Source organism: Blastococcus sp. SYSU DS1021, assembly GCF_054050995.1.
The window spans coordinates 56,748-111,564 of sequence record NZ_JBJHAL010000011.1 but is presented as its reverse complement, the minus strand read 5'-3'; the positions used below and the strand labels follow the sequence as shown (position 1 = coordinate 111,564).

The following is a 54,817-nucleotide window of genomic DNA, read 5'->3' as shown; positions in this document are numbered from 1 at the left end:
CGTCGTCGCTCGCCCTGGGCGGCGGCCGGACCGGGGGCGGCCTGGCTGCTCGGCCTGACCGCGCTCGGCGCCGCCCTCGCCTCGCCGCTGGAGCGGCTGGCGGAGGACTCCCTCACCGCCCACATGACGCAGCACCTGCTGCTGACCATCGTCGCCGCGCCGCTGCTCGTGCTCGCCGATCCGGTGCCGCGCGTGCTCACCGCGCTGCCGCCCCGGGCCCGCGAGGTCCTCGCCCGCCCGTGGTCGGCGGTGGCCCGGGGTGCCCGTCGTCCCGCCGTGGTGCTCGGGGTGGCCGTCGGCTACCTGACCGTGGTCCTCCTCTGGCACCTGCCGGGGGCCTACGAGGCGGCGGTGCGCTCGGAGGCGGTGCACGTCGCCGAGCACCTGACGTTCCTCGCCGCGGGTGTCGTCTTCTGGTGGTGCGTGCTGCGCGTCCCGCGCCGACGGCTCGGCCAGCTCGTGGCGGGGCTGGTCGCCGTGCTCGTGCCGGCGTTCGGCGAGGCCGTGCTCGGTGGCGTCATGATGCTCTCGTCCAGCCCCTGGTACGGGGTGTACGTCGAGCGGGCCGCCGACCACGGCTTCGACCCCGTGGCCGACCAGCAGGTGGCCGGCGCCGTCCTGTGGGCCGCCGGCACCCCGGTCTACCTGCTGGCCGCCGTCGTGCTCGTCCTGCGCCTCGTCCGATCCGCGCCCGCGGACGACGCGCCGCAACCGGCGGTGCCCCCGATGCCCGACCGGTCGCGGTCGCCGCGCCCCGCTCTGGACGCCGCGCGGCGCTGAGCGCCGCGGTGCCTCAGCCCGCGGCCGGGCGGCGGGCTGAGGCGATGCGGACGTCGTCGCGCAGGCTCTCCACCGTCTCGTCCGGGACCAGCGGCCACGCACGGCGCAGCTCCGCGAGCGCACCCCCGAGGAGCGCGCCGGCGCCACCGGCGAGGAGCCCGGTCGCCAGCGCGGCGGAGGTGGCTGGGCTCACCCTGCGGTCCAGGGCGCGCAGCAGGAGGGCCGTCGCGCTGCCGACGGACATCGCGCCGAGGACGCCGGCGGCGCCGAGGAGTGCGCCGGCGCGACCGGCCTGCTTGGCCTTGCCGGCCAGCTCGGCCTGGGCGTGCTGCAGCTCCTGCCGGACCAGGGCCGAGAGGTCGGTGCTCAACGACTGGAGCAGGTCGCTGGTGGAGTTGCTCCGGGTCGGTTCGCTCATGGGTGCTCCTCGCGCTGTGGCGGGTGGACCGGTGCGGCACCACGTCCGCTACCCGCGGCCCCCGGGGTCCGAACCCGGGGCGCGCGAACCGGGGCGTCGGGCCGCGGGGGGCCGCAACGGGGGCCCGGTGCGCACGCCGAAGACCTCCCGCAGCGCCACCCGTGCCGCGTTGTCCCCGCACATGCCGTGGACGGCGGGTCCCGGTGGGGTGGCTGACGAGGCCAGGTAGGTGCCCGGCACGGGCGTCTTGTAGGTGTTCCACCGGGGCACCGGGCGGGCGAGCATCTGCCGGAGGGACGCCTCGCCGTTGGAGATCTCCCCGCCGACGTAGTTCGGGTTGTACGCCTCCATCTCGGGTGCGCGCATGGTGTGCCGGGCCAGGATCGTGTCGCGGAACCCCGGGGCGAACCGCTCCACCTGCGCCTCGATCCGGTCGGTCATGTCGACGTCGGACCCGTTCGGCACGTGCGCGTAGGCCCACAGCACGTGCCCCCCGGACGGTGCCCGCGTCGGGTCGGCCACGGTCGGCTGCACGGCGATCACGAACGGCCGGTCGGTGTCGCGTCCCGAGGAGGGGGCGGACTCGGCGGCAACGGTCTCGTCGAGGGTGCCCGACAGGTGCACGGTGCCGGCGCGGCGGACGTCGGCATGAGTCCAGGGCACCGGTTCCGACAGCGCCCAGTCGATCTTGAAGACGCCTGGGCCGTGGCGGTACCGGGAGACCCAGCGGCGGTACCCCTCGTGGACGCGGTCGCCGGCCAGCCGGACGAAGGCCTGCGGGGTGGTGTCCAGCAGGACCGCGGGGACGCCCTCGAACTCGCGCAGGTCGGTGACCTCGTGCCCGGTGACCACCTCACCTCCCTGTTCCCGGAGGGCGACGACCATCGCGTCGGCCAACCGCTGCGAGCCGCCCTCGACCACCGGCCAGCCGCTGTGGTGAGCCAGCATCCCCTGCAGCAGGCCGAGCCCGCCGGTGATCGCGCGGGTGAGGTCCAGCGTCCCGTGCGCGGCGGCCCCGGCGAGCAGTGCGCTCGGCTCCTCGGTGCGGAACCACCGGCGCGCCAGCCAGCGGACGTCGGGCAGGCCGTTGACGGCGAACGAGGCCATCGCCGGGAGGCTCCGGGTGGGGATCCGGCGCAGCGCGCTGCCGAGGAAGAAGTCCACCAGGTCGTCGCCCGCGTCGACCAGCGGGCCGAGCAACCGGCGGTAGGCGGGGCCGTCGGGCCCGAACCCGTCGGCCGTCTGCTCCAGCGACCGGTGGGCGACCGCGGCCCGGCCCTCGTCGAGGGGGTGGGCGTACGGGACCTCCGGGTGCAGGAGCCGCACGCCGCGGGACGGCAGGTCGAACTCGCGGAAGAACGGAGCGGCGGCCGCCATGGGGTGCACCGACGCGCACACGTCGTGCGCGAAGCCCGGCCGGGTCAGCGCCGCCGTGCGGATGCCCCCGCCCGGGGTCGCCGCCCGCTCGAGGACCTGCACCCGCAGGCCGGCGGCGGCCAGCCGCAGGGCCGCGGCCAGGCCGTTGGGCCCCGAACCGACGACGACGGCATCCGGCTTCCCGCTCACCGTCCCCATGCTGGGCGACGAGCCCGGCGCGGGCGAGCCGGCGACCGCCGCGCAGCGCGCGGACGTGCGGGCCGCGCGGGGGGTGGCTAGGGTCGGATCCGGCAGCTGAACGGGCCGAGGTGTGCGACCGAGACCGTGCCTGCACGCCCGGCGACCCGTCCGCCCCTCCCGGCGGCGCGGGCTCTGCAGGAGGGGCGCATGAAGACCTGGCTCGACGCCTGGCCGGTGGTCCGGCAGCTCACCGGGAACGATCCGCTCGGTCGTGGCGACGCCGTCCGGAGCAAGCGCACGAACTCCCTGACCCCCCGCACGGCCACCGCCGACCGGGTGGTGCAGAGCGTGTGCCCCTACTGCGCGGTGGGCTGCAGCCAGCGGGTGTTCGTCCAGGACGAGAAGGTCACCCAGATCGAGGGTGACCCCGACTCGCCGATCAGCCGCGGCCGGCTGTGCCCCAAGGGGGCGGCCAGCAAGAACCTGGTCACCAGTACGACCCGTCAGACCAAGGTCCGCTACCGCCGTCCGTACGGGACGGAGTGGGAGGACCTCGACCTCGACACCGCGATGGACATGATCGCCGACCGGGTGATCAGGACCCGCCGCGAGACCTGGCAGGACGAGGTCGACGGCAAGCGGGTCAACCGGACGATGGGGATAGCGAGCCTCGGAGGGGCGACCCTCGACAACGAGGAGAACTACCTCATGAAGAAGCTCTACACCGCCCTGGGCGCGGTCCAGGTCGAGAACCAGGCGCGCATATAGCACTCCTCCACGGTCCCCGGTCTGGGGACCACGTTCGGTCGCGGCGGCGCGACGATGCCGCAGCAGGACCTGGCCAACTCCGACTGCATCGTCATCCAGGGCTCCAACATGGCCGAGGCCCACCCCGTGGGCTTCCAGTGGGTGATGGAGGCCAAGGCGCGCGGCGCGACGGTCATCCACGTCGACCCGCGGTTCACCCGCACCAGCGCGCTCGCCGATCTGCACGTGCCGCTGCGGGCGGGCAGCGACATCGCCTTCCTCGGCGGGCTGATCAACCACGTGCTGTCCAACGGGCTGGAGTTCCGGGAGTACGTCGCCGCCTACACCAACGCGGCGGCCATCCTGCGGGAGGACTTCCAGGACACCGAGGACCTCGACGGCCTGTTCTCCGGCTACGACCCCGAGAAGGGGCAGTACGAGGAGAAGTCGTGGCAGTACGAGGGCGCTCCCGTGACCGCCGCGGCCGGTCAGCGCCAGGGGCCCAAGCCGGGGGCCTCCGGTTCCCGCGACGGTCGGCAGCCCGGGACGGCGCCCGACCCGGAGGAGCACGCGGAGGGCAGCTCGGAGGAGTCGGGCAGCGGCGGCCTGCCCGTCGGCGGCAAGCCGCAGCGGGACGAGACCCTCCAGCACCCGCGGTGCGTCTTCCAGGTGCTCAAGCGCCACTACGCGCGCTACACCCCCGAGCTGGTCCAGGAGGTCTGCGGCATCGAGCCGGCGGTCTTCCGCAAGGTCGCCGATGCGCTGACCAGCAACTCCGGCCGGGAGCGCACCAGCGCCTTCGTCTACTCGGTGGGGTGGACCCAGCACACCGTCGGCGTCCAGTACATCCGGGCCGCGAGCGTGCTGCAGGCCCTGCTGGGCAACATGGGGCGCCCCGGGGGCGGCATCCTGGCGCTGCGCGGGCACGCCAGCATCCAGGGGTCGACCGACATCCCGACGCTCTACAACCTGCTACCCGGGTACATCCCGATGCCGCACGCCCGCGAGGACCGTGACCTGGACGACTTCGTCGCCGAGGCCTCGGGCTCGGTCGGCTACTGGGGCAACATGCGGAAGTACGCGGTCAGCCTGCTCAAGGCGTGGTGGGGCGACGCCGCGCAGCCGGAGAACGACTTCTGCTTCGACCACCTGCCCCGGTTGACCGGCGACCACAGCAACTACTCGACGATCGCCGAGCAGATCCAGGGCACCGTCCCCGGGTACTTCCTGGTGGGGGAGAACCCGGTCGTCGGCAACGCGAACGGGAAGATGTCCCGCCTCGGCCTGGCCAACCTGGAATGGCTCGTCGTCCGCGACCTGCAGATGATCGAGTCCGCCACCTTCTGGGAGAACGGCCCGGAGATCGAGACCGGTGAGCTGATCACCGAGCAGATCCCCACCGAGGTCTTCTTCCTGCCCGCCGCGGCGCACGTGGAGAAGGACGGCTCGTTCACCAACACCCAGCGGCTTCTGCAGTGGCACTCCCAGGCCGTGGAGCCGCAGGGGGACTGCCGCAGCGACCTGTGGTTCTACTTCCACCTCGGCCGAATCATCCGCGAGAAGCTCGCCGGCTCCACCGACCCGCGGGACCGGCCGATCCTCGATCTCACCTGGGACTACCCGACCCACGGTCCGCTGCAGGAGCCCAGCGCGCACGCGGTGCTCCGCGAGATCAGCGGGACGGGGCCGGACGGCACGGCGGTGTCGGGGTACACCGAGCTGGCCGACGACGGCTCGACCAGGTGCGGCTGCTGGATCTACTCCGGTGTCTTCGCCGACGAGATCAACCAGGCCAACCGCAAGAAGCCGCACACCGAGCAGGACCTGGTGGCGCCGGAGTGGGGCTGGGCGTGGCCGATGAACCGCCGGGTGCTCTACAACCGTGCCTCGGCCGATCCCGAGGGCCGGCCGTGGAGCGAGCGGAAGAAGTACGTGTACTGGGACGAGGACGCCGGAAAGTGGACCGGGCCCGACGTCCCGGACTTCCAGGCCACCAAGCGGCCCGACTACACCCCGCCCGAGGGCGCCACGGCCGAGGACGCGCTGGCCGGCACGGACCCGTTCATCATGCAGGGTGACGGCAAGGCGTGGCTGTTCGTGCCCGCCGGGCTGGCCGACGGGCCGATGCCGACCCACTACGAGCCCGCCGAGTCGCCGGTGCCCAACCCGCTGTACGCGCGGCAGGCCAACCCGGCGCGCAAGGAGCTCAGAGGAGCGTGGAACCGGGCCAACCCCGCGATGAACGAGGTCTTCCCGTTCGTCGTCACCACCTACCGGCTCACCGAGCACCACACCGCCGGCGGGATGAGCCGCACCCTGGAGTACCTCGCCGAGCTGCAGCCCGAGTTCTTCTGCGAGGTCAGCCCCCAGCTGGCCGCCGAGCGCGGGCTGGAGCACATGGGCTGGGCCACGCTGGTCAGCGCCCGCAACGCCATCGAGGCACGGGTGCTCGTCACCGAGCGGATGCGCCCCCTGCGGGTCGCCGGCCGCGAGGTGCACCAGATCGGGATCCCGTACCACTGGGGCCAGAACGGCATCACCACCGGCGACTCGGCGAACGAGCTGCTCGGCGTGGTGATGGACCCGAACGTGCACATCCAGGAGTCCAAGGTCGCCACCTGCGACATCCGGCCCGGCCGCCGGCCCCGGGGGCCGGAGCTGGTCGAGTTCGTCGAGGACCACCGCCGCCGGGCCGGCGTCGCGAGCGGGCGGCTGGGACCGAACGGACGGGCCCCGATCGAGGAGCGGTCATGACGACCATCAGTTCAGCGAGCACCGCCTTCTCCGGGGACGACCCGCAGAACCGGTTGTTCGGCCCGGTCCCCGACGTCGCCGGCGAGCGCGGGTACGGCGACGACCACCCGCCCCGGGTCGGCTTCTTCACCGACACGTCGGTGTGCATCGGCTGCAAGGCGTGCGAGGTGGCGTGCAAGGAGTGGAACACGCTCCCGATGGACGACGCCGAGGGCAACCGGGCGCAGCTCGGGCTGACCGGGGCGTCGTACGACAACACCGGCATGCTCGGGGCCAACAGCTGGCGGCACGTGGCGTTCGTCGAGCAGAGCCGCGCGGTCGACCTCCCGATGCCGACGGTGGGAGCGCCGGGCGCGGTCGGCGGTCAGCGGCCGCTGCAGGACCCGCCCGTCGTCCACCCCCGGGTGCCGGCGTCGGCGACCACGGCCGAGCAGAGCGCGCCGCAGCAGACGCCGTCGGCGGACCGGGAGATCCGGTGGCTGATGAGCTCCGACGTCTGCAAGCACTGCACGCACGCCGCCTGCCTGGACGTCTGCCCGACCGGCTCGCTGTTCCGCACCGAGTTCGGCAGCGTCGTGGTGCAGGAGGACATCTGCAACGGCTGCGGCTACTGCGTGCCCGCCTGCCCCTACGGCGTCATCGACCAGCGGGAGGACGACGGGCGGGTGTTCAAGTGCACCCTCTGCTACGACCGGCTCACCGACGGGCTCCAGCCCGCGTGCGCGAGCGCCTGCCCGACCGAGTCGATCCAGTTCGGCGACCTCGACGAGCTCCGGGCCAGGGCCGACGCCCGGCTGGCGGCGCTGCAGGACAAGGGGGTCGAGGGCGTCCGGCTCTACGGGCGCGACGAGGACGACGGCGTCGGTGGCGCGGGCGCCTTCTTCCTGCTGCTGGACGAGCCGGAGGTGTACGGGCTCCCGCCGGACCCGGTGGTGACCACCCGCGACCTGCCGTCGATGTGGCGGCACGTCGCTGCCGGCGCGGCGATGGTGGTCGGCGTGGTGGCGTCGGCGTTCGTGGGGCGACGCCGGTGACGGCGGCCGACGGCGTCCCCGGGGCGGGCTGGCGCCGGGCGGACGGGCCACCGGCCGAGGACCGGGAGCGACGGCGTCGCGCTGGGGGCCGCCCGCCGCGTCCTGGCGAGTCGGTGGTCGGGGAGGCGGAGTTCACCTCCTACTACGGGCGGCCGGTGATCAAGCCGCCGGTGTGGAAGACCCCGGACGTGCCGCTGTACCTCTTCCTCGGTGGGGCGGCCGGCTCGTCGGCGCTGCTGGGGACGATGGCCGAGCTGACCGGCCGGCCGCAGCTCGCGCGGGTCGCGCACCTGACCGCCGGTGGCGGGGCGCTCTCGTCGGTGGCCTTCCTCATCCACGACCTGGGCCGGCCGGCGCGGTTCCTCTACATGCTGCGCGTGTTCAAGCCGACGTCGCCGTTGTCGGTGGGGTCCTGGATCCTGGCGCCGTTCAGCGCCCTGGCCACGGCGACGGCCGGCGCCCACCTGCTGGGTCGCTTCCCGCGCCTGCGGGTGCTCACCGGGGTGGGGGCGGCCGTGCTCGGCGGGCCGATGACCACCTACACGGCGGCGCTGCTCTCCGACACCGCGGTGCCCTCGTGGCACGAGGCGCACCGGGAGCTGCCGTTGGTCTTCGCCGGCTCGGCCATGGCCGCCGGGGGAGGCATCGCCACGGCGTGCACCCCGGTCGCGGAGGCCGGGCCCGCCCGGAAGGTCGCGGTCGCCGGTGCCGCGATCGAGCTCGGGATTATGCACCGGGTGGAGCACGGCCACGGGCTGGTCAGCGAGCCCTACCGCGCCGGCCGCCCGGGTCGGCTGCTGAAGGCGGCCCGGGCCTGCACGGTCGCGGGGACGGCGCTGACGCTGGCCTCCGGCCGGCGCCGGCTGCCGGCGGTGCTCGGGGGAGCCCTCCTGGCGGCCGGCTCCGCGCTCACCCGGTTCGGTGTCTTCGACGCCGGCATGGCCAGCGCGAAGGACCCGAAGTACACCGTCGAACCGCAGCGGACCCGGGCGGCCGACCGGGACGCGGCGAACGCGAGCGCGGAGGAAGCGCGCACCCCGTCCTGAGTTCGGCAGCACGGTGACTCCCGGGTGGGAGGGGCCCCGCCCGGCATGGAGGCCCGCCGTGCCGTATTGGCACGCGGGTCGAGCCGAGCCACCGGGCGTTGAACCGCGCCCTGACGCGGCTCAACGCCCGGCGGGGCGGCCAGACGTGCCCTTCCTGCGCACCACCTGAGGCCACCTGCTGCCGAACTCACGCCGTCCCGAGTTCAGCAGCAAGGTGAGATGTTCTGTGCGCAAGTCGCACGACAGCGCGTGACCTCCGCTGGGTCGAGCTGCAGGTCACGACCTGCCGGTGAGAAGGTCCTCCACCACATCGGCGAGTTCGGCTACCGGACGTCGCCCGTCGAGCTCCCGGCTGGCACCTCGGCGCAGGAGCGGCTCGACCTCGTCCAGGTAGCGGGCCATCTCGGCCTGCTGCTCCATCGTCTTGCCGTACGGGTTGTTCTGCCGGGTGCGCACCCGGTCCAGCAGCACGTCAAGCGGCGCGCTCAGGAGGACGACATGCTCGAAGCGGTCGTAGAAGCGGCCTTGGTTGTCCACCGTGCCGGAGATGACCACCTCAGGGTGCGTGGCCAGCAGCCGGTCCATGCGCTGTTCGTCCCAAGTGCCGTCGGGACGTTTCCACCCGCCGTAGTCGGTGTCAACGGTCAGGTGACCTCGGCGTCCCAGCTCGGCCAAGAGCGTCGTCTTCCCGGCGCCTGACATCCCCGTCACCAAGACTCGCGCCATCGCGAGCACCGTAGTCACTTGGCCGGTGAGCACGTATGGGGTCTGCGGGAAGCGCCGTCCTCCCGCCCCACGACGATGTCAGCACCGCCGCTGGGGACTTGCGCACATCTGTCACACCTTGCTGCCGGACTCACGCCGTCCTGAGGTCCGGACGGCCCGACTCCCACGGGACCAGCCGGCTCAGAGCCGGCCGGCTGTGTCCGATCCGGGTTGCTCGGCCGGGTGCGTCCCGCTGAGGTGCCGGGCGGCGTTGACCAGGCCGACGTGGCTGAACGCCTGCGGCACGTTGCCGAGCTGACGACCGAGCCGGGTGTCGTACTCCTCGCTCAGCAACCCGACGTCGTTGCGCAGCCCGAGCAACCGCTCGAACAACTCCGTCGCCTCGGTTCGGCGTCCCGTGCCGTTCAGCGCGTCGACCAGCCAGAAGCTGCAGGCGAGGAAGGCGCCCTCGGGACCGGGCAGCCCGTCGTCGGTGTCCTCGGCCTCCGGCCGGTACCGCAGCAGGAGGCCGTCCTCGTCCAGTTCGCGGCGGACGGCCTCGACGGTGCCCGTCACCCGGGGGTCGTCCCAGTCGAGGAACCCGAACCGCGGGATGAGCAGCAGGGCCGCGTCCAGACCCCGCGAGCCGTAGTACTGGGTGAACGTGCCGCGCTCGGCGTCGTAGCCCTTCGCGCACACGTCGGCGTGGATCTCCTCCCGCAGGGCCCGCCAGCGGTCCACCGGACCGTCGAGGCCCTGCTGTTCGACCGCCCGCACCGCGCTGTCGACGCCGGCCCAGGCCATGACCTTGCTGTGCACGAAGTGCCGACGCGTGGCGCGCACCTCCCACAGGCCGTTGCCGGGCTCGTGCCACGCGCCCTCCAGGTAGTCCAGGAGCTCCCGCTGCAGGGACCACGCGTCCGCGCTGTGCGGCATGCCGGCCTCGCGGGCCAGGTGCAGGCTGTCGAGCACCTCGCCCCAGACGTCGAGCTGGAACTGGTCGGCGGCGGCGTTCCCGATCCGTACCGGCGCGGAGCCCTCGTAGCCGGCGAGCCAGGGCAGCTCGTGCTCCGGCAGCCGCCGGGTGCTGTCGAGGCCGTACATGATCCGGAGGTCTGCAGGTCCCCGATCAGCGCGTAGTCCTCGATCCGCCCCGCCATCGGTCAGCGGTCGCGGCGCCAGGCGGCCACCGCCGTCGCCAGGAGACCGGCACCGGCCGCGGCGAGGGTGCCGTGGTGGCGGGAGGCCCAGATCTGCGGATCCCGGTCGCGGGTGCGGTGCCGGAAGCTGCCGCGGGCGCCGAAGTCGCGGCCGTCGGGCCCGTCGGCCGGCTTCCAGAGGTTCACCGGGTCGTCCGGAGAGGCCGGCTCACCGCGCTGCTGGCCCTCGTACCCGTTGCGGGCGAGGTACCAGTCGAGGAACTGCGGCCAGACCTTGTTGCCGAGGATCGTCCAGACGGTCGGGTTGCCGACCCACCACGCACGGCGCCGCGGGTGCTCGCTCGCGTGCACGAGGGCCTCGGCCATCATGTCCACCGGGTATATCGGCGGCACCGGCTGCGGCCGTTCGGGGAGCCTGTTGAGCACCCAGTCGAACTGCGGGGTGTTGACCCCGGGCAGGTTGACCATCGTGACGTGCACGTTGCTGCCGTCGTGCCGGAGCTCGGTCAGCAGGGACTCGGTGAAGCCCTTGATGGCGTGCTTGGCCCCGCAGTAGACGCTCTGCAGGGGGATGCCCCGGTACGCCAGGGCGGAGCCGGTCTGCACGATCACGCCGCGGTCTCGGGGCTTCATCCGCCGCAGCGCCGACATGGTGCCGTGCACGAACCCGAGGTAGGTGACCTGGGTGACGCGCTCCCACTCCTCGGCGGTGATCTCCTCGAAGGGCGCGAACACGGTGCTGAAGGCGACGTTGCACCAGACGTCGATCGGCCCGAACTCCTCCTCCACCTGGCTCGCCGCCGCGTCGACGGCCGCCGCGTCGGCGACGTCGACCGGGATCACCAGCGGGGTGCCGCCGGCGGCCCGCACGTCCGCTGCGGCCCCGGCCAGGCCGGTCTCGCCCCGGGCCAGCAGGGCTACCCGGTCCCCTCTGCGGGCGAAGGCGACGGCGGTGGCCCGCCCGATCCCCCCGCTCGCACCGGTCACGACGACGACCCGACCGGTCCCGGCTTCTCCCGTTGCGCGCACGGCAGCCCCTTCCGTGGTTGTCGCGGCGCGGGCGCGGCCCGGCCGCACGAACGCGGTGCCGCGACCGGGGAGGTGCGGCGACATCGGCCTCCTCCGGTGTGCACGACCCGCGGGGGCGGCAAACCCGTTCCGGCGGACGTTCCGGGCCCGCCGGGACCCGGAGGGGTCAGTCCGCCGCCCGGTCCGACGCGTGGTCGTTCCCGCCGAAGACCCGCGCGGCGACCTCGCGCCGAACCACGGTGGCCCACTCGTGCTGCCGGTTGGCCTGCTCGACCAGCCCGTCGAGCTGTTCCTTGTCGAGGCGGTCGTCGGCGTCGGCCACCTCCCGCAGGGTCTCGAATCCGCTGCGCTTGGCCCGGACCGCGGAGGCGAGGAACTCGAACTCCACCAGGTCGCTCAGCGGGGAGCGGGTCAGGAGGCGGCCGTTGAGCTTCAGCCGCGAGATCTTCTCGCCGATCCACAGCGCCACCTGCTTGTGCCGCTGGATCGGGAGGCCGAGGGCGTCCATGGTGGCGCTCAGCGCGGCCTTCTCCTCGTGCAGCTCGGCCAGCAGCTGCTCGAGCCTGGGTGCGTACTTCGTCCCCCGGTGCACGTCCAGCATCCGCCGGACCAGCTCGATGCCCCCGGTCGAGGCAGCCAGGTGGTCGTTGCAGTAGATGGCCAGCAGATCGACGTTGCGCAGGCCGGCGGACGGTTGGGACACGGGGGACCTCCAGGGGACGAGCGGCTGGTCACAGTGTCGTCGCGGGCGTGGCGTCGCGCGCGTCGCGGGACCGACACCGAGCTCCGGTGGCCGGCAGGTGTGACTCCGGTGCCCGGCAGGTGTACTGTAGGGATCACCGACGCGGGGTGGAGCAGCTCGGTAGCTCGCTGGGCTCATAACCCAGAGGTCGCAGGTTCGAATCCTGTCCCCGCTACCACGACGGAGGCCCGGTCACGCAGGTGACCGGGCCTCCGTGCGTCAGGCCCGTGGCATCCCGCGGCAGTGTGTTGTGTGTCACCCCGATTCTCTCTAGCGTGCGGGGCACGACCGCCGCCCAGGGAGGACCGCTCGTGTCCGTCGACGCCGCACCAGCACCGGGAACCGTGCCGCCCTCGCGCAAGGCGGGCGCCGCCGACCTCGGCATCGACCTGTCCGACCGCGACTTCTGGCTGCGCCCCCCGGCCGAGCGCCACGCCGTCTTCGACCGGCTCCGGGCCGAGCGACCGTTCGCGTTCTTCGCCGAGCCGGAGATCCCGAACATGCCGAGCGGTCCCGGCTACCACGCGGTCACCCGCTACGCCGACCTGGAGGCGATCAGCTGCCAGCCGGCCGTCTTCTGCTCGGGGGAGGGCGCGGTCTCCATCCAGGACATCCCGGCTGACCTGAACGAGTTCTACGGCTCGCTGATCAGCATGGACGACCCGCGGCACGCCAAGATCCGCCGGATCGTGGCGAAGACGTTCACCCCGCGGATGCTCGAGCGCGTGGTGGACTCCGTGGCCGGGATCGTCGACGACGTCCTGGCCGAGGTGCGGCGGAAGGCGGCCGCGGGGGACGGCACGTTCGACGTCGTGGCCGACCTCGCCGCACCCATCCCGCTGCGGGTCATCTGCGACATGATGGGCATCCCCGAGGCGGACCGGGCGATGGTGCTGGCGAAGTCCAACGTCATCCTCTCCGGCGGTGACCCGGAGCTCGTGGAGAACGAGGAGGACCCGCTCACCGGGGTGCTCATGGCCGGCATCGAACTGGCCGGGCTCATGGAGCGCCTGGCCGCCGAGCGGGTGGCGCGGCCCACCGACGACCTCACCACGGCCCTGGTCACCACCGACGTCGACGGCGAGCGCCTGACCCACCAGGAGATCGCCTCGTTCTTCATCCTGCTGCTGGTCGCGGGCAACGAGACCACCCGCAACGCCATCTCGCAGGGGCTGCTGGCGCTGCAGGAGCACCCGGACCAGCGGGCCCGCTGGCTCGCCGATCCGGGGCTCACCCGCACGGCCGTCGAGGAGATCGTGCGCTGGACCAGCCCGATCACCTGGATGCGCCGTACCGCGACCCGCGACGGGGAGCTCAACGGCTACCGGTTCGCCGCCGGTGACAAGTTCCTGCTCTTCTACGCCGCCGCCAACCGCGACCCCGAGGTGTTCGCCGAGCCGCACCGCTTCGACCTGGGGCGCGACCCCAACCCGCACGTCGGCTTCGGGTCGAAGGGGCCGCACTTCTGCCTGGGCGCCCACCTGGCCCGGCGCGAGCTGGCCATCACCTTCGCCCGGGTGTTCGAGCAGCTGCCGGACCTGGAGATCACCGGTCCGCCGGACCGGCTGCGGTCCTCGTTCGTCAACGGGCTCAAGCGGCTCCCGGCCCGGCTGGCGGGGAGCTGATGAGCCGGCTGGCGGCAGACCTGGAGCGCTGCGTGGGCGCCGGCGCCTGCGAGGCCCTCGCGCCGGACCTCTTCGAGGTCGGCGACGAGGGGACGGTGACGGTGCTGCGCCCGCACCCGGAAGGCGGCGAGCTCCGCGACGCCGAGGAGGCGGTGCGGCAGTGCCCGACCCGCGCCCTGCAGCTGGTCGAGGAACAGCCGGCCACCGCGGCCGGTTGACCGCTGACATGGAGACCACCGTCACCGACGTCCCCGAGTCCGACCGGTTCGAGATCCGCGACGGCGACCGCGTGCTGGGCGTGGCCGCCTACGAGCGCCGCGGCGACACCCTCGTGTTCACCCACACCGAGATCGACCCCGACGCCGGGCAGTCCGGGCTGGGCAGCACCCTCGTCCGCGCCGCCCTCGACGAGGTGCGCTCGCGGGGCGGTGCCGTGGTGCCGCGCTGCTCGTTCGTCGCCGGCTGGATCGAGCGGCACCCCGACTACGCCGACCTGGTGGCCGACACCGACCGCTGAGGCGCGGGACGGGGGCGAGGATCTCCTTTCCTCCGGATGCCCGGGCGACGTCCGGCTGCGAGGCTGGACGTCGTGCGTGTTCTGGTGGCGGGATGGTTCAGCTTCGACGAGGTGATCGCCACCGTCGGCGACGAACTGGGGGCCGACGCCGTCGCTGGGTGGCTGACCGAGCTGGGCATCGACCACGACGTGGCGTGGGCGCCCTACCTGGGGCGGGGCGTGCACTGGCGCGATGTCGACCCGGCGGACTACACGCACCTGGTCTTCACCACGGGACCGGTCGGGAGGGACCTCGCTCCGCTCCGGGAGCTGACGGCGACCTTCGCCACCGCCCGGCGGCTGGCGGTCAACGTCTCCGTCGTCGACGACGCCGTGCGGTCGATGTTCGACGAGGTCTGGGAGCGGGACGCCCCGGACATCACCCGGCCCGATCTCGCGGTGGAGGGCCCGGCACCGGAGGCGCCGGTGCTGGCGGTGGCGTTCGCGCCCGTGCAGGGCGAGTACGGCGACCGCAGCCGGGCCGACCGCGTCCGCGGCGTGATCGAGGAGTGGCTGGCTGCGCGCGCCCTGCCCTGGTTCCCCATCGACACCGACCTCTTCGACAAGCCCCACCCGCGGCGACCGGCGCAGGTCGAGGCGCTGCTCCGGCGTGCGGACGCCGTCGTGAGCATGCGGCTGCACGGCCTGGTCCTCGGTCTCAAGAACGACCGCCCGGTCATCGCCTGCGACCCGATCGCCGGCGGCGCCAAGGTGACCGGGCAGGCGCGGGCACTGGACTGGCCGCTGGTGCTGGACGCGGAGGAGGTCACCGCCGAGTCCCTGGACGAGGCGCTCGCCCGTTGCCTGTCCGGTGACCTCGCCGACGCGGTGACCCGGTCGCGCCTCCGGGGGGCCGCCGGGATCGAGGAGGCGCGGCGGTGGTTCAGCGCGCAGCTGGGGCGTCCAGCGGGCGCTGCGCACGGCTGAACCGGCGCTCGACGGCCGGAGGGACCGGTCGGCGTCGGCGCAGCACGGCCGGTAGCCGGCGCACCCACCCCAGGAGCGCTCGCCGGGCGGCCGGCTCGGTCACCGCCCGCCGGGCCAGCCGGGCGGTGGCGGCCAGCGCCACCGGGAGCGGCCGGCGCAGCCAGTCCACCAGCAGGTCGTTGCGCGTCTGCAGCGCCCAGCGATCGGCGGACACGGTGGCCGGCCCGGCGGGGTAGTGCCAGGCGACGACGTCGTCGGCGTAGACCTGCTGCCACCCGGCCGCGGCGAGGTCGAGCGCCAGCAGGTGCTCCTCCCCGCCGAAGAACAGCAGCGGCGAGAAGCCGCCGACCGACAGGTACGCGTCGCGGCGGACCACGGTGGCGAACGCCGGGTAGCTGAGCACGTCGGGGCCGGGGGCGCCCGGCGTCGTGCCCAGCACGGCGGCCCGGTGCTTGCGCGTGACCGCGTCGACCGACCCGTCGGCGGCCATCCGGACCTGCGCCGCGACGACGGCGACGCCGGGGTGGGCGTCCAGCAGGTCCGCCGCCCGGTCGAGGGCACCGGGCGCCCACCACGAGTCGTCATCGGCGAACGCGACGTAGGGCGTGGCGACCCGCTCGACGCCGGTGGTGCGCGCCACCGCCCCGCGGTTCACGGGCAGCTCGACCACCTGCACGGCGGGGTGCAGCTCGCGCACCGCCTGCGCCGTGCCGTCGGTCGACGCGTTGTCCACGACCACGACCGGCACCCCGTCGCGGTCCAGCCGGCCGAGCGACCGCAGCAGCGACTCGCGGCGGTCCCGGGTGGCGATGACGACGCTGACGCGAGGGGGGAGCACCTGCCTCCCGTACCGTGCCGCCGTGGTCCTCGAACATGCACCGTTGACCGTCCGGGACGGCGAGCAGGCGGCGTTCGAGGCCGCGTTCGCGCGGGCCCGGCACCTCATCGCGTCGATCCCTGGCTTCCGCGGGTTGCGGCTGTCCCGCTGCCTGGAACGGGGTACCGGCTACCTGCTGCTGGTGGAGTGGGACCGTCTCGAGGACCACACCGAGGGGTTCCGCGGCTCGCCGGCCTACCAGGAGTGGCGGGCACTGCTGCACCCCTTCTACGACCCGTTCCCCGTCGTCGAGCACTACACGACGGTGCTCACGGCCGACCCGCACGAGGAGAACCGTTGATCGAGCTGCGCACCCCCGGTGAGCTGGATGCCATGCGGGCCGCCGGCGCGGTCGTCGCCGACATGCACGCGGCGGTGCGGGCGCTCGCCGCGCCGGGCGTGCGGCTGAGCCAGCTGGACGCCGTCGCCCGCGACGTCCTGGCCGACGCCGGCGCCACTTCGCCGTTCCTCGGCTACGCGCCGCTGTCCACCACCCCGCCGTTCCCCGGCGTCGTCTGCCTGTCGGTGAACGACGTGGCCCTGCACGGGATCCCGACACCGCAGGTGCTGGAGGACGGCGACCTGTTGAGCGTGGACGCCGGCGCCGTCCTGGACGGTTGGGTCGGGGACGCGGCCATCACCTTCCCGGTGGGCACCCCGCGGCCCGAGGACCTCGAGCTCGTGGCAACCACCGAGCGCGCGCTCGCCGCGGGCATCGCGGCGGCCGTCGTCGGCAACCGGGTCGGCGACATCTCCGCCGCCATCGGCGCCGTCGGCCGGGCCGGCGGCTGCGGGATCAACACCGACCAGGGCGGCCACGGGGTCGGCCGGAGCATGCACGAGGCGCCGTCCGTGCCCAACGAGGGCCGCGCCGGGCGGGGGGTGCCGCTGCGTCCCGGGCTGGTGATCGCCATCGAGCCGTGGTTCCTCGCCGGCGGCAGCGACGACTACCGGGTGGACGCCGACGGCTGGACCCTGCGCAGCGCCGACGGCAGCCGCGCCGCGCACGTCGAGCACACGGTCGCCGTCACCGAGGACGGGCCCAGGATCCTGACCCTCCCGAGGTGAGTGCCGGTCGTGACGAGTGGGGGCCGGAGGCTCCCGCGAGGAACGACGCAGCGGCTCAGCGCGAGCGGGGGACGGCACGTGGCCGCGGTGTGATCCGGAGGATCACGAGGTCATGGCCTGCTCGAGGTCGGCGAGCAGGTCGTCCACGTCCTCGATTCCGACGGACAGCCGGACCAGGTCGGCGGGCACCTCCAGCGGCGAGCCGGCGGCGCTGGCGTGGGTCATCCGGCCCGGGTGCTCGATCAGCGACTCGACCCCGCCGAGCGACTCCGCCAGCGTGAAGAGCTTCGTCCGCTCGCACACCGTCAGCGCCGCGTCCTCGCCGTCGCGGAGCCGGAACGAGATCATCCCGCCGAAGCCGGACATCTGCTTCGCTGCGATCTCGTGGCCCGGGTGGTTTGGCAGGCCCGGGTAGAGCACGGAGGTGACCTCGGGCCGGCCGGCGAGGAACTCCGCGATCCGGGCGGCGTTGGCGCAGTGCCGGTCCATCCGGACGCCGAGCGTCTTGAGGCTCCGGAGCACCATCCACGAGTCGAACGGGCCGGCGACCGCACCCATCGCGTTGTGGTTGTAGGCCAGCTTCTCGCCGAGCGCGGAGTCCCGGGTGATGAGCGCGCCCCCGACGACGTCGGAGTGGCCGCCCAGGTACTTCGTCGTCGAGTGCACGACGACGTCGGCACCGAGCGTCAGCGGCCGCTGCAGGTAGGGCGAGGCGAAGGTGTTGTCGACGACGAGCAGCGCGCCGGCCTCGTGCGCGACCGTCGCCGTCGCCTCGATGTCGGTGATGTTGAGCAGCGGGTTGCTGGGCGTCTCGCACCAGACGACCCGCGTGGTCGGGCGGATCGCTGCCCGCAGCGCGTCGGCGTCGGCCAGGTCGACCGGCGTGTGCTCCAGGCCCCACTCCGACAGCACCCGGGAGATCAGCCGGAACGTGCCGCCGTACGCGTCGCCACCCAGGACGACGTGGTCGCCGGCCCGGCAGGTGGTGCGCAGCAGGGTGTCCTCGGCGGCGAGCCCCGACGCGAACGCCAGCGCCGTCGTGCCCTCCTCCAGCGCGGCCAGTGCGGCGTGCAGCGTGTCGCGGGTCGGGTTGCCGCTGCGGCTGTACTCGTAGCCGCCGCGCAGCCCGCCGACGCCGTCCTGCTTGTAGGTGGTGGTGAGGTGCAGCGGGGGGATGACCGCGCCGGTGGCCGGGTCGGGGTCCTGCCCGGCGTGGATGGCGCGGGTGTTGAAGCCCGGGAGCTCGCTCATGCGCCGACCGTAGGCGTGATGCCGGCCAGGTGCCCGAGCACGTCCTGCCGGGTGACCACACCGGCCGGTTTGCCGTCGACGTGCACCAGCAGCGCGTCCGCCGAGCCGAGCTGGGCGACGGCGGCGCTGACCGCCTCCCCGGAGCCGACGATCGGCAGCGGGGGCGACATGTGCTTCTCCACCCGGTCGGCGAGCGAGGCCCGGCCGGCGAAGAGCGCGTCCAGCAGCGTCTTCTCGTCGATCGAGCCGACGACCTCCCCGGCGGTGACCGGTGGCTCCGCCCGGACCACCGGCAGCTGGCTGACCCCGTACTCGCGGAGGATGTCGATGGCGTCGCGCACGGTCTCGTTCGGGTGGGTGTGCACCAGGGTCGGCGTCTCGCCGGACTTGGTGTGCAGCAGCTCGCCGACGGTCTCGCCGCCGGTGGCCTCGACGAAGCCGTAGTCGGCCATCCACGCGTCGTTGAAGATCTTGTTCAGGTAGCCGCGGCCGCCGTCGGGCAGCAGCACGACCAGGACGTCGTCCTTCGTCAGGCGCTCGGCCACGCGCAGCGCCGCCACCACCGCCATCCCGCAGGAGCCGCCGACCAGCAGCCCCTCCTCGCGGGCCAGTCGGCGGGTCATGGCGAAGGAGTCGCCGTCGGAGACCGCGACGATCTCGTCGGCGACGGCCGGGTCGTAGGTCGTCGGCCAGAAGTCCTCGCCGACGCCCTCGACGAGGTAGGGGCGGCCGGTGCCGCCGGAGTACACCGAGCCCTCGGGGTCGGCGCCGATGATCTGCACCCGGCCGCCGGAGGCCTCCTTGAGGTAGCGGCCGACGCCGCTGATCGTCCCGCCGGTCCCCGCGCCGGTGACGAAGTGGGTGATCCGGCCCTCGGTCTGCGCCCAGATCTCCGGGCCGGTCGTCTCGTAGTGCGAGCGCGGGTTGTTGGGGTTGGAGTACTGGTCGGGCTTCCACGCGCCGGGGGTCTCCCGGCTGAGCCGGTCGGAGACCGAGTAGTACGACCGCGGGTCGGCCGGGTCCACGGCGGTCGGGCAGACGACCACCTCGGCGCCGTAGGCCTTGAGCACGTTGATCTTCTCCTGCCCGACCTTGTCGGGGCAGACGAAGATGCAGCGGTAGCCCCGCTGCTGGGCGACCAGGGCCAGGCCGATGCCGGTGTTGCCGCTGGTCGGCTCGACGATCGTCCCGCCCGGCTTCAGCAGGCCGTCGGCCTCCGCCGCGTCGACCATGCGCACGGCGATCCGGTCTTTCACCGAGCCGCCGGGGTTGAGGTACTCGACCTTGGCCAGCACCAGCGGCGCGTCGGGTCCCAGGTGGCGGGTCACCGACGACAGCTTGACCAGCGGGGTGTTGCCGACCAGGTCGACGACGGACTCGGCGTACTGCACGGTGGCGCCCTCCTTCCACCAGGGCGCGGCTCCGTCGCCGTGCCCGGTCGTGATCATCTCAGCAGATGGACGGTCAGGGCTTGAGGACGACCTTGGTGCAGTCGTCCTCCTTGTCCCGGAACATCCGGTAGCCCTGCGGCGCCTGCTCCAGCGGCAGCGTGTGGGAGATCAGGAACGTCGGGTCGATCTCGCCGTCGCGGATCTTCTCGTAGAGCGGCTTCAGGTAGCGGTGGACGTGCGCCTGGCCGGTCCGCACGGTCAGCGACCGGTTCATCAGCGAGCCGACCGGGAACTTGTCCATGAGCCCGCCGTAGACGCCGATGATCGAGACGGTGCCGCCGTTGCGGCAGGCCATGATCGCCTCGCGCAGCGCGTGCGGCCGTTCGGTCTCGGCCATGACCGCGGTCTTGGCCCGGTCGTAGGCGTCCACCACGGCGGTCGGGTGGGTGGCCTCCAGCCCGGCGGCGTCGATGCACCCGTCGGGTCCGCGGCCCGCGGTGAGCTCGTTGAGCGCGTCGAGGACGTCGACCTCCTCGTAGTTGAGGACATCGGTGGCGCCCGCCTCCCGCGCCTTCGCCAGCCGGTAGTCGAACCGGTCGATGGCGATGATCCGCTCGGCCCCGAGCATCTTCGCGCTCGCGACCGCGAACAACCCGACCGGCCCGGCGCCCCATACCGCGACGACGTCGCCGCCGGAGATGTCGCACATCTCCGCGCCCATGTAGCCGGTCGGGAAGATGTCGGTCAGGAACAGCACCTGCTCGTCGGTCAGGTCGTCCTCGACCTTCAGCGGACCGACGTCGGCGAACGGCACGCGGGCGTACTCGGCCTGGCCGCCGGGGTACCCGCCGACCAGGTGGGAGTAGCCGAAGATCCCGCAGGGGGAGTGGCCCCACAGCTTCTCGGCCATCCCGGCGTTCGGGTTCGAGTTCTCGCAGACGGAGAAGAGCCCGCGCTCGCAGGCGTTGCAGGCTCCGCAGGCGATGGGGAACGGGACGACGACCCGGTCGCCGACCCGGAGGTTCGACACGCCCTTGCCGACCTCGACGATCTCGCCCATGAACTCGTGGCCGAGGATGTCACCCTTCTTCATCGTCGGGATGAAGCCGTCGTAGAGGTGCAGGTCGGAGCCGCAGATGGCGGTCGAGGTGACCTTCACGATCGCGTCCCGGTCGTTGAGGAGCTGCGGGTCGGGGACCTCGTTGACCTCGACGTGGTTCTTGCCCATCCACTGGGTGGCGCGCACGGGGGTGTCCTTCCGGAGACGGGGCGGGATCAGGAGCGGGGTGCGGCGGGCTGCTGCTTGGCCATCCGGCGGGCCAGCGGGCCCTCGGGCGTGCCCTCGGAGCGGACCACCTGCCCGGTCTCGAGGATCTGCTTGAAGCGGGCGAGGTCGTCGCGGATCTGCTGGTCGGGGGCCTCGCCGAAGAGCTTCGCGACCGCCTTGCCCAGCTTCCCGGCCGGCTGCGCGTAGGCCAGCCGGACCCGCACCTCGGTGCCCTGGCCGCCGGGGGCGGGGCGGAACTCGACCACGCCGGCGTTCTCGATGTCGGCCCCGGGCAGCGACCGCCAGCGGATCCGCTCGCCCGGGGACTCCTCGACCACCTCGGCGTCCCACGCCACGGTGCGCCGGCCCGGTGCCTCGGCGACCCAGTGCCAGCGCCCGATGCCGGCGGGGCGGACCTCGCGCACGTGGGCCATGAACTCCGGCAGCCGGGAGAAGTCGTGCCAGCGGGCGTAGACCTCCTGCGGCGGCTTGTTCACCGTGGCGGCCGCCGAGACGTCGATCGCGCTCGTCCAGGGCGGGGAGGCGGGCAGCAGCTCCCGCGCGGCGCTGCGGCCGCCCTGCCGCGCCGACCGCACCGCCGTGAGCAGGTCGAGCGCGGCCAGCCCGGCGACGGCGATCGTGGCGTTGCGGAGCCGCCGGTGGCGGTCGCCCTCGCGGTGCGACAGGGCGATGCCCAGAGCGGTGAGGTCCATCGCGTCGCCGGCCACGCGGGTCCAGGCCCAGCCTGGCCGGCCGGCCAGCAACCCGACGGCGTGCACCAGCTCGCGGGCCCCCACGGCGGGGATCAGCGACCGGGCGGTGGCGGAGTCGTCGACCCCGGAGAGCCGGGCGACGCCGTCGGGGTCGCGCAGCATCACCACGCCCAGGCCGGTGCTGGCCAGGCCGAGGGCGCGGGCGGTGCGGCGCAGGCCGGGCCGGCTGCGGTGGGAGCTCATGGGATCCTCCGGTTCGGTCGGTCCGTCCTCGGACGTTCGTCCGGCGGTGGTCGCGCGGGTGACGTCGCGCGGGCCCGGGCGGCGGCCCCGGCGCCGGTGCAGCGCGGTGGGAGCACCCGGACGCCCTGCCCGGCTACCCCCGGCCCGCACCCGGAAACTCCCCGCGGCCGGCGACGGTGCGTGAGGACGCGGGCGCGGAGACGTGCCTCGGTACGCGCGTCGTGGGGTGCACGCGCCGAACGGCCCGCCGTCGCCCGTCCTCGCGGGGCGCGGTCGGGCCGCCCCGCCTAGCCTCGACCCGTGGGGATCCCGGGCGACGGTGGGTCCTCACCCTCCTCGCCGCGCCCCGGTCATCGGTACCGCAAGGTCCTGCTGGCGGGGGTGCTGGTCGCCGTCTACGCCGCCCTGGCGGTCGCCGTCCGCACCGGATCGCCCCTGGTGGCGATGGATGCCGCGGCCCTCCGCTGGCAGCCCGCGCTCCGCTGGCCGGAGTGGGAACCGCTGCTGTCGCACTGGGTCCTGCTCGGGCAGCGGATGGTCTGCCTGGTGGTCCTGGGCGGCTGGCTGGCCGTGCGGTTCCTCCGGGACCGCGATCCGCGCCCGCTGCTCGTGGTGGCTGCCGCGACGCTGCTGCTCAACGCCACGGTGGGCGCGGCCAAGATCGCCTTCGGGCGGCTCGGCCCGTTGCAGCTCGAGGAGGCCGCGCTCCGGCCCGGGGCCGCCGAGGTCTTCACCGACGGCATGGTGTTCCCGTCGGGGCACGCCGCCAACGCCGTCGTCATGTGGGGGCTCGTCGCGTACCTCGTCACGCGTCACCGGCGCCTGGCGGCGGTCGTCGCGGCGGTGCTCGCGGTCACGGTCGGCGCCACCACGGTCTACCTGGGCACCCACTGGGTCAGCGATGTCCTTGCGGGGTGGGCCGCCGGGGCGCTGGTGCTCCTCACGCTGCCCACGCTGTGGCGCCTCGCCGACCGTGCCTGCCGGCGCTGGTCCGCCGGTGCGCGGGTGCGGACGGTCCGCCCCGCCGGCGCGGTCCCGTCCGCGCGGCTGGGGCCCGCCCGCCCGCGACCTCCCGCTGCCGGGTCGGGGTGGGTGCGGGACGCCGCCTGAGCAGTGGCGGACGGCGCGACGCCCGGACGAGGATGCGGGCATGCCTGCCGCCACGCCGCCTGCCGTCGGTACCCGCACGCTCGGCCGCGACGGCCTGACCGTCTCCAGCGTCGGCCTGGGCTGCATGGGGATGAGCCAGATGTACGGCCCGGCCGACCGCGCCGAGTCGATCGCGACCATCCACCGGGCCCTCGAGCTGGGCGTGACCTTCCTCGACACCTCCGACGTCTACGGCAGCGGCCACAACGAGCAGCTGGTGGGCGAGGCGATCGCCGGGCGACGGGACGAGGTGCAGCTGGCGACCAAGTTCTCGCTGTCCCGCCGCCCGGACGGCGGCATGACCATCGACGGCCGGCCGGAGAACGTGCGGGCCTGCGCCGAGGCCAGCCTGCGTCGGCTGGGCGTCGAGGTGATCGACCTCTACTACCAGCACCGGGTCGACCCACGGGTGCCGATCGAGGACACCGTCGGTGCCATGGCCGGGCTGGTGACCGAGGGGAAGGTCCGTCACCTGGGCCTCTCCGAGGCGAGTGCGGCGTCGATCCGGCGCGCCGTCACCGTCCACCCGATCGCCGCGCTCCAGAGCGAGTGGTCGCTGTGGACACGCGACCTGGAGGAAGAGGTGCTGGGGGTCGCCCGCGAGCACGGCATCGGCATCGTGCCGTTCAGCCCGCTGGGCCGGGGGTTCCTCACCGGGGCGATCAGGGGCCCGGAGGACTTCGACGCCGACGACTGGCGGCGGGGCCACCCCCGCTTCACCGGGGAGGCGTTCGCGGCCAACCTGCGCCTGGTGGACGCCGTCCGCGAGCTCGCCGCGGAGAAGGGCGTGGCGCCCGGTCAGCTGGCGCTGGCGTGGGTGCTGGCCCAGGGCCACGACGTCGTCCCCATCCCGGGGACCAAGCGCCGGCGCTACCTGGAGGAGAACGTCGCCGCCGTCGGGGTCCAGCTCGACGACGACGACCTCGCCCGGCTGGACGCCATCGCGCCGCCGGGCGCTGCGGTCGGCGGGCGGTACGTGGACAGCAGCTACGCCTACGGGGACAGCCCGGAGCCGGCCGCGTGAGCGCGGCCGCCGACATGCCGGGCCCCGGCCCGCTGGGAACCGTCGGCAGTCGATGAGGACGGGCCTCTTCCTCGGGGCGGACCTCGGCACCAGCGGGCTGAAGGTGGTCGTGCTGCGCGACGACGGCGCCGTCGTGGCCGAGGCCGAGTCCCCGTACGCGTACGACCGGCCGGCGCCGGACCGGGCCGAGATCGACGTGGCGGTGTGGCGGGGCGCCCTGGACGCGGCCCTGGACGAGCTCTCGCCGGTCCTGCGGGGTTCCCGGGTGCGAGCGCTCGGGCTGTCGGGTCAGATGCACGGCACCGTCCTGGTGGACGACGCCGGTGCGCCGCTGCGGCCGGCGGTGCTCTGGCCGGACACCCGCGCGGTCGACGAGCTGGCCGGCTGGCGGCAGCTCGCCACGGCCGACCGGGCCGCGCTGGCCAACCCGCTCGTGCCTGGGATGACCGGGCCGGTGCTCGCCTGGCTGGCCCGGCACGAGCGGGAGGTGCTCGGGCGGGCGGCGGCCGTCCTGCTGCCCAAGGACGCGCTGCGGGCCGCGCTCGTGCCCGGCGGCTCGCCGGTCACCGACCGCAGCGACGCCTCCGGCACGCTGCTGTGGGACGTCCCGGCGGACGGGTGGTCGAGTGCCGCGACCGCTGCCGCCGGGGTGCCGGCACGGCTGCTCCCCATGGTCCGCCCCGGCACGGAGCTGGTCGGTGCGGCTGCCCTGCCCGTCGGGGAGGTGCCGGTCGTCGTCGGCGCGGCGGACACCCCGCTGGCCCTGCTGGCGGCGGGCACGGACACCGGCCTGCAGGTGAACCTGGGCACCGGTGCGCAGGTGCTGCGCCCGGGCTGGTCGCCGCGTCCGGTGGTGGACCCCCTGGTGCACGGCTACGCCGACGCGCAGGGCGGCTGGTACGCGATGGCGGCCCTGCAGAACGGCGGCTCGGCCTGGGCCTGGGTGTGCGGTGTCCTGGGCCTGTCCTGGGCCGAGCTGTTCGCGGCGGCCGCGTCGGTGCCCGACGCCGGGGGAGCGGTCTTCCGGCCCTTCCTCACCGGCGAGCGGGGCGGGGTCGCCGGACCGGAGGACCGCGCCGGCTGGGACGGGCTGCACCCGGGAACCAGCCGGGCGCACCTGGCGCGTGCGGCGGTGGAGGGCGTCGTCGGGGCGGTGGCCGCCGCGACGGGGCTGCTCGAGCCACCCGACGACGACGTCCCGGTGGTGCTCACCGGTGGCGGGGTGCGGTCCGCTCCGGTGCCGCAGCTGCTCGCCGACGCCCTGCGGCGCCCGGTCCAGGTCGTGCACCTGCGCAGCGCCTCGGCCGTCGGTGCGGCGCTGCTGGCCGCGCGCGGTGTCGGGGTGGACGTCGTCCCGGTGCGCGAGGCCGGGCCGGTGGTCGATCCGTCGCGGTGCTGATCAGTGGAGCTGATCAGGAGGGCGGGACCGGCGGGGCGGAGGTCAGCGGGTGGACCGTCTCGCCCGCCCCCAGCCGCTCCAGGGCGGCGTCGTGCAGCTTGCCGTTGGTCGCCAGGGCGCTCCCGCCGGCCGGGCCCGGAGCGCCGGAGACGTCGGTGAACCGGCCGCCGGCCTCGCGCACGATCACGTCCAGCGCGGCGAGGTCCCAGATCGAGACCTCCGGCTCGCAGGCGATGTCCACCGCCCCCTCGGCCAGGAGGACGTAGCTCCAGAAATCGCCGTAGGCACGCGTGCGCCACACCGAGCGGGTGAGGTCGAGGAAGCCGTCGAGCTGCCCCCGCTCCTCCCAGCCCGAGAGGCTGGAGTAGCTGAGGCTGGCGTCACCGAGCCGGGCGACCTCCGACACGCGGCAGCGGGTGGCCGACTCCAGCCGGCGTCCGGTCCAGGCGCCGACGTCCTTCGCCGCCCACCACCGCCGGTTCAGCGCCGGCGCCGAGACCAGCCCGACGACCGGTTCGTCGCCGTCGAACAGCGCGATCAGCGTGGCCCACACCGGCACGCCGCGGACGAAGTTCTTCGTGCCGTCGATGGGGTCGAGCACCCAGCGGCGGGACCCGTGGCCGGTCGTGCCGAACTCCTCGCCCAGCACCGCGTCGCGGGTGCGTGCCCGGCTCAGCGTGATGCGCAGCATCTCCTCGACCGCCCGGTCGGCGTCGGTGACCGGGGTCAGGTCGGGCTTGGTGTCGACCGTCAGGTCCTGCGCCTTGAACCGCTCCATGCTGATCGAGTCGGCCTGGTCGGCCAGCACGTGTGCCAGCCGCATGTCCTCTGAGAAGCCCCGACCCGACGTCATGGGCACCCAACCTAGCGGGGAGTCAGTCGAAGACGGCGGAACTGACCCCGCTCGGGCCCTCGTACTCGCGGTCCTCGATGTTCCTCAGCGCGTCGAGGACATCCTTGTCGCCACCGTGCTGCTCGGCGTGCTTGACGATGTCGTCCTTGCCCGCGGGGTAGTCCATGCCGGACAGGGCCTTCTGGATGTCGATGGGGCTGACCATGGTCGGGGTCCTACCCCGCACCCGGGCACCGATGCACGGATACCGTCGGGTGCGTGGACGCAGCGACGATCGCGGGGCTGCTCGCCGACCCGGTGCGGCTGAAGGTCGTGGCCGCGCTGGCGCTGGGCGCCACGACCATCGAGGAGGTGGCCGCGGCGTCGGGGCTGTCGTTGAAGGAGGTCGCGCTCGCCGCCCGGCGGCTGGCCCGCGGAGGGCTCGTCGCCCGCGACGGGCACTCCCTGGCGCTGCGCACCGAGCGGTTCGGGGCAGCCGCCCGCGCCGCGGCGGAGGCCGCGCCGCCACCGGAGCCGCTGTCGGACGACCCCGCTGCCGACGCCGTCCTCACCGCGTTCGTCCGCGACGGCCGGCTGACATCGATCCCCGCCCAGCGCAGCAAGCGGCTGGTGGTCCTCGACCACCTGGTGCGCGTGTTCGAGCCCGGCGTCCGCTACCCCGAGCGCGAGGTGAACGCGCTGCTGGCGGTCTGGCACCCCGACGTCGCCGCGCTGCGCCGCTACCTGGTCGACGAGGGCCTGCTCAGCCGCGATGCGGGGGTCTACTGGCGCAGCGGCGGCTACGTGGAGGTCTGAGTCACCTCGTCGACGTGTCGACCTGTCGACGAATCCGTTCGACGACCCGCTGCCGGCCCCCGCAGACTGCCGGCGTGGCCCCGACCCCGTCCGCCGATGCCTTCGCCGCCCTCGCGCGTTCCTCGCCGTGGCGGTGGACGACGCTCCGCTTCACGGTGTCCTGGCCGGGCGACCCGTGGCGGGCCACGCCCGTGCGGGCGTGGCTGCGCCGGCCCGACTCCCTGCGGGTGGAGGACCTCGACGGCGCGGTGCTGCAGGCCGGCCGTGATTCGCGCCTGACCGTGCCCGCTGCCGCGCCGGTGTGGCGGGCCGACGGTCTGGTGGCGGAGCGGCCGTGGGGAGTGCTCCACGACGACCCGATGTACGAGAACTACTTCTGGATCGCGATGCTGGACCCGGCCGAGCTCGCCGACTCGCACACGGATGCGGAGCCCGGCGAGCCGCCCCTGCTGGTGGACACGGTGGTCACGACCGAGCACGGCGGACGCCCGGCGTGGGAGGCCGTCGCCCGGGTGACGCCGGCCTACGAGCCGCGCTGCGGGTGCTGCTCGCTGCTCCGCTCGCGGGACGTGGACGTCGTCGAGTACCGGGACCACCCCCAGCAGGTGCTGGCCACCTACCCCGAGGCGCACCGGGTCCGCCTGGACCTGCAGACCGGTGCCTGCGTGCTGACCGAGGCCCTCGGGGGCGACGTGGCGGGTCAGGGCCACGACCTGCAGATCGAGGCGGTCGACGAGCCGATGGCCGACGACCTGTTCACCGAGCCGCGGCGGAGCTGGTTCCGCCGTCAGTAACCGGGGCCGACCTGGCCCACCGCACCCAGCAGGACGCGCAGGGCGGCCAGCTGCTGCTCCCGGGCCGGCGGTCCCGCGGCGGCCCAGGCGTCGAGCGCGCACTCGGGGTCCTCGGCGGTGTGCCCGCAGCCCGGTGGGCACTCGGTGGCGGCCTCGGCGATGTCCTCGAAGGCGGCCAGGACGTCGTCGGCGGTGACGTGCGCCAGGCCGAAGGACCGGATGCCGGGGGTGTCGATGACGGTGCCCCCGCCGGGGAGGTCGAAGAGCACGGCCGACGACGACGTGTGCCGGCCCTTGCCGATCTTGCTCACGTCGCCGGTGGCGCGAAAGGCGTCGGGCACCAGCCGGTTGACCAGCGTCGACTTGCCGACGCCGGACTGCCCGACGAACACGCTCATCCGGTCCCGCAGCCGTTCGGTCAGGTCGTCCAGCGGCAGCTCCAGCGACATCGGGACGGCGTCCAGGCTCAGCCCGGCGTAGCGGTCCAGCAGCGGCTGCGGTGACGCCAGGTCGGTCTTGGTGAGGCACAGCAGCGGCTCGAGCCCGCCGGCGTACGCGGCGACCAGGCAGCGGTCGAGGAAGCCCAGCGCCGGCTCGGGGTCGGTGACCGAGGTGACGATGACGAGCAGGTCGGCGTTGGCCACCACCACGCGCTCGGTCGGGTCGGTGTCGTCGGCGGTGCGCCGCAGCGAGGTCGTGCGCTCCTCGATCGCGACGATGCGGGCAAGGCTGTCGGTGCGGCCGCTGGTGTCGCCGACCACCCGCACGCGGTCACCGACGACGACGCCGTGCTTGCCGAGCTCGCGGGCGCGCATGGTGGTCACGTCGACGGCGCCGTCGGGCCCGTCGACCCGCACCGTCATGCGTCCGCGGTCCACGGCGATCACCAGACCGGGCACGGCGTCGGCGTGCGTCGGGCGGGTACGCGTGCGGGGGCGGGAGCCACGGCGGCTCGGCCGGACCCGGACGTCGTCCTCGTCCATGCGCCGGGCGCCGCGCTGCGCGCTCACGAGAGGGCTCCGCCCGGCCCGCCCAGCAGCCTCGACCACCGCTCACGGAAATCGGGCAGCGTCTTGGTGACCGCGCCCGGGTCGGCCACCCGGACCCCCTCGACGGCCAGGCCGAGGACGGCGGCCGCCATGACCATGCGGTGGTCGGCGTAGGAGTCCAGCAGGGCCGGCCGCTGCGGGCCGGGCGCGATCTCCAGTCCGTCGGGCAGCTGCCGCACCCGGGCGCCGACGGCGGTGAGCACCTCGTCGAGCGCCTGCAGCCGGTCGGTCTCGTGCCCGCGCAGGTGGGCGATCCCGGTCAGCCGGGAGGGGCCGTCGGCCAGGGCGCACAGCGCGGCCAGCACCGGCGTCAGCTCGCCCACCTCGCCGAGGTCGGCCACGAGCGGGCGGACGCCCGCCCCGCCGGTGACCCGCAGCGCGCCGTCGGGGGTCCGCTCGACGGAGGCGCCCATGGCGGCCAGCAGCCGGTCCAGCTGCGCGCCCGGCTGGGTGGTCACCGCCGGCCAGTCGCGGACCGTCACCCGCCCGCCGGTCACCAGCGCGGCGGCGAGGAACGGGGCGGCGTTGGAGAGGTCGGGCTCGACGACGCGGTCCAGCGCCGCGACCGGCCCGGGGACCACCCGCCAGCCGCTCCCGGTGCCGGTGACGTCGACGCCGTGCTCGCGCAGGGTCGTCACCGTCATCTCGACGTGCGGCATCGACGGCACCCCGCCGGTCAGGGCCAGGTCGATGCCCTCGTCGAAACGGGCCGCGGCGAGCAGCAGCCCGGAGACGATCTGCGAGGACTCGCTCGCGTCCACGGTGACCGCGCCCCCCCGCACCCGCCCCGTGCCGTGCACGGTGAACGGTGCCCGGCCCCGGCCGTCGTCGTCGACCTCGACCCCGAGTGCCCGCAGGGCGCCGATCAGCCCGGCGTTGGGGCGCTCACGCAGCCGCGGATCGCCGTCGACCGTCACGTCGCCGTCGGCGAGGGCGGCCACCGGCGGCAGGAACCGCAGGATGGTGCCGGCCAGGCCTGCGTCGACCGTCACCGGCCCCCGCAGCCCGCCCGGGGTGACCAGCCAGTCCTCGCCGTCCTCGTCGACCCGCACCCCCAGTGCCCGCAACGCCGCCGCCATCAGGTCGGTGTCCCGGGCGCGCAGCGGGCGGACCAGCCGGCTGGGGCCGTCGGCCAGGGCGGCCAGCACGAGCGCCCGCGCGGTGAGGGACTTGGAGCCGGGCAGCGTGACGACGGCGTCGACGGGAGCCGGGTGGTGCGGCGCGGACCAGACGTCTGACACGTGATCAGTCTGCCCGGTCACCCGCGCCGCACCGTGGCCCCGTCCCGAGGCTCGCGCCGAGCGTGCGAGGCGAGAGGAGGACGGGGTCCTTCCATCAGCCCGCCTGCGGCTTGTCGGCCTTCTTGACCGGCACGGTGCGCAGCAGCCGCCGGTTGGCGAACTCGAACATCGCCAGCTCGGAGAGCTCCCGGCCGTAGCCCGAGCGCTTGATGCCGCCGAACGGCAGCTCGGGGGAGGAGCCGGTGGGCTGGTTGATCCACACCATCCCGGCCTCCAGCCGCTCGGCCACCGCGCGGGCGCGGTCGAGGTCGCTGCTCATCACCGTGGCGCCGAGGCCGAAGGCGCTGTTGTTCGCCAGCTCGACCGCCTCGTCGGCGTCCTTCACCTTGTAGACGACGGCGGCCGGGCCGAACAGCTCCTCGCTGTAGGCGCGCATGTCCGGGGTGACGTCGGTGAGGATCGTGGCCTCGACGAACGCACCCGGGCGGTCGGGCCGCCGGCCGCCGGCGACCACGGTCGCCCCCTTGTCGATCGCGTCCTGGATCTGCGCGTGCAGGTCCTGCGCGGCCCGCTCGCTGGACAGCGGCGCCAGCGACGTCGAGGAGTCGGCCGGGTCGCCCGGGGAGAAGGTCGAGAACGCCTGCTTCAGCCCCTCGACGAACGGCTCGTACAGCTCCTCGGTGACGATCAGCCGCTTCGAGGCGGTGCACGCCTGCCCGGTGTTCTGCATCCGGCCCATCGTCGCGGCCTTGACCGTCGCGGCCATGTCGTCGGCGTCGAGCACGATGAACGGGTCGCTGCCGCCGAGCTCGAGCACCGACTTCTTGAGGTGCTTGCCCGCCAGCGCGCCGACCGCGCTGCCGGCGCGCTCGCTCCCGGTGAGGGTCACGCCCTGGATGCGGGGGTCGGCGATGACCTGCTCGACGTCGGAGATGCGCAGGAAGGTGTTGGTGAAGACGCCCTCGGGTGCACCGGCGTCGGCGAACAGCTGCTCGATCGCCACCGCGCACTGCGGGGTGATCTCGGCGTGCTTGAGGATGACGGTGTTGCCGAGCACCAAGTTCGGGCCGGCCACCCGGACCACCTGGTAGAAGGGGTAGTTCCACGGCTCGATGGCGAGCAGGACGCCGATCGGGCGGGTCTCGATGACCGCCTCGCCCTTGCCCATCAGCGGCTGGATCGGCGTCGGCTCCAGGAAGCCGGGGCCGTTGTCGGCGTAGTACTTGAGGATCATCGAGCAGAGGTACAGCTCACCGGTGGCCTCGTCGCGGCGCTTGCCCATCTCCGTGGTGATGAGCTTCGCCAGGTCCTCGCGGCGCTCGTCCATCAGCTCGGCGGCTCGGCGCACCACGGCGGCGCGGTCGGCGACCGGGAGCTCGCGCCACTGCTGGTAGGCGGCGTGCGCCCGCTCGATGATGCCGTCGATCGCCTCGGTCGGCGTGAAGTCGAACTCCTTCTCCGTCTCGCCGGTGAAGGGGTTGACCGTCGCGTAGCGCCGGTCGGCGCTGTCGCTGGCGGTCTTCGGGTGGTCGGTCGGTGGGTTCTGCGTCGCGGTCACGCGGTGATCCTCGTCTCTCGTCGAGCGTTCCGACAGGGGGCCCCTACCCGGTGGTCGCTGGCACACGCACGGGCGCCGGCTCGTCGGTGGCCGCACCTACAGTGCTGGGGGAACAGCCCCGTGCCCTCGAGGAGGCGTCATGTGCGGTCGCTACGCGGCCAGCCGCAAGCCCGAGGACCTCGCGCTCGAGTTCGAGGCGGTCCCGGCCGGCGGGCAGCCGCCGCTGGCCGCCGACTACAACGTGGCGCCGACCAAGGACGTCTACGTCGTCCGGCACGCCCGCGAGCGCGACGCCGAGGGCGTGCCGACCGGTGGAGGGTTCCGCGAGCTGCGGGCGGTGCGCTGGGGGCTGGTGCCCTCGTGGGCCAAGGACGTGTCGGTCGGCAACCGGATGCTCAACGCCCGGGCGGAGTCGCTGACCGAGAAGCCGGCCTTCCGCAGCGCGGCGCGCTCGCGGCGGTGCCTGGTCCCGGCCGATGGCTGGTACGAGTGGGCCAAGCGCCTGGACTCCCCGGCCAAGCAGCCCTACTTCATCACCCCCGAGGACGGGTCGGTGCTCGCCATGGCCGGCCTCTGGGAGGTCTGGGGAAAGGGGGAGGACCGGCTCTACACGTGCACCGTGGTCACCTCCCCGGCCACCGGTGCGCTCGCCGAGATCCACGACCGGATGCCGCTGGTGCTCCCGCGGGAGCGCTGGGCGGAGTGGCTGGACCCCGCACGCGAGGACGTGGTGGAGCTCGCCCGGTCCACCCCGCCGGAGCTCGTCGCCGGCCTGGAGCTGCGGCCGGTGAGCCCGGCGGTCAACAGCGTGCGCAACAACGGCCCCGAGCTGCTGGCCCGGGCGGACGGCGTGGACGCCCCCGCCGACCAGCCGGCGCTGTTCTGACGTGGCAGCGGACGAGGCATCCGCCGGTGCTCCGGTCGACACGCCGCCGCCACCCCCACCACCGGGCGGCGCGCTGCCGGCCTGGGTCGCGGCGGGGCTGACCTTCCTCAGCTCCGGCGCGGTCCTCGTGCTGGAGATCGTCGGCCTTCGGCTGATCGCGCCCTACGTCGGCGTGACCGTCCAGACGAGCACCGCCGTGATCGGCTTCGCCCTCGCGGCGATCGCCGTCGGCGCGTGGCTGGGTGGTGCGACGGCCGACCGCACGGACCCGCGCCGGCTGCTGGCGCCGCTGCTGATCGCCGGCGGGGCCCTGGTCGTCGCCGTGCTGCCGCTGGTCCGGTTCACCGGCTCGCTGCTCAGCGGGGCCGACGCCGGAGGCGTGCTGCTGCTGGCCGCGGTCGCCGTGGTCGTGCCCGCGGCGCTGCTCTCCGCCGTCCCGCCGATGGTCGTGAAGCTCCAGCTCGCCAGCCTGGACGAGACCGGCGCGGTCGTCGGGCGGCTGTCGGGCATCGGCACGCTCGGGGGGATCGCGGCGACGTTCGCCACCGGGTTCGTGCTCGTGGCGGTCCTGCCCAGCAGCGTCATCCTCGTCGCCACCGGTGCGGTTACCGTGCTCACCGGCGTGGCGGTCGGCGTGGTCCTGCGGCGCGGTGGCGGGCCGCGCACCGTCCCGGCCGGGCTGCTCGTCCTGGCCGTCGTCGGCGCCGGCCTCGCCGCGGTCGCCCCGACCCCCTGCGAGGAGGAGACGGCCTACCACTGCGCGCGGGTGGTGGCCGATCCGGAGCGGCCCTCGGGCCGGGTGCTGATGCTCGACACCCTCCGGCACTCCTACGTCGACCTCGCCGACCCGACCCACCTGGAGTTCGCCTACATCCGGGCGGTCGCCGCGGTGACCGATGCCGTCTTCCCCACGGGCGAGCCCATCTCCGCACTGCACGTCGGGGGTGGTGGGCTCACGCTGCCGCGGTACCTCGCCGAGGTGCGGCCCGGCACCGAGAGCGTGGTGGTGGAGGTCGACCCCGGCGTGGTCGCGATGGACCGCGAGCAGCTCGGGCTGGAGACGTCGGCCGACCTGCGGGTGCGGGTCGCCGACGGCCGGGTCGGGCTGGCCGAGGAGCCGGCGGGGCAGCGCGACCTCGTCGTCGGCGACGCCTTCGGCGGGCTCTCCGTGCCCTGGCAGCTGACCACCCGGGAGGCGCTGGAGCTGGTCGACCGGGCGCTGGCCGACGACGGCGTCTACGCGGTCAACCTCATCGACCACCCACCGCTGTCGTTCGTGCGCGCCGAGCTGGCCACGATGCGCGAGGTGTTCGAGCACGTGGTCCTCCTGGCCCGCGCGCCGGTCCTGGCGGGGGAGGACGGCGGCAACGTCATCGCGGTGGGGTCGCAGCGGCCGCTGCCCGCCGAGGAGATCGCCGCCGCGCTGACCCGCCGGGACCTGGCCTGGCAGGTGGCGGAGGGGGAGGAGCTGACCCGGTTCATCGGGGACGCCCGCGTGCTGACCGACGACTTCGCCCCGGTCGACCAGCTCCTGACGCCGTACGCGGCGCCCTGACCTCAGCGTCCGATGGAGGCGGTGCGGGCGCGCGTCAGCCGCACCAGCTCGGCCGGGGGCAGCTCCAGCTGCAGCCCGCGCCTCCCGGCGCTGACCAGCACCGTCGGGAAGTCCAGGGCGGAGGCGTCGACGACCGTGGGCAGCGCCTTGCGCTGCCCCAGCGGGCTGATGCCGCCGAGGACGTAGCCGGTGGCCCGCTCGGCGTCGACCGGGTCGGCCATCGCCGCCTTGCGTCCACCGGCGGCGGTGGCCAGCGCCTTGAGGTCGAGGGTCCCGCTGACCGGCACCACGGCGACGGTGAGGACGCCGTCGACCCGGGTGACCAGGGTCTTGAACACCTGCCGCGGATCAGCCCCCAGCGCGGCGGCCGCGGCCTCGCCGTGGCCCTGGTCGGCCGGGTGCTCGGGGTCGTACGGGTGCAGCGTGTGGGCCACGTTCGCCTGCTCCAGGACCCGTACCGCCGGGGTTGCCGCCACGGCGCCGCAGCGTAGCGAGCACGGCCTGTCGGGAATGGCCGCGGCCGCCGGTGCCGTTGCACCGGCCGTGAGCAGCAGCGTCTCCACCACTCGCGCACGGGCTGTGCACCGGCGTCCCCCGGGCCGTCCGGACGCCGCACGGCTAGGATTGACCGACGTGGTGCCCCGCGTCCGGGGGCCCCGGAGAGGACGGTCGGTGCCTGAGGATTCCGTGGTCGACAACCCCGGTCAGCTGCCCGAGGGCGCGCCGGTGGAGGTGCCCGAGGCCCGCGAGGGCGGGAGTCGCACGGAGCTCGCCGAGACCCGCGCCGAGCGGGACGCCCGGTTCGAGCGCGACGCGCTGCCCTACCTGGACCAGCTCTACCCGGCGGCCCTGCGGATGACCCGCAACCCGGCCGACGCCGAGGACCTGGTGCAGGAGACCTTCGTGAAGGCCTACTCCGCGTTCCACCAGTTCGCCGAGGGCACCAACCTCAAGGCCTGGCTGTACCGGATCCTCACGAACACCTACATCAACAGCTACCGCAAGAAGCAGCGGCAGCCGCAGCAGTACCCCACCGACCAGGTGCAGGACTGGCAGCTCTACGCCGCCGAGGAGCACACCTCCTCGGGCCTGCGGTCGGCCGAGATCGAGGCGCTGGACCACCTGCCGGACTCCGACATCAAGGAGGCCCTGCAGCAGCTGCCGGAGGACTTCCGGCTCGCGGTCTACCTGGCCGACGTCGAGGGGTTCGCCTACAAGGAGATCGCCGAGATCATGGGCACGCCCATCGGCACGGTGATGTCCCGGCTGCACCGCGGTCGCCGAGGGCTGCAGAAGCTGCTGGCCGACTACGCCCGGGAGCGGGGCTTCGTCCGCGCCGGGGCCGGTGAGGAGGCGACCCGCCCGTGAGCGACCAGCAGGGGGCCGGTGAGCCCCTCGACATCAACTCGTGCGACGACGTCCTGACGCACGTCTTCGAGTTCCTCGACCACGAGACCTCCGACGAGCGCCGGGGCGTGATCGCCGAGCACCTCGACGAGTGCTCGCCCTGTCTGCGCCAGTTCGGCATCGAGCAGGAGTTCAAGGCGCTGGTCCGGCGACGCTGCGGTGGCGACAAGCCGCCGTCGGGTCTGCGCGACCGCATCAAGATGCAGCTGACGAGCGTCTCGTTCGAGGAGGACGGGACCCAGGTCAGCGTCGAGCGGCTGACGATCGAGCACTCGGAAGAGCGTCCCACCGCCTGAGTGGGGGGCGAACGCCAGAGGCCCAGAACCCGACGGGTTCTGGGCCTCTGGCGTCCGGCCCCGTTCAGGGGCCCACCCTGAGCCTGCGAAGGGTGGGGAGGACGGGGTCCTTCTAGGCGTTGGGGCGCTTGCCGTGGTTGGCCTTGTTCCCCTTGCGGGAGCGACGCTTGCGTCCGCGCTTGGACATCGCTGCCCTCCTCTCATACTTGCTGGTGGGCCGGGCGGCCCGTGGGTTGTGCGGGGGGCCGGAGCCGGCGCACGCGGGGTGCGCCGCGCTGACGGACCCGCCAAGCTGACCCGGCAAGCCTCTCACGGGGAGAGCCGGCCGTGCGCCGGGCAGGGCGAACGCAGGAGGAGCAGCAGTGCCGCAGCTGGGGATCGAGACCGTCCTCGTCGCCGGACGGGGACCCGCTGGGTGCGCCGTGGTCCGGGCGTGCCAGCGGCTCGGCCTCAAGGCGGTGGCGGTGCACAGCGAGACGGAGCGCTCGGCACGGCACGTCCGCCTGGCCGACGACGCAGTGCTGCTGGGGCCTGCGCCGGCCGCCGAGTCCTACCTGGCCGTCGACCGGATCGTGGAGGCGGCCCGGCGCAGCGGAGCCGACACGGTGCTCCCGGTTCCTCCCGCCCTGGCCGGCAACGCGCGACTGGCCGCCGAGGTGGTCCGGGCGGGGCTGCGCTGGGGCGGTCCCGATGCCGAGGTGCTGGAACGCCTCGGTGGTGACGGCGTGGAGCCGGCCAGCGAACGCGGCTTTCTCGCTTGGGTCACCGCCGACGGACTGCGTTTCGCCACCTCGGTGGCCCGGGATCGTGCCGCCGGCATCGCACGGGTGTCCTGGACCCCCGGCGAGCCCCGGCAGCTGCCCGCGGCCGCGCACCGCCTCGCCGAGGTGGGCTGGCGCGGGCTGGTCACCGTCGGCATCGCCCCCGACGGCGAGCTGGCCGAGGTCGCCGCGGGCTTCTCGCTGGACATGGCGGTGCTCGAGCGGTCGCACGGCGTCGACGCCGTCGAGCTGGCGCTGCGCAGCGCCGTCGGACCCCGGGTCCCCGGGCCGGGCCCCGTGGCCCGCAGCGAACCGCGGGCGGCGGTCGTCGCACAGCTGCGCGCCACGCTCCCGCCGGGGAGAGCCGGCCGGATCAGCGGTCGCCTCCCCGGCTCCGGGCGCCCGCCCGCGGCCGAGGGCGGCGTCGACCTGGTCGCGGTCAGCGGTTACGACCCCGGTGACCGGCTGGACGGCTGGTACGACGCGCTGCTGGCCACCGTGAGCGCCGGCGCGGACGACGTCGCGGCGGCGGCGCGTGCGGCCGGCCTGGCGCTGTCCGGGCTGGCCGGGGCCGGGGTGCCGCACGACGGCCCCGAGGTCTGCGCGGTGCTCGGCGGGCTGGCCGAGGGGCGCGCCTTCCCCGGAACCTGACGCCCGGGGCCCGTGCTTGGATGGGGGCTCATGATCGGGCGGGCGCGGGAGGTTCCGGTGGCGGTCGAGGAGATCCACGCGGAGATGGTCTCCAGTGTCTGGAAGGTCCTGGTGGAGCCCGGTGCGCGGGTGTCCGCCGGTGACACGCTGGTGATCCTGGAGTCCATGAAGATGGAGATCCCGGTGCTCACCGAGCGCGCGGGGACCGTGCAGGAGCTCCACGTGGTCGAGGGCGAGGTCCTCCAGGAGGGCGACCTCATCGCCACCGTCGCCGACGCCTGAGAAAGGACCCCGTCCTCCCCACCCCTCGCAGGCTCGGGGCGGTCCCCTGGACGGGGCCTCAGACGTCGCGGGTGTAGACGAGCAGGTCGACGCCGGGGGCGGGCGTCCAGTCGCGCGCCGGCAGCCGGGTGAAGCCCAGCCGCTCGTAGAGCCGGTGGGCCGCGCGCATGCGCGTGCCGGTGGAGATGACGACGCGCCGCCGGCCCGCCGCGCGGGCGCGGGCCAGGCACGCCTGCACCAGGGCGGCGCCCACTCCGCGGCCCTGCGCCCGCGGGTCGACCACGAGCATGCGGAAACCGGCCTCGTCGGGGGACTCGAGCACCTCGCCGAACTCGCCGCCCGCCACGAACGCCACGCTGCCGATCAGCCGGCCGGCCTCGTCGCGGGCGACCAGCAGCTCGGCCAGCCGCGCACGACCGGCCACGTCGGCCAGCTCGGCGGCGTACCCCGCCGACGCCAGGCCGCCGCGCACGTACACGTCCACGGTGAGCGCGGCGATGCGGTCGTGGTCGGCGGGGGCCGCCGGCTCGATGCGGACGGCGGGGAGGGGAGGCACGCGGTGCAGCGTAGGAGAGGACCCGGTCCCGCTCGCCCGCTCGGGGTGGGCCTCGGGACGGGCCATAGGCTCGGGGCACCATGAGCAGCCTCTCGGAGCGCCTCACCCGTGGCACGGCGTCCAGCCCCGCCCAGATCGACCACGCCCGGCGGCTGGTCGCCGACTGGCAGCTGCTGGCCGACCTCGCCTTCGCCGACCTGACGCTCTGGGTGCCGCTGTCCTCGGGATCGTGGTGGTGCGTCGCCCAGGTCCGCCCGCTCACCGCGCCGACCAGCCGACCGGAGGACATGGTCGGCGTCGAGGTGGACGCCGACGCGGCGCGGTCGTTCACCGCGGCGCTCCGCGACGGGCGGCCGGTCACCGACGGGGAACCGGACCGGTCGGGGACGCCCCCGCGCCGGCGCGAGGTCATCCCCGTGCGGCACGAGGGCGTGGGGATCGCCGTCCTGGCCAAGGACACCAACCTCGCGGTGACGCGGGCGCCGTCGACGCTCGAGCTCACCTACCTCGACATCGCCGCCGACCTCTGCCTCATGGTGTCCGCGGGCACCTTCCCGCCGGTCAGGGCGCAGGACGCGGAGATGAGCCCGCGTGTGGGGGACGGGCTGGTGCGCCTCGACGGGGCGGGCAGGGTCACCTACGCCAGCCCGAACGCCCTCTCGGCCTACCGCCGGATCGGGGTGGTCGGCGACCTGGCCGGCGCCGTCCTCGCGGAGGTGACGTGCCGCGTGGTCACCGACCGCGTGGCGGGGGAAGCGGCGGCCGCCGGCATCACCGCGGCGATCGCGGGTCGCTACCTGGACCCCATGGACGTCGAGGCAGCCAGCGCGACGCTGCTCCTGCGGGCCCTGCCGCTGCACGCCCCCGGCGCCGAGCCCGGGGCGCTGGTGCTGGTCCGCGACGTGACCGACGTGCGGCGTCGGGACCGGGCGCTGCTCACCAAGGACGCGACCATCCGGGAGATCCACCACCGGGTGAAGAACAACCTGCAGACGGTCGCCGCGCTGTTGCGTCTGCAGGCCCGCCGGATGACCGAGCCCGCGGCCCGGGCGGCGCTGGAGGAGTCGGTGCGCCGCGTGGCGTCCATCGCGGTCGTGCACGAGACGCTCGCCGGCAGCCGGGAGGACGTCGTCGACGTCGACGACGTCCTGGACCAGGTGCTCCCGATGCTCGGTGACCTGACCTCCGTGGGGCCCGCGGCCCGCACCCGCCGCACCGGCTCGTTCGGCGAGCTGCCCGCGGCGGCGGCGACCCCGCTGGTCCTCGCCGTGACCGAGCTGCTGCACAACGCGGCCGAGCACGCGTTCCCCGAGGGGGAGCCGGGGGTCATCGAGCTGGTCGCCGAGCGCGAGGGGGACGACCTGCGGGTCCGGGTCCGCGACGACGGGCAGGGCCTGCCACCGGACTTCGACCCGGCGACGAGCGACGGGCTCGGCCTGCAGATCGTGCGGACGCTGGTCACCAGCGAGCTGGGCGGGAGCCTGACGATGGGGACGCTGGAGGGCCGGTCGGGCACCGAGGTCGTGCTGACGTTGCCCTGCACCGCCCGGCCGCGGCGGTGAGAGCTGCACCGTCCCGGACGACGCCGAGGCCGGTCCGGGAGGACCCGGACCGGCCTCGTGGCGGTCGGTGCGTTCGCGGTGGTGCGGTGGGCCGCCGGTGAACCCCGGCGGCCGTCGTGGTGGTCCGGGATCAGGCGGTGTGGACCCGGGTGCGAGCCTGACGCCGCTTCAGCGCGCGCCGCTCGTCCTCGGAGAGCCCACCCCAGACACCGGAGTCCTGGCCCGAGCGCAGGGCCCAGTCCAGGCACGACGAGACCACCGGGCAGCGCTGGCACACGGCCTTGGCCTGCTCGATCTGGACGAGAGCGGGGCCGGTCGTCCCGATCGGGAAGAACAGCTCCGGGTCCTCGTCCCGGCAGAGCGCGCGGTGGCGCCAGTCCATGGCGTTGTACTCCTCGATGTCGTCTGCGGTCGGTGCGTCAGTCGCCTTGCTCGGTCTGCGATCGCCGGGCCGACACCGGTCACCCAGCGTCTTGGCGGCAGCGACTGCCTGCTTTGTTACCGGCAGGTTGCGTCCCAGCAGCGATGTTTTCACGTGCCGGACGCCTGTCAAGCGAATCGGGGTCGACGCTGACCCCCGCGTGAGCAACCTCACCACGCCCGTGCTAGGCCCGCCACCCGGCGGGGGGAAAAGCCGTGCCGATCGCTCAAGAGCCGATCGCTCAAGAAGAGCCGTCAGGCGATCACGCGCAGGGCGTGCGGGACGTCCGTGATCCGGACGCCGGTAGCCGTGCCCAGGTGGTCGCCGTCGACCTGCCAACCCTGCGGCCGGACGGCGGTGATCGTCAGCTCCCGGAGGTCGTGCCACCGGTGCAGGCCGCGTCCGCGCAGATCCGGCTCGGGCCGCATGGTCTGCCGCAGGGCGCGCAGCATCCGGGCGGCACCCATGCGGCCCAGGGCGAAGACGTCCAGCCCGGTGTCGAAGGAGGCCTGCGGCGTCGGGTTGACCGGTCGCGCCCCCAGGTAGGTCCAGGGGCTGACGTTGGACACCAGGCAGAGGAACAGCTCCTCGACGGGTGGCTCGCCGGGCACCTGGAGCGTCATCGCCGGGCGTCGCCGCTCCCGCCCGAACAGGAAGGCGCTGGTGCCCTCCCGGACGTAGAGCGCGCCGGTCGACCGGCGCCCCCGGGCGCGATGGGCCTCCACCCGGGCGATCACCTCGGCGTCGAACCCGAAGCCGGCGGCGAACACGAACCACCGGGGGGCGGTCCACCCCGGGCCGTCGGCGTCGGCGTCGGCCCGGGCGACCGCCTCTGCCGCCTCCGGCGCGACCCCGGTGACCGCCGCGGTGCTCGTGCCGGTGGCGCTCGCGGTGCCCAGCGACACCGACCGCGTCCGGCCGGCGCGCAGCGAGGCGAGGATCTCGGCGGTCGCCTCCACCGGGTCGCGCGACCGGCCGAGGGCCCGGGAGAACACGTTGGTCGACCCGCCCGGCACGACCGCCAGCGTCGGCACGGCCGGTCCGGGCCCGTCGGTGAGCAGGCCGTTGACCACCTCGTTCACGGTGCCGTCACCGCCGAGGGCGACGACGACGTCGATGCCCTCGGCGGTCGCCCGAGCGCCCAGTTCACGGCCGTGCCCCCGGTGCGTCGTCTCGGCGACGTCCACCTTCAGCTCGCTGGCCAGCGCGCCGACGAGCACGTTGCGCATCTTGGCGGTCGTGGTCGTGGCCGCAGGGTTGACGACCACGAGCGCGCGCATGCCGCCAGGCTATCCAGCGGCCCGGCGTGGATGCGGCAGGACGTCCGGTGGGCACCGCAGCCCGGGCCCGGGCGTAATCTCGCCGTCGTGACCGAGGACCGCGGAGCGCCCACCCCGCCGCCCCGTCGCCTCGCCGACCGGCTGTTCGGCGCCACCGCCGCCCAGCCGGCGCCGCGCCCCGCCGGGCCGGCGACGGAGGCGCCGCCGTCACTGCGCCGGGCGGCCCTGGCGGTGGCCCTGGAGGCCGTGGCGTTCGCGGTGGGCGCGCTGGTGCTGCTCTACCTCACGTTGACCGGCGCCCCGCAGAGCGTGTCCCGCGCGCTCGCCGAGGTGGTGCTGGCCGCGCTGGCCGCCGGCGTGCTCGGGGCCGCCGCGCGAGGGCTGTGGCGGGTCGCCGGCTGGGCCCGGGCGCCGGTGGTGGCGATGCAGCTGTTCCTGGGGCTGACCGGCTTCACGTTCGCCTTCTCCGCGCAGCAGCCGCTGATCGGCCTGCCGATCCTGGCGCTGGTGGGCGCGGTGCTCTACCTGCTGGCCGCGCCCGACTCGCGGCTCGCGTACGACGGCCGCTGAACGAGGACGTCCGTCCCCCCGCCCCTGTCACGCTCGGGGCGGGCTCCTGAAGGGGGCCGGTAGGGGGTTGGGCGACGGGGTTCTTCTTCAGACCAGGTCGATCACGTCGGCGATGGAGTCGAGGACCCGGCTGGGCCGGAACGGGAAGCGGCTCACCTCGCTCGCGGAGGTGGACCCGGAGAGGACCAGCACCGTCTCCAGGCCCGCCTCGATACCGGCGACGACGTCGGTGTCCATGCGGTCGCCCACCATGATCGTCGACTCCGAGTGCGCCTCGATCCGGTTCATCGCGCTGCGGAACATCATCGGGTTGGGCTTGCCGACGAAGTACGGCTTGGCGCCGGTCGCCGCGGTGATCATCGCGGCCACCGAGCCGGTGGCCGGCAGCGGACCCTCCGGCGAGGGGCCGGTCACGTCCGGGTTGGTCGCGATGAACCGGGCGCCGCCCTCCACCAGCCGGATCGCCCGCGTGATCGCCTCGAACGAGTACGTGCGCGTCTCCCCGAGGACGACGTAGTCCGGATCGGTGTCGGTCATGACGTACCCGACCTCGTGCAGCGCGGTGGTCAGCCCCGCCTCGCCGATGACGTACGCCGAGCCGCCGGGCAGCTGGGTGGCGAGGAAGTCGGCGGTCGCGAGTGCCGAGGTCCAGATCGCCTCCTCGGGTACGAGCAGGCCGGTCCGGCTGAGCCGGGCCGCGAGGTCGCGGGGCGTGAAGATGGAGTTGTTGGTCAGGACGAGGAACCGGCGCCGTCGCTCGACCAGCCGGTCGAGGAACTCCTTGGCACCCGGCAGGGCGTTCCCCTCGTGGACGAGGACCCCGTCCATGTCCGTCAGCCAGCACTCGATCGGTCCGCGCTCGGTGGTCACGGGTCGAACGCTAGCGCCGCGCGGTCAGGTTCGGTCGTCGGAGGCGAACGACGCGAGCGCGTCGTCGGTCAGGCGGAACACCGTCCACTCGTCCATGGGGACGGCGCCGGCCGCCCGGTAGAACTCGATCGACGGGGTGTTCCAGTCCAGCACCGACCACTCCAGCCGGGAGTAGCCGCGCTCGACGCAGACCTCCGCGAGCGTGCGGAGCAGCTCCTTGCCCAGGCCGGTGCCCCGGTGCCGCGGCTGGACGTAGAGGTCCTCGAGGTAGATGCCGTGGGTGCCGCGCCAGGTGGAGAAGTTGAGGAACCACAGGGCCATGCCCACGACCTGACCGTCGCGCACGGCCACGTGACCGAAGAGGGCCGGGGACTCGCCGAACAGGCAGTCGGTGAGCTGCTCCTCGGTCAGCCGGACCTCGGAGAGGGCCCGCTCGTACTCGGCGAGCTCGCGCACCAGGCCGACAACGGCGGGGACGTCGGCGGGCCGGATCGGCCGCACGCTCACGACAGGGCCTCCTTCAGCCGTCCGGGCACCAGCCGGCCCAGCGGGGAGAGCACCGGGACGAGCACCGGGGCGAGCAGGTAGCCGTAGGCCAGCAGGCACCCGGTGACGACGGGGAACAGCGCGAAACCGATCACCAGCAGCACAGCCGTGGCGACCAGCCCGTAGGGGCGACCGCTCTTGGGGCTGACCAGCGAGCGGAAGGACCGGAACCGGATGTTGGTCACCATCAGCACGGCCGGGACCGCGACCACCAGCAGCACCCAGAGCCGGTCGCGGCCCTGCATGTCGTCGCCGAACGCGAACACCGACGCGAGCACGACACCGGCCGCACCGGGGCTGGGCATGCCGATGAAGTACCGCTTGTCCGCCGTCGGGTCGATGGTGGTGTTGAAGCGGGCGAGCCGGATGGCCGCGCACGCCACCCAGAGGAAGCAGACCACCCAGCCCACCGGGTCCCACTCGTCGCGGCCCTCGGAGAACAGCGTGAACGCCAGCAGCGCCGGTGCCAGGCCGAAGGAGACCAGGTCGGCCAGCGAGTCGAACTGCAGGCCGAAGGGCGTCACCGCGCCCACCAGCCGGGCGACGGCGCCGTCGGTGATGTCGAACAGCACCGAGAGCCCGATCAGGACGGCGGCGAGGGTGTACTGACCGCGGATGGAGACCAGGATCGCGCCGAAGCCGCACAGCATGTTGCCGAGGGTGAACAGGCTGGGCAGCGTGGCCAGCGCGCGGCGCCGGCTTCCCCGCACGGAACCGCGGACGAACTCGACGGTGGCCGTGCGACGGGTCTGCGGACGGCGCTCACCGGACGCGGAGCTGGGCACGCCGATGCCCTCAGCCGGCCGAGGGCCAGCGGGCGATGACGGTCTCGCCGCCGCGCACGCGCTGCCCCTTGGTCACGGTGAGGGTGCACTCGCGCGGCACGAAGACGTCCATGCGGGAGCCGAACTTCATCAGCCCCATGCGTTCCCCCGTCGCCAGCGTGCGGCCCGGCCCGGTGCGGGTGACGATCCGGCGCGCCAGCACCCCGACGATCTGGCGGAAGACGACCGTGCGGTCGCCGTCCCGGAGCCGCAGCTCGCTGCGCTCGTTGCGGTGCGCCGATTCCTTGCGGTAGGCCGCCAGGAAGCTGCCCCTGCGGTAGGAGCTCTCCACGACCTCGCCGCGGTAGGGGGAGCGGTTCACGTGCACGTCGACCACCGACAGGAAGACGCTGATCTGCTGCCAGCCGCCCTCGGGGGCGTCGTCGGGCGCCACCCCTTCCTGGGGCTCGCCGGCGACCATGACCACGCCGTCGGCGGGGGAGAGGACGTCGTCCGGATCGGCCGGCACGGTGTCGCACCGCCGGTCGGGATCCCGGAAGAACAGGGCCATGTAGGCCGAGAGGGCCAGGAACGGCCAGACGGCCCACCGGCGTCCGGCCACGCCGAGGCCGGCCGCGGGAAGGAGGGGTCCGGTGATGAAAGGCCACCCGGCCCGGTCGATGCGCATCGTCCTCAGACCGTACCGGCCCCGGCCCGGGATGGTCCGGACGCCGGGTTCAGGCAGGGGGCGAGGTGATGTCAGGGTCGGCCCCCTGCTCGGTGGTGCGCGACCGGGGCGGCCCGCCGTACCAGTCGAGGCAGATCATCGTGGCGTCGTCGCGGAGGTCCCCGCCGGTCTCCTTGAGCACGGCCCGGCCGAGGGCGCGGACCACCTCACGCGGGTGAAGGTCGGCCGTGTCGGCGAGAGCCCTGGCGACGTCCAGGTCGACGGCGTTGCGCTCCTGCATGCCGTCGGTCAGGAAGACGATCCGGTCCCCGGGCTCGAGCGGGAAGGGCTGGACGCCGAAGGACTTGCCGGGCACGACGCCGAACGGCGGTTCGACCCGTAGTTCGATCTCCTCCACCCGGCCGTCGCGCAGCCGCAGTGGGAGGACGTGCCCGGCGTTGACGACGGTCGCGGTGCCGGCGTGCAGGTCCACCTCCACCAGCTGCCCGGTGACGAACTGCCCGGCGTCCGCGTTCTCCGCCAGGGAGTCGTTGGCGTACCTGGCCTGTTCGGCGAGGTCGAGGCCGCGGCGTCGGCCGTTGCGCAGGGCGCCGACCAGGAGTGTGGCCAGCAGGGCTGCCGAGACCTGGTGGCCGACGGCGTCGGTGATCGACAGCTGGAGGCGGTCGCGGTCGAGCGTGTAGTCGAAGGTGTCCCCACCGACCGAGCTGGCCGGCTCCAACCAGCCGGCGAGGGTGAACTGGCCGGCCTCGCACGTGTAGGACGCCGGCAGCAGTCGGCGCTGGATCTCCGCCGCCAGCGCGAACGGCGTCGTGCGCTGGCCCCACTCGAAGACGTCGGTGTGCCTGCGGGCGGCGATGACGACGTAGGCGAGCGCGTGCGCCGCGTTGCGGACGTCGGCCATCTCCTTCTGGGAGGGGTATCGGGCCAGCTCTATCTCGATCACGCCGATCGCGTCGCCCCGGTCGGTGACCGGCACGACCATCACCGCCCCGCCGGCGGACTCCCGGACGTCGGCCTCCTGCGTCCGCAGGACCTGCTCGTAGACCGTGCCGTCCAGCGGCAGCGTCTCGGCCTGCTCGGCCCCGCGCTCGCGCGCGCCCTCGACGGGCACGGCGGATGTCAGCCGGACGACGGCCCGGCCGGTGAAATCGGCGATCAGCAGGGTCACCCTGCGGGCCTCGACCATTGCGCCCAGGGCGTCCGTCACGGCCTCCACCGCCTCGATGGGCGGCGCGGCCTCGACCTTCTCCAGGAGGGCCCCGACGTCGATCACGAAGTCCTCCGAATCACGCATGGGCAAACCCTAGGCGCAGGCCCGGCGCCGCCAGGCCCGAAGGGCTGCACGAGACGTGGCTGCCGGGCCGCCCACGTGGGCGGCCCGGCAGCCGAGGGGTCCTGCGGGAGGCTCAGGCAGCGGCCTTGGTCTCCCAGAAGATCTTGTCGATCTCCGCGATGTAGTCGAGCAGCTTCTGGCCCTCGGCGGGGTCCATGCTGCCCTTGCCGCCGGCCGCACCTGCCTGCTTCGTGGCCTTGTTGAACAGCTCGTGCAGGTGCGGGTACTTCTCGAAGTGCGGCGGCTTGAAGTAGTCGGTCCACAGCACCCACAGGTGGTGCTTGACCAGGTCGGCCCGCTGCTCCTTGATCATGATCGCGCGGGTCCGGTAGACCGGGTCCTCGTTGCTCTGGTACTTCTCCTGGATGGCCTTGACCGATTCCGCCTCGATGCGGGCCTGGGCCGGGTCGTACACGCCGCAGGGGAGGTCGCAGTGCGCGGTGGCCTCCACGGCGGAGAACATGCGGAACAGACGCATGAGAGGTGCCTCCGGGTTCGTGGGGTTGGATCTTCTGCGACCCTACCCCCGGTGATCAGCGCGAACACGTCGGGCGGTCGCGGTCCGGAGGGCGTTCCCGGGCTGCCGGCGCGCTGGGTGCTGGCCCGGGTGGCCGGCCCGTCGATGTCACCCACCGTCCGGCACGGGGACCGGCTGGTCGTGCGGCGGCTGCCCGTCGGGTGGCCGGTCCGCCCCGGTGACGTCGTGCTGGCCCGCTTCCCGGCCCGACCGGAGCTGCTGGTGGTCAAGCGGGTGCGCCGCGCCGTCGACGGCGGGTGCTGGGTCGAGGGGGACAACCCGTTCCTGACCGACGACAGCCGTTCCTTCGGTGTCGCCGTCGCCGTCGGCCGCGTCGTGGGCCGGCTCTGGCCGCGCCCCGGCCGGCTCCCGGACGCCCCTCCGCCGGGTCCGCTCTCAGACCTCGCGTAGCTGGGCGTACCGCGCGGCGCACTCGGCCATGGTCGGCAGCAACCCCTGCTCGCGCGCCTCGGCGAGGGTGGGCGCGTTCCGGTCCTTGGCCGACAGCTGGAGATCGAGGCCCGACGGCCAGGGCAGGTCCAAGTCGGGGTCCAGGGGGGAGATGCCGAACTCCCGGCCCGGGTCGTAGGCGGAGGAGACCAGGTAGGTGACCGAGCTGCGGTCGGCGAGGGCGACGAACGCGTGGCCCAGCCCCTCGGCCAGGTAGACCGCGCGCGGCTGCTCGCTGTCCAGCAGCACCGCGTCGTGCACGCCGAAGGTGGGGGAGTCGACGCGCACGTCGACGACGACGTCGAGCACCCGGCCGGAGGGGCAGTAGACGTACTTGGCCTGACCGGGGGGCACCAGGGCGAAGTGCACGCCGCGCAGGGCGCCCGCGCTGGAGACGCTGTGGTTGGCCTGCGCCAGGGTCAGCGGGTGTCCCACTGTCTGGGACAGCAGGTCGGCGCGATACCACTCGGTGAAACTGCCCCGCGTGTCCCCGTGCGGCGTCAGATCGATGACGTAACTGTCGGGCACGGCGAGCTCGCTGATCTCCACGTGCGCACCGTAGCGACAGGGCGGCCTCCGGCCGTGGTTACGCTGCTGTGCCCATGAGCGGAAATCCGGCCTCCGGGGACCACGTCGGCACCGACCGCTTCGCCGCCGATCCGGCGTTCGCGGTGCACGAGGGCGGGAAGCTCTCCGTGTCCTCCACCCGCTCGATCGGCTCCATCGCCGACCTCGCCCTCACGTACACGCCGGGCGTCGCCCGGGTGTCCAGCGCGATCGCCGCCGAGCCGGAGCTGGCCCGCCGGTTCACCTGGGCGCCCCGTGTCGTCGCGGTGGTCTCCGACGGCACCGCCGTCCTCGGGCTCGGCGACATCGGCCCGGCCGCGTCCCTGCCGGTGATGGAGGGCAAGGCCTGCCTGTTCAGCGAGTTCGCCGGTCTCTCCTCGGTGCCGATCGTCCTCTCCACGACCGACGTCGACGAGATCGTCGAGACGGTCGCCGCCATCGCGCCGTCGTTCGGCGGGATCAACCTCGAGGACATCAGCGCCCCCCGCTGCTTCGAGATCGAGGCCCGGCTGCGCGAGCGCCTGGACATCCCCGTCATGCACGACGACCAGCACGGCACGGCGATCGTCGTGCTCGCCGCGCTGCGCAACGCCGCGGCGGTGGTCGGCCGGGAACTGGGGGACCTGCGGGTCGTCGTCTCGGGCGCCGGCGCCGCCGGCGTCGCCTGCACCAAGATCCTGCTCGAGGCGGGGGTGGGAGAGATCGCCGTGGCCGACTCGCGCGGCGTCCTGCACCTCGGCCGCGACGGGCTGACCGGCACCAAGCGGTGGCTCGCCGAGAACACCAACCCGTCGGGGTTCGCCGGCTCCATGGTCTCGGCGCTGCGCGGGGCCGACGTCTACCTGGGGGTCTCCGGGGGCTCGGTCCCCGAGGAGGCGATCGCGTCGATGGCGGAGAACTGCATCGTGTTCTCCCTGGCCAACCCGACGCCCGAGGTGGATCCGCAGATGGCCGCCAAGTACGCCGCCGTCGTCGCCACCGGCCGCAGCGACCTGCCGAACCAGATCAACAACGTGCTCGCCTTCCCGGGGGTCTTCCGCGGCGCGATCGACGCCGGCGCGACCAGCATCACCGAGGAGATGAAGCTCGCGGCCGCCACGGCCATCGCCGGCGTCGTCGGTGCCGACCTGCGGCCCGACTACATCGTGCCCAGCCCGCTGGACCGCCGGGTGGCGACCGCCGTCGCCGAGGCCGTGGCGGCCTGTGCGCGCGACCAGGGCGTCACCCGCTGATGGAGGACCTCGTCCTCCCCGCCCTTCGCACGCTCAGGGCGGGCCCCGGGACGGGGCCGGAAGGACATCAGGGCCGGTAGACCCGGCCGAGGACGCCGGCCAGCAGCCGCTCGGCGACCGGTCGGGGCAGCGCCGCGACCAGGGCGTGCACCGGGGCCATGCGCTCGGGGAGCGAGCCGCCGGAGATCCCGGCCAGCTCGAGCAACGCCTCCACCTCGGCCACGGTCAGCGCCGCGGGGTCGATCGTGGCGGCCGCCGCCACCAGCTCGGGATCGGGCACGGGGCGGGGGAGCGCGGCGGCCGCCCGTGCCGCGTCGCGGAGATCGGCCAGCAGGGCCGTCACCCGGTCGGCGGTGGCCGCCGTGACGGTGAGGTGCAGGGTGGCCGGGAGGTCCCCATCGTCCTGGGTGAAGGGCGGCTGCGGCTGCAGCAGCCAGCCGCGGGCGGTCATCTCGTCGGCGAGGTTGAGGACGTCCACGCCGTCCGGGCCGTCCGCGGCCAGCGCCACGAGCGTGGTGGCGGGGCGCCCGACCACGCGCACCCCGGGGATGTCGCCCACGCCCTCGACCAGGGCGCACGTGGCCCGGCGCGCGCGGGCGGCGAGCTCCCGGTAGCCGTCGTCGCCCAGCCACCGGTGCACCGCCCAGGCGGCCGCCATGGCCCCGGCCGGGCGGGTGCCGGCCAGGGTCGGGTTGACCACCGGGTAGCCCGGCCAGCCGGCGGTGGTGAACCAGTGCGCGTGCCGGAGCTCGGGGGTGGCGGTCAGCAGGACCGAGACGCCCTTGGGCGCGTAGCCGTACTTGTGCAGGTCCACCGACAGCGACGTCACCCCCGGTACCGACAGGTCGAAGGGCTCCGGGACGTCGTCCAGGAAGGGCAGCACCCAGCCGCCGATGCAGGCGTCCACGTGGCAGGGCACCCCGGCGCCGGCCGCGAGCCCGGCGATCTCCCCCACGGGGTCGAGCACTCCGTGCGGGTAGGACGGCGCGCTGACGACCGCCAGCACGGTGCGCTCGTCCAGCTGCCGCACCACCGCCGACGGGTCGGCGCGGCAGGTCTCCGCGTCGACGGGGATGTCGACGACCTCCACCCCGAACAGGTGCGCGGCCTTGCGGAAGGCCGCGTGGGCGGTGACCGGCAGGAGCAGCCGGGGCCGTCCGGCCCCGCCCCGCGCCCGCCACTGCTCGCGCGCGGCGAGGACGGCGAGCTCGCAGCTCTCGGTGCCGCCGCTGGTCAGCGTCCCCACGGCATCAGGCCCGCCGCCGAGCAGTCCGAGCGCGGCGCCGACCAGGTCGTTCTCGATGCGGGCCACGCTGGGGAAGGCGGTCGGGTCCAGCGCGTTCGTCCACTGGAACGCCGCCTGGGCGGCCGCCGCCAGCTCCTCGACCTCGGCCCGGCCGGAGTCGTAGACGTAGGCCATGGTGGCGCCCCCGTGGGTGGGCACGTCGCCGGCCTGCAACGCGGTGAGCTCGGCGAGCACGTCCTGCGGGTTCACGCGGGGACCTCCTGGGCGGTCGCGGGGGTGAGGCGGTAGCGGGCGAGCACGGGCAGGCTGGCCAGGACGAGCACGGCGGGCAGCACGCTGAAGCCGAGCCGGACGGCGGTGAGCGCGGTCGAGGACTGGGTCACCGTCTCCCCACCGGTGGAGGAGACGTAGCCGGCCAGCGCGAGCAGTCCGCCGAGCAGCCCCGGGCCGATCGCGAGCCCGAGGGTCTCGGCCGCCGTCCAGACCCCGGTGAACACGCCGGCCCGTCGCCGGCCGGACGCCGCCTCGTCGGCGGCGATGACGTCGGGCAGCATGGCGAGCGGGAACATCTGCATGCCGGCGTAGCCGATCCCCACGAGGACGACGAGGGCCAGCACCAGCCCGGTCCCGCCCGCGTCGCCCACCGCCAGGCCCGCCGCCGCGGCCGCGAAGAGAGTGGCCGAGGAGAGCAGCCCGGCGCGCTTGCCCACGGTGCGGCTGACCCGCAGCCACAGCGGCATGACGAGGATCGCCGGGCCCACCAGCGCGGCGAACAGCAGCGATCCGGCGGCCGGGTCGCCGAGGACCTGGCGCGAGTAGTACGGCACCCCGGCCAGCATCACGCCGATCCCCAGCGCCTGGACGACGAACCCGGTGAGCAGCACCCGGAACGGCCGGGACCGCCACGCCAGCGCCAGCGCGGCGCCCAGCCGCTCCTCGCTGCGCACCTGGGTGAGCGTCGGCGCCCGCCGGGTCCCGGCGACCGCGCCCAGCATGCCGACCGCCAGCAGCACGGCCACGAAGACCGCCATCGCCAGGTGACCGCCGCGCCCGCCGCCGGCCAGGTCGACGACGGCGGGCGCCCCGGCGCCGGCGAGCAGGATGCCGACGGCGAGCGCCGCCACGCGCCACGACATCAGGGTGGCCCGCTCACCCGGGTCGTCGGTGATCTCCGCCGGCTGGGCGACGTAGGGCACCTGGAACAGCCCGTAGGCGGTGGCCGCCAGCAGGAAGGTCACCGCGACCCAGGTGGCGGCCACCCAGGGCGGGGCGCCGGGGCCGGCGAACACGAGCACGAACAGCGGGGGCAGGGTGACCCCGCCGGCCAGCATCCACGGCCGGCGGGGCCCCCAGCCGCTCACCGTGCGGTCCGACCGGCTGCCGATCCACGGGTTGAGCCAGACGTCCCACGCCTTGGGCAGGAACACCACCAGACCCGCGACCCCGGCGGCCACGCCCAGCACGTCGGTCAGGTAGTACAGGAGCAGCAGCCCCGGCACCGTGCCGAACGCCGCCGTCCCGATCGAGCCCAGCGCGTACCCGAGGTGGACGCCCCGGTCGAGCCGGGGACCAGGTGAGACGGCCGTCACAAGTGCTGCACGGTAGCGGCTCAGTCGCCCTTCACGTTCACCAGCTGGCGCAGCGTGTGGCGCACCTCCACCAGGTCGGCCGCGTCGGCCATGACGACGTCCACGTCCTTGTAGGCGGCGGGGATCTCGTCGAGGAACGCGTCGCTGTGCCGCCACTCGATGCCGCGCATCGACTCCTCCAGCTGGGCCCGGGTGAACGTCTTGCGCGCCTTCGTGCGCGAGAACACCCGGCCGGCGCCGTGCGGCGAGCTGTTCAGCGACTCCGGGTTGCCCAGGCCGGTGACGACGTAGCTCGCCGTCCCCATCGAGCCGGGGATGAGCCCCGCCTGCCCCTTCTCCGCCTGGATCGCGCCCTTCCGCGACACCCACAGCTGCTCGCCGAAGTGCTTCTCGTGCTGGCTGAAGTTGTGGTGGCAGTTGATCCGCTCGAGCTCCGGCGTGCTGTCGGCCCGCATGTGCCGGGCCAGGCAGTCGGCGACCCGGTCCATCATCTCCTCGCGGTTGAGCAGCGCGAAGTGCTGCGCCCAGCGCAGCTCGGCGACGTACCGGTCGAACTCCGGAGTGCCCTCGTCGAGCCAGGCGAGGTCGCGGTCGGGCAGGTCCAGGCCGTCCCGCCGGGCCCGCTCCTGGGCGATCGCGATGTGCTTCTGGGCGATCTTGTTGCCCACTCCGCGGCTGCCCGAGTGCAGGAACAGCCAGACGCGGTCGCGCTCGTCGGCGGTCACCTCGATGAAGTGGTTGCCGGAACCGAGGCTGCCCAGCTGCATCGCCCAGTTCGGCGCCGTCGTCGTGACCGAGGCCAGCACGCGGTCGCCGAGCTCCTCGGCCTTCGCCTCCAGCTCCTCCACCCGCCGCCGGGCGGTCGCGGTGAGCTTCTTGTTGTACCGGCCCGCCGACAGCGGGACCGCCCGCTCGATGTCCCCGCGCAGCGGCGCCAGGGGGCCACGTGCCCGCACCTCGTCCACCGACCAGGGTGTGCGGACGGCGATCATGCCGCAGCCGATGTCGACGCCGACCGCCGCCGGGATGATCGCCGCGCGCGTCGGCAGCACCGACCCCACGGTCGCGCCCTTGCCGAGGTGCGCGTCGGGCATGAGCGCCACGTGGGGGTCGACGATGTCGAGGGAGGCGGTGCGCTCGGCCTGCCGGCGGGTCTCGTCGTCGAGGATGCTCGCCCAGTTCAGGAGCTTGTCGGACAGTCTTTCCACCCCTGGAGTCTGCGGGTCCCGGCCGATCACGGCGAGCGGTTTGTCCCAGGGGCCGATCGTGGGTACCGAACCGCGCATGGGAGCCAGCAGGGCGGCCGTCGCCGCCTCGGGTCAGTGGGTCGATCCCGACGACGGGATCCGGTACCCCGCCGGGGAGGTGCACGCCTGGGAACGCGGGCGCAACGAGACCTCCTGCGGGCTGTCGCTGCACCGCTCGCGGCTCACCCGCTTCCCGCACGTCGGCTGGCCGGACGTGCAGCCGGAGTCGGGCCGGCACGCCGAGGAGGTGCAGGAGGTCTGCCGCCGCTGCCGGGCCGCCCAGGGAGCCCGGCGGGACGACCGAGGGTGGACGCGCACCAACCCCCGCCCGTGAGCTGTGCCCAGCCGGTGCCGAGTTCGACAGCATGGTGTGCTGCGCCGTCCGCACGCCCTGACCCCCGCTGACAGCGTCGCCAGGTCAACGTGAGCGCTTGGCGGCCCTGCGTTCGGCCTTGCGTTCGGCTTTGCGTTCGGCCTTGAGTCGGGCCTTCCGTGCGCGGGCCTCGACGGCCTGGCGGGTGGTGCGGCCGTCCCTGCGGCCGAGCAACCAGCCCAGCAGCCGCGCGAGGGCCAGGTCGGGTCCGGCGTGGTTGCCCGGGGTGCCCTGGGACTGCTCGCCGAGGAAGTTCGGGTCCGGGGCGTGCCAGGGGTCGTGGCGGGGATCGGGACGAGGCATCGCGGACCTCCGGGTGTGGTGACGTCGACGGTGGGGCGCCAGTCGCTGCCCGGGGCGCCCGGCTCGGCGGGGAGCTGCGGAGTGTTCCCGCAGATGGCGAGGTGCTCGGCCTCGGCGAGCGCGCAGCCGGCGGACGGCTCCGGTGCCGGCGTCCGGCGCCGGTCCGGCCCGATGGCCCCGCTCGGACCTCCGCACACCTGGCGCACCGTGCTGCCGAACTCAGCCGGCGGTGAGCAGTCGGTCGACGGCCAGGTGCAGCTCGGTGTTCGTGTAGGCGAGCACGACGGTGGCGACGACGAACAGCGGCACCAGGGCCACCCGCTCCACGGTCGCGCCGGTGCGGATGGGGGAGAGCGCGAGCCGCTTGCGCTTCCCCAGCCAGAGCAGCGGCACCGGCACCCCGGCGGTGGTGATCGCGTCGCCGGCGATGTGGGTGAGCACACCGGCCGCGACCGCCCAGGGCAGCCAGGACGGGGAGGTGGTGTGGTCCAGCAGCAGCCAGGCGCCGCCCCACGACAGCACCAGGTTGCCCAGGATCGTGGTCTCGGTGCGACCGGGGATGACGAAGTGCAGGGCGCGCAGCGCCAGCCCGATGGCCAGCGCGAGCAGCAGCAGGCTGGACCAGAACGCGCCGGAGGCCGCCATGGCCAGCGCTCCGAAGGCGATCGGGGCGAGGACGGCGTCGTGGGTGCCCCAGCGGTGCCCGCCGGACAGCGCCCCGATCGCGCCCGCGGGCACGTCGGTGACCGGGCCCCACATGTCCGAGACGGTGGAGTTGCGGTGGTCGAGGTCGGGCAGCATCGCGAAGCCGCCGACGGCGGCGACCCAGGCCGCCTGGCCGACCGCTCCCTGCACGGGGGCCCACGGCAGGGTGGCGGCGCCTGCGGCCAGGCCGGAGAGCGCGTGGGAGTGACCGAGCACGTGCCCAGCGTGCCGCCGCGCCGAGCCGCGGCCGGGCAGGCGCTGCGGCGTGTCCCCGTCGATCAGTCGTCGAGCAGGTGGCGCAGCAGCCGCTCGGGCGCGGCGAAGAAGGTCTGCCAGTCGCGCACCAGGTCCAGCTCGGCCCACGGGCGCTCGGCGAACCCCGTCTCGTCCAGCTCGTAGACGCGG

General features: G+C 74.3%; 59 protein-coding genes, 1 tRNA gene and 1 pseudogene (2 of these 61 only partly in view). 27 read left to right on the top strand and 34 right to left on the bottom strand.

All coding sequences use genetic code 11. The features are described from left to right. Positions 1-780, top strand: the 3' portion of a protein-coding gene (locus ACI8AP_RS10625) for a cytochrome c oxidase assembly protein (protein ID WP_456589306.1). 135 nt of this gene lie to the left of the window's left edge; only the last 780 of its 915 coding nucleotides appear in the window; its start codon lies off the left edge, out of view; the stop codon is at positions 778-780. A gap of 13 nt (positions 781-793) precedes the next feature. Here ACI8AP_RS10625 and ACI8AP_RS10620 read toward each other — a convergent pair whose 3' ends face one another. Then, positions 794-1,198 carry a phage holin family protein gene (locus ACI8AP_RS10620; RefSeq protein ID WP_456589305.1) on the bottom strand — a complete coding sequence of 135 codons (405 nt, stop codon included), beginning with the start codon at positions 1,196-1,198 and terminating at the stop codon, positions 794-796. Between the two features lie 48 nt (positions 1,199-1,246). Beyond that, positions 1,247-2,773 (bottom strand): phytoene desaturase family protein, encoded by a 1,527-nt coding sequence (locus ACI8AP_RS10615; protein WP_456589304.1) that lies wholly within the window; start codon positions 2,771-2,773, stop codon positions 1,247-1,249. Between the two features lie 189 nt (positions 2,774-2,962). Here ACI8AP_RS10615 and fdh point away from each other — a divergent pair. The 3 genes and pseudogenes from fdh (at position 2,963) to nrfD (ending at position 8,336) form a co-directional block, all read left to right on the top strand. Further along, a pseudogene (fdh, locus tag ACI8AP_RS10610) lies at positions 2,963-6,256 on the top strand (formate dehydrogenase). Beyond that, positions 6,253-7,290 (top strand): 4Fe-4S dicluster domain-containing protein, encoded by a 1,038-nt coding sequence (locus ACI8AP_RS10605; protein WP_456589303.1) that lies wholly within the window; start codon positions 6,253-6,255, stop codon positions 7,288-7,290. The pseudogene fdh and the gene ACI8AP_RS10605 overlap by 4 nt, the downstream one beginning before the upstream one ends. Next, a complete protein-coding gene (nrfD, locus tag ACI8AP_RS10600) occupies positions 7,287-8,336 on the top strand; it encodes an NrfD/PsrC family molybdoenzyme membrane anchor subunit (protein WP_456589302.1) in 1,050 nt (349 codons plus the stop codon). Before ACI8AP_RS10605 ends, nrfD begins: the two co-directional genes overlap by 4 nt. Positions 8,337-8,612: 276 nt before the next feature. Here nrfD and ACI8AP_RS10595 read toward each other — a convergent pair whose 3' ends face one another. From ACI8AP_RS10595 to ACI8AP_RS10580, 4 genes are all read right to left on the bottom strand, one after another. Then, on the bottom strand, positions 8,613-9,062 hold the full coding sequence (locus tag ACI8AP_RS10595; protein ID WP_456589301.1) for an AAA family ATPase: 450 nt from the start codon (positions 9,060-9,062) through the stop codon (positions 8,613-8,615). A 180-nt stretch (positions 9,063-9,242) separates the two neighbouring features. Continuing rightward, the gene (locus ACI8AP_RS10590; RefSeq protein WP_456589300.1) at positions 9,243-10,145 is read right to left on the bottom strand and encodes a glycoside hydrolase family 15 protein; all 903 of its coding nucleotides are present in this window, start codon (positions 10,143-10,145) and stop codon (positions 9,243-9,245) included. 59 nt (positions 10,146-10,204) lie between these two features. After that, positions 10,205-11,230 (bottom strand): SDR family oxidoreductase, encoded by a 1,026-nt coding sequence (locus ACI8AP_RS10585; protein ID WP_456589299.1) that lies wholly within the window; start codon positions 11,228-11,230, stop codon positions 10,205-10,207. Positions 11,231-11,396: 166 nt separating this feature from the next. Then, positions 11,397-11,933, bottom strand: coding sequence for a hypothetical protein (locus ACI8AP_RS10580; protein WP_456589298.1), 537 nt, complete (start codon positions 11,931-11,933; stop codon positions 11,397-11,399). Between the two features lie 140 nt (positions 11,934-12,073). Between ACI8AP_RS10580 and ACI8AP_RS10575 the strand changes: the two genes are divergently transcribed. The 5 genes from ACI8AP_RS10575 to ACI8AP_RS10555 all read left to right on the top strand — a co-directional run bounded on the left by ACI8AP_RS10575 (position 12,074) and on the right by ACI8AP_RS10555 (position 15,080). Continuing rightward, positions 12,074-12,150, top strand: a tRNA-Met gene (locus ACI8AP_RS10575). 133 nt (positions 12,151-12,283) lie between these two features. Continuing rightward, positions 12,284-13,597 (top strand): cytochrome P450, encoded by a 1,314-nt coding sequence (locus tag ACI8AP_RS10570; protein WP_456589297.1) that lies wholly within the window; start codon positions 12,284-12,286, stop codon positions 13,595-13,597. Then, positions 13,597-13,815, top strand: coding sequence for a ferredoxin (locus ACI8AP_RS10565; RefSeq protein ID WP_456589296.1), 219 nt, complete (start codon positions 13,597-13,599; stop codon positions 13,813-13,815). Before ACI8AP_RS10570 ends, ACI8AP_RS10565 begins: the two co-directional genes overlap by 1 nt. Positions 13,816-13,823: 8 nt before the next feature. After that, positions 13,824-14,114 carry a GNAT family N-acetyltransferase gene (locus ACI8AP_RS10560; RefSeq protein ID WP_456589295.1) on the top strand — a complete coding sequence of 97 codons (291 nt, stop codon included), beginning with the start codon at positions 13,824-13,826 and terminating at the stop codon, positions 14,112-14,114. Between the two features lie 72 nt (positions 14,115-14,186). Continuing rightward, the gene (locus ACI8AP_RS10555) at positions 14,187-15,080 is read left to right on the top strand and encodes a polysaccharide pyruvyl transferase family protein (RefSeq protein WP_456589294.1); all 894 of its coding nucleotides are present in this window, start codon (positions 14,187-14,189) and stop codon (positions 15,078-15,080) included. Here the strand turns inward: ACI8AP_RS10555 and ACI8AP_RS10550 are convergent. Then, entirely contained in the window at positions 15,037-15,918 is an 882-nt protein-coding gene (locus ACI8AP_RS10550; protein ID WP_456589293.1) for a glycosyltransferase family 2 protein, read from the bottom strand. The genes ACI8AP_RS10555 and ACI8AP_RS10550 overlap by 44 nt on opposite strands. Positions 15,919-15,940: 22 nt before the next feature. Here ACI8AP_RS10550 and ACI8AP_RS10545 point away from each other — a divergent pair, with 22 nt between their 5' ends. Further along, positions 15,941-16,258, top strand: a complete 318-nt coding sequence (locus ACI8AP_RS10545; RefSeq protein ID WP_456589292.1) for an antibiotic biosynthesis monooxygenase family protein — start codon at positions 15,941-15,943, stop codon at positions 16,256-16,258. After that, on the top strand, positions 16,255-17,025 hold the full coding sequence (map, locus tag ACI8AP_RS10540; RefSeq protein WP_456589291.1) for a type I methionyl aminopeptidase: 771 nt from the start codon (positions 16,255-16,257) through the stop codon (positions 17,023-17,025). Before ACI8AP_RS10545 ends, map begins: the two co-directional genes overlap by 4 nt. Before the next feature lie 102 nt (positions 17,026-17,127). Here map and ACI8AP_RS10535 read toward each other — a convergent pair whose 3' ends face one another. From ACI8AP_RS10535 to ACI8AP_RS10520, 4 genes are read right to left on the bottom strand one after another with little or no spacing between them, the layout of a single operon-like run. Continuing rightward, positions 17,128-18,276 carry a cystathionine gamma-synthase gene (locus ACI8AP_RS10535; protein WP_456589290.1) on the bottom strand — a complete coding sequence of 383 codons (1,149 nt, stop codon included), beginning with the start codon at positions 18,274-18,276 and terminating at the stop codon, positions 17,128-17,130. Beyond that, positions 18,273-19,724, bottom strand: coding sequence for a cystathionine beta-synthase (locus ACI8AP_RS10530; protein WP_456589289.1), 1,452 nt, complete (start codon positions 19,722-19,724; stop codon positions 18,273-18,275). The genes ACI8AP_RS10535 and ACI8AP_RS10530 overlap by 4 nt, the downstream gene beginning before the upstream one ends. Positions 19,725-19,740: 16 nt before the next feature. Then, positions 19,741-20,913, bottom strand: a complete 1,173-nt coding sequence (locus ACI8AP_RS10525) for a zinc-dependent alcohol dehydrogenase (RefSeq protein ID WP_456589288.1) — start codon at positions 20,911-20,913, stop codon at positions 19,741-19,743. A 29-nt stretch (positions 20,914-20,942) separates the two neighbouring features. After that, entirely contained in the window at positions 20,943-21,890 is a 948-nt protein-coding gene (locus ACI8AP_RS10520) for an SRPBCC family protein (protein WP_456589287.1), read from the bottom strand. A gap of 300 nt (positions 21,891-22,190) precedes the next feature. Between ACI8AP_RS10520 and ACI8AP_RS10515 the strand changes: the two genes are divergently transcribed. Genes ACI8AP_RS10515 through ACI8AP_RS10505 form a run of 3 tightly spaced genes read left to right on the top strand, consistent with a single transcriptional unit; the run spans position 22,191 to position 25,462 of the window. Continuing rightward, a complete protein-coding gene (locus ACI8AP_RS10515) occupies positions 22,191-23,000 on the top strand; it encodes a phosphatase PAP2 family protein (protein ID WP_456589286.1) in 810 nt (269 codons plus the stop codon). A 40-nt stretch (positions 23,001-23,040) separates the two neighbouring features. Further along, entirely contained in the window at positions 23,041-24,063 is a 1,023-nt protein-coding gene (locus ACI8AP_RS10510; protein ID WP_456589285.1) for an aldo/keto reductase, read from the top strand. A gap of 52 nt (positions 24,064-24,115) precedes the next feature. Then, positions 24,116-25,462: an FGGY family carbohydrate kinase gene (locus tag ACI8AP_RS10505; RefSeq protein ID WP_456589284.1), complete on the top strand. Its 1,347-nt coding sequence runs from the start codon at positions 24,116-24,118 to the stop codon at positions 25,460-25,462. 13 nt (positions 25,463-25,475) lie between these two features. Here ACI8AP_RS10505 and hisN read toward each other — a convergent pair whose 3' ends face one another. Both hisN and ACI8AP_RS10495 read right to left on the bottom strand, forming a co-directional pair. Beyond that, a complete protein-coding gene (gene hisN, locus ACI8AP_RS10500; protein WP_456589283.1) occupies positions 25,476-26,315 on the bottom strand; it encodes a histidinol-phosphatase in 840 nt (279 codons plus the stop codon). A 22-nt stretch (positions 26,316-26,337) separates the two neighbouring features. After that, positions 26,338-26,520, bottom strand: a complete 183-nt coding sequence (locus ACI8AP_RS10495) for a DUF2795 domain-containing protein (protein ID WP_456589282.1) — start codon at positions 26,518-26,520, stop codon at positions 26,338-26,340. Between the two features lie 53 nt (positions 26,521-26,573). On the opposite strand from ACI8AP_RS10495, the gene ACI8AP_RS10490 reads away from it, so the two are divergent. Further along, positions 26,574-27,110 carry a DUF2087 domain-containing protein gene (locus ACI8AP_RS10490; protein ID WP_456589281.1) on the top strand — a complete coding sequence of 179 codons (537 nt, stop codon included), beginning with the start codon at positions 26,574-26,576 and terminating at the stop codon, positions 27,108-27,110. 74 nt (positions 27,111-27,184) lie between these two features. Continuing rightward, entirely contained in the window at positions 27,185-27,904 is a 720-nt protein-coding gene (locus tag ACI8AP_RS10485) for a hypothetical protein (RefSeq protein WP_456589280.1), read from the top strand. On the opposite strand, the gene rsgA is transcribed toward ACI8AP_RS10485, so the two are convergent. From rsgA to ACI8AP_RS10470, 3 genes are all read right to left on the bottom strand, one after another. Next, a complete protein-coding gene (rsgA, locus tag ACI8AP_RS10480) occupies positions 27,898-28,914 on the bottom strand; it encodes a ribosome small subunit-dependent GTPase A (protein ID WP_456589279.1) in 1,017 nt (338 codons plus the stop codon). The two genes, ACI8AP_RS10485 and rsgA, sit on opposite strands and share 7 nt — an antisense overlap. Beyond that, a complete protein-coding gene (gene aroA, locus ACI8AP_RS10475; RefSeq protein ID WP_456589278.1) occupies positions 28,911-30,194 on the bottom strand; it encodes a 3-phosphoshikimate 1-carboxyvinyltransferase in 1,284 nt (427 codons plus the stop codon). Before aroA ends, rsgA begins: the two co-directional genes overlap by 4 nt. 94 nt (positions 30,195-30,288) lie before the next feature. Further along, positions 30,289-31,752, bottom strand: coding sequence for an NAD-dependent succinate-semialdehyde dehydrogenase (locus ACI8AP_RS10470; protein ID WP_456589277.1), 1,464 nt, complete (start codon positions 31,750-31,752; stop codon positions 30,289-30,291). Positions 31,753-31,891: 139 nt separating this feature from the next. Between ACI8AP_RS10470 and ACI8AP_RS10465 the strand changes: the two genes are divergently transcribed. Next, positions 31,892-32,638 carry an SOS response-associated peptidase gene (locus ACI8AP_RS10465; protein ID WP_456589276.1) on the top strand — a complete coding sequence of 249 codons (747 nt, stop codon included), beginning with the start codon at positions 31,892-31,894 and terminating at the stop codon, positions 32,636-32,638. A gap of 1 nt (position 32,639) precedes the next feature. Further along, on the top strand, positions 32,640-34,193 hold the full coding sequence (locus ACI8AP_RS10460) for a fused MFS/spermidine synthase (protein ID WP_456589275.1): 1,554 nt from the start codon (positions 32,640-32,642) through the stop codon (positions 34,191-34,193). Between the two features lie 2 nt (positions 34,194-34,195). Here ACI8AP_RS10460 and ybaK read toward each other — a convergent pair whose 3' ends face one another. Next, positions 34,196-34,669, bottom strand: coding sequence for a Cys-tRNA(Pro) deacylase (gene ybaK, locus ACI8AP_RS10455; RefSeq protein ID WP_456589274.1), 474 nt, complete (start codon positions 34,667-34,669; stop codon positions 34,196-34,198). Between the two features lie 196 nt (positions 34,670-34,865). Here ybaK and ACI8AP_RS10450 point away from each other — a divergent pair, with 196 nt between their 5' ends. Both ACI8AP_RS10450 and rsrA read left to right on the top strand, forming a co-directional pair. Next, positions 34,866-35,561: a sigma-70 family RNA polymerase sigma factor gene (locus tag ACI8AP_RS10450; protein ID WP_456589273.1), complete on the top strand. Its 696-nt coding sequence runs from the start codon at positions 34,866-34,868 to the stop codon at positions 35,559-35,561. Then, positions 35,558-35,896 (top strand): mycothiol system anti-sigma-R factor, encoded by a 339-nt coding sequence (rsrA, locus tag ACI8AP_RS10445; RefSeq protein WP_456589272.1) that lies wholly within the window; start codon positions 35,558-35,560, stop codon positions 35,894-35,896. Before ACI8AP_RS10450 ends, rsrA begins: the two co-directional genes overlap by 4 nt. A 112-nt stretch (positions 35,897-36,008) precedes the next feature. On the opposite strand, the gene ACI8AP_RS10440 is transcribed toward rsrA, so the two are convergent. Then, a complete protein-coding gene (locus ACI8AP_RS10440; protein ID WP_014377707.1) occupies positions 36,009-36,083 on the bottom strand; it encodes a 50S ribosomal protein bL37 in 75 nt (24 codons plus the stop codon). A gap of 175 nt (positions 36,084-36,258) precedes the next feature. On the opposite strand from ACI8AP_RS10440, the gene ACI8AP_RS10435 reads away from it, so the two are divergent. Next, positions 36,259-37,308 carry a biotin carboxylase N-terminal domain-containing protein gene (locus ACI8AP_RS10435; RefSeq protein ID WP_456589271.1) on the top strand — a complete coding sequence of 350 codons (1,050 nt, stop codon included), beginning with the start codon at positions 36,259-36,261 and terminating at the stop codon, positions 37,306-37,308. A gap of 57 nt (positions 37,309-37,365) precedes the next feature. After that, entirely contained in the window at positions 37,366-37,590 is a 225-nt protein-coding gene (locus tag ACI8AP_RS10430) for a biotin/lipoyl-binding carrier protein (protein WP_456589270.1), read from the top strand. A gap of 58 nt (positions 37,591-37,648) precedes the next feature. Here the strand turns inward: ACI8AP_RS10430 and ACI8AP_RS10425 are convergent, their stop codons facing one another. Further along, positions 37,649-38,146 (bottom strand): GNAT family N-acetyltransferase, encoded by a 498-nt coding sequence (locus ACI8AP_RS10425; RefSeq protein WP_456589269.1) that lies wholly within the window; start codon positions 38,144-38,146, stop codon positions 37,649-37,651. Positions 38,147-38,226: 80 nt separating this feature from the next. Here ACI8AP_RS10425 and ACI8AP_RS10420 point away from each other — a divergent pair, with 80 nt between their 5' ends. After that, on the top strand, positions 38,227-39,708 hold the full coding sequence (locus tag ACI8AP_RS10420; RefSeq protein ID WP_456589268.1) for a sensor histidine kinase: 1,482 nt from the start codon (positions 38,227-38,229) through the stop codon (positions 39,706-39,708). A gap of 130 nt (positions 39,709-39,838) precedes the next feature. Here ACI8AP_RS10420 and ACI8AP_RS10415 read toward each other — a convergent pair whose 3' ends face one another. Both ACI8AP_RS10415 and ACI8AP_RS10410 read right to left on the bottom strand, forming a co-directional pair. Continuing rightward, positions 39,839-40,090, bottom strand: a complete 252-nt coding sequence (locus ACI8AP_RS10415; protein WP_091928851.1) for a WhiB family transcriptional regulator — start codon at positions 40,088-40,090, stop codon at positions 39,839-39,841. A gap of 293 nt (positions 40,091-40,383) precedes the next feature. Further along, entirely contained in the window at positions 40,384-41,409 is a 1,026-nt protein-coding gene (locus ACI8AP_RS10410; protein ID WP_456589267.1) for a diacylglycerol/lipid kinase family protein, read from the bottom strand. A gap of 87 nt (positions 41,410-41,496) precedes the next feature. Between ACI8AP_RS10410 and ACI8AP_RS10405 the strand changes: the two genes are divergently transcribed. Beyond that, positions 41,497-41,979, top strand: a complete 483-nt coding sequence (locus ACI8AP_RS10405) for a hypothetical protein (RefSeq protein WP_456589266.1) — start codon at positions 41,497-41,499, stop codon at positions 41,977-41,979. Positions 41,980-42,066: 87 nt separating this feature from the next. Here the strand turns inward: ACI8AP_RS10405 and ACI8AP_RS10400 are convergent, their stop codons facing one another. The 6 genes from ACI8AP_RS10400 to sodN form a co-directional block, all read right to left on the bottom strand. After that, complete coding sequence (locus tag ACI8AP_RS10400) at positions 42,067-42,849, bottom strand: HAD-IIA family hydrolase (RefSeq protein ID WP_456589265.1); 783 nt, start codon at positions 42,847-42,849, stop codon at positions 42,067-42,069. 24 nt (positions 42,850-42,873) lie between these two features. Continuing rightward, complete coding sequence (locus ACI8AP_RS10395; protein WP_456589264.1) at positions 42,874-43,356, bottom strand: N-acetyltransferase family protein; 483 nt, start codon at positions 43,354-43,356, stop codon at positions 42,874-42,876. After that, the gene (gene pssA, locus ACI8AP_RS10390) at positions 43,353-44,180 is read right to left on the bottom strand and encodes a CDP-diacylglycerol--serine O-phosphatidyltransferase (RefSeq protein ID WP_456589263.1); all 828 of its coding nucleotides are present in this window, start codon (positions 44,178-44,180) and stop codon (positions 43,353-43,355) included. The genes ACI8AP_RS10395 and pssA overlap by 4 nt, the downstream gene beginning before the upstream one ends. A gap of 10 nt (positions 44,181-44,190) precedes the next feature. Next, positions 44,191-44,847, bottom strand: coding sequence for a phosphatidylserine decarboxylase (locus ACI8AP_RS10385; RefSeq protein WP_456589262.1), 657 nt, complete (start codon positions 44,845-44,847; stop codon positions 44,191-44,193). A 49-nt stretch (positions 44,848-44,896) separates the two neighbouring features. After that, entirely contained in the window at positions 44,897-46,144 is a 1,248-nt protein-coding gene (locus ACI8AP_RS10380; protein WP_456589261.1) for a PP2C family protein-serine/threonine phosphatase, read from the bottom strand. A 112-nt stretch (positions 46,145-46,256) separates the two neighbouring features. Next, positions 46,257-46,661: a superoxide dismutase, Ni gene (gene sodN / locus ACI8AP_RS10375; protein WP_456589260.1), complete on the bottom strand. Its 405-nt coding sequence runs from the start codon at positions 46,659-46,661 to the stop codon at positions 46,257-46,259. A 51-nt stretch (positions 46,662-46,712) separates the two neighbouring features. Here sodN and ACI8AP_RS10370 point away from each other — a divergent pair, with 51 nt between their 5' ends. Next, a complete protein-coding gene (locus ACI8AP_RS10370) occupies positions 46,713-47,111 on the top strand; it encodes a S26 family signal peptidase (RefSeq protein ID WP_456589259.1) in 399 nt (132 codons plus the stop codon). On the opposite strand, the gene ACI8AP_RS10365 is transcribed toward ACI8AP_RS10370, so the two are convergent. After that, on the bottom strand, positions 47,097-47,699 hold the full coding sequence (locus ACI8AP_RS10365) for a dTDP-4-dehydrorhamnose 3,5-epimerase family protein (RefSeq protein WP_456589258.1): 603 nt from the start codon (positions 47,697-47,699) through the stop codon (positions 47,097-47,099). The genes ACI8AP_RS10370 and ACI8AP_RS10365 overlap by 15 nt on opposite strands. 53 nt (positions 47,700-47,752) lie before the next feature. Here ACI8AP_RS10365 and ACI8AP_RS10360 point away from each other — a divergent pair, with 53 nt between their 5' ends. After that, positions 47,753-48,949 (top strand): NAD(P)-dependent malic enzyme, encoded by a 1,197-nt coding sequence (locus ACI8AP_RS10360; RefSeq protein ID WP_456589257.1) that lies wholly within the window; start codon positions 47,753-47,755, stop codon positions 48,947-48,949. Between the two features lie 67 nt (positions 48,950-49,016). Here ACI8AP_RS10360 and ACI8AP_RS10355 read toward each other — a convergent pair whose 3' ends face one another. From ACI8AP_RS10355 to ACI8AP_RS10345, 3 genes are read right to left on the bottom strand one after another with little or no spacing between them, the layout of a single operon-like run. Further along, entirely contained in the window at positions 49,017-50,444 is a 1,428-nt protein-coding gene (locus ACI8AP_RS10355) for a pyridoxal phosphate-dependent decarboxylase family protein (protein ID WP_456589256.1), read from the bottom strand. Beyond that, positions 50,441-51,784 carry an MFS transporter gene (locus ACI8AP_RS10350; RefSeq protein WP_456589255.1) on the bottom strand — a complete coding sequence of 448 codons (1,344 nt, stop codon included), beginning with the start codon at positions 51,782-51,784 and terminating at the stop codon, positions 50,441-50,443. The genes ACI8AP_RS10355 and ACI8AP_RS10350 overlap by 4 nt, the downstream gene beginning before the upstream one ends. A 20-nt stretch (positions 51,785-51,804) precedes the next feature. Next, positions 51,805-52,992, bottom strand: coding sequence for an RtcB family protein (locus ACI8AP_RS10345; protein WP_456589254.1), 1,188 nt, complete (start codon positions 52,990-52,992; stop codon positions 51,805-51,807). A gap of 76 nt (positions 52,993-53,068) precedes the next feature. Here ACI8AP_RS10345 and ACI8AP_RS10340 point away from each other — a divergent pair, with 76 nt between their 5' ends. Continuing rightward, the gene (locus ACI8AP_RS10340) at positions 53,069-53,365 is read left to right on the top strand and encodes a hypothetical protein (RefSeq protein ID WP_456589253.1); all 297 of its coding nucleotides are present in this window, start codon (positions 53,069-53,071) and stop codon (positions 53,363-53,365) included. A gap of 84 nt (positions 53,366-53,449) precedes the next feature. Here the strand turns inward: ACI8AP_RS10340 and ACI8AP_RS10335 are convergent, their stop codons facing one another. The 3 genes from ACI8AP_RS10335 to ACI8AP_RS10325 form a co-directional block, all read right to left on the bottom strand. Then, on the bottom strand, positions 53,450-53,707 hold the full coding sequence (locus ACI8AP_RS10335; RefSeq protein ID WP_456589252.1) for a hypothetical protein: 258 nt from the start codon (positions 53,705-53,707) through the stop codon (positions 53,450-53,452). Between the two features lie 219 nt (positions 53,708-53,926). Further along, entirely contained in the window at positions 53,927-54,628 is a 702-nt protein-coding gene (locus ACI8AP_RS10330; protein ID WP_456589251.1) for a metal-dependent hydrolase, read from the bottom strand. A gap of 62 nt (positions 54,629-54,690) precedes the next feature. Next, positions 54,691-54,817 carry the 3' end of an AAA family ATPase gene (locus ACI8AP_RS10325; protein WP_456589250.1) on the bottom strand. The gene runs 617 nt beyond the window's last position, so only the last 127 of its 744 coding nucleotides appear in the window; its start codon lies beyond the right edge, outside the window — the gene reads right to left on this strand; it ends in the stop codon at positions 54,691-54,693.

Coding starts and splice junctions, on each gene's coding strand:
- ACI8AP_RS10620 (WP_456589305.1), bottom strand. CDS start 1,198: ATGAGCGAACCGACCCGGAGCAACTCCACCAGCGACCTGCTCCAGTCG.
- ACI8AP_RS10615 (WP_456589304.1), bottom strand. CDS start 2,773: ATGGGGACGGTGAGCGGGAAGCCGGATGCCGTCGTCGTCGGTTCGGGG.
- ACI8AP_RS10605 (WP_456589303.1), top strand. CDS start 6,253: ATGACGACCATCAGTTCAGCGAGCACCGCCTTCTCCGGGGACGACCCG.
- ACI8AP_RS10595 (WP_456589301.1), bottom strand. CDS start 9,062: ATGGCGCGAGTCTTGGTGACGGGGATGTCAGGCGCCGGGAAGACGACG.
- ACI8AP_RS10590 (WP_456589300.1), bottom strand. CDS start 10,145: ATGTACGGCCTCGACAGCACCCGGCGGCTGCCGGAGCACGAGCTGCCC.
- ACI8AP_RS10565 (WP_456589296.1), top strand. CDS start 13,597: ATGAGCCGGCTGGCGGCAGACCTGGAGCGCTGCGTGGGCGCCGGCGCC.
- ACI8AP_RS10560 (WP_456589295.1), top strand. CDS start 13,824: ATGGAGACCACCGTCACCGACGTCCCCGAGTCCGACCGGTTCGAGATC.
- ACI8AP_RS10535 (WP_456589290.1), bottom strand. CDS start 18,276: ATGAGCGAGCTCCCGGGCTTCAACACCCGCGCCATCCACGCCGGGCAG.
- ACI8AP_RS10530 (WP_456589289.1), bottom strand. CDS start 19,724: ATGATCACGACCGGGCACGGCGACGGAGCCGCGCCCTGGTGGAAGGAG.
- ACI8AP_RS10520 (WP_456589287.1), bottom strand. CDS start 21,890: ATGAGCTCCCACCGCAGCCGGCCCGGCCTGCGCCGCACCGCCCGCGCC.
- ACI8AP_RS10510 (WP_456589285.1), top strand. CDS start 23,041: ATGCCTGCCGCCACGCCGCCTGCCGTCGGTACCCGCACGCTCGGCCGC.
- ACI8AP_RS10505 (WP_456589284.1), top strand. CDS start 24,116: ATGAGGACGGGCCTCTTCCTCGGGGCGGACCTCGGCACCAGCGGGCTG.
- hisN (WP_456589283.1), bottom strand. CDS start 26,315: ATGACGTCGGGTCGGGGCTTCTCAGAGGACATGCGGCTGGCACACGTG.
- ACI8AP_RS10495 (WP_456589282.1), bottom strand. CDS start 26,520: ATGGTCAGCCCCATCGACATCCAGAAGGCCCTGTCCGGCATGGACTAC.
- ACI8AP_RS10465 (WP_456589276.1), top strand. CDS start 31,892: ATGTGCGGTCGCTACGCGGCCAGCCGCAAGCCCGAGGACCTCGCGCTC.
- ACI8AP_RS10420 (WP_456589268.1), top strand. CDS start 38,227: ATGAGCAGCCTCTCGGAGCGCCTCACCCGTGGCACGGCGTCCAGCCCC.
- ACI8AP_RS10415 (WP_091928851.1), bottom strand. CDS start 40,090: ATGGACTGGCGCCACCGCGCGCTCTGCCGGGACGAGGACCCGGAGCTG.
- ACI8AP_RS10410 (WP_456589267.1), bottom strand. CDS start 41,409: ATGCGCGCGCTCGTGGTCGTCAACCCTGCGGCCACGACCACGACCGCC.
- ACI8AP_RS10385 (WP_456589262.1), bottom strand. CDS start 44,847: ATGCGCATCGACCGGGCCGGGTGGCCTTTCATCACCGGACCCCTCCTT.
- ACI8AP_RS10380 (WP_456589261.1), bottom strand. CDS start 46,144: ATGCGTGATTCGGAGGACTTCGTGATCGACGTCGGGGCCCTCCTGGAG.
- sodN (WP_456589260.1), bottom strand. CDS start 46,661: ATGCGTCTGTTCCGCATGTTCTCCGCCGTGGAGGCCACCGCGCACTGC.
- ACI8AP_RS10360 (WP_456589257.1), top strand. CDS start 47,753: ATGAGCGGAAATCCGGCCTCCGGGGACCACGTCGGCACCGACCGCTTC.
- ACI8AP_RS10340 (WP_456589253.1), top strand. CDS start 53,069: ATGGGAGCCAGCAGGGCGGCCGTCGCCGCCTCGGGTCAGTGGGTCGAT.
- ACI8AP_RS10335 (WP_456589252.1), bottom strand. CDS start 53,707: ATGCCTCGTCCCGATCCCCGCCACGACCCCTGGCACGCCCCGGACCCG.